48 protein-coding genes and 1 pseudogene (1 of these 49 running past the window's edge) are annotated in these 57,671 nt (G+C 74.6%); 21 read left to right on the top strand and 28 right to left on the bottom strand.

What is annotated here, in order from left to right:
- From IEZ31_RS01895 to IEZ31_RS58805, 4 genes and pseudogenes are all read left to right on the top strand, one after another.
- Positions 1-581, top strand: partial view of a (2,3-dihydroxybenzoyl)adenylate synthase gene (locus IEZ31_RS01895; protein WP_190247921.1) — the 3' portion only. The gene continues 1,000 nt to the left of window position 1, outside the view; only the last 581 of its 1,581 coding nucleotides appear in the window; the start codon falls outside the window, past its left edge; its stop codon occupies positions 579-581.
- 3 nt (positions 582-584) lie between these two features.
- Positions 585-1,235 carry an isochorismatase family protein gene (locus IEZ31_RS01890; protein WP_190247920.1) on the top strand — a complete coding sequence of 217 codons (651 nt, stop codon included), beginning with the start codon at positions 585-587 and terminating at the stop codon, positions 1,233-1,235.
- 23 nt (positions 1,236-1,258) lie between these two features.
- Complete coding sequence (locus IEZ31_RS01885; protein WP_190247919.1) at positions 1,259-2,545, top strand: lysine N(6)-hydroxylase/L-ornithine N(5)-oxygenase family protein; 1,287 nt, start codon at positions 1,259-1,261, stop codon at positions 2,543-2,545.
- Positions 2,542-2,607, top strand: a pseudogene (locus tag IEZ31_RS58805) (hypothetical protein); the annotation flags it as partial. The gene IEZ31_RS01885 and the pseudogene IEZ31_RS58805, both read left to right, overlap by 4 nt.
- Here IEZ31_RS58805 and IEZ31_RS01875 read toward each other — a convergent pair.
- Positions 2,607-2,801, bottom strand: a complete 195-nt coding sequence (locus tag IEZ31_RS01875) for a hypothetical protein (RefSeq protein ID WP_190248069.1) — start codon at positions 2,799-2,801, stop codon at positions 2,607-2,609. The pseudogene IEZ31_RS58805 and the gene IEZ31_RS01875 overlap by 1 nt on opposite strands.
- 173 nt (positions 2,802-2,974) lie before the next feature.
- Here IEZ31_RS01875 and IEZ31_RS01870 point away from each other — a divergent pair, with 173 nt between their 5' ends.
- Complete coding sequence (locus tag IEZ31_RS01870) at positions 2,975-3,871, top strand: aminoglycoside phosphotransferase/kinase family protein (RefSeq protein WP_190247918.1); 897 nt, start codon at positions 2,975-2,977, stop codon at positions 3,869-3,871.
- A gap of 41 nt (positions 3,872-3,912) precedes the next feature.
- Here the strand turns inward: IEZ31_RS01870 and IEZ31_RS01865 are convergent, their stop codons facing one another.
- The 5 genes from IEZ31_RS01865 to IEZ31_RS01845 all read right to left on the bottom strand — a co-directional run bounded on the left by IEZ31_RS01865 (position 3,913) and on the right by IEZ31_RS01845 (position 12,868).
- Positions 3,913-7,338: an ATP-binding protein gene (locus tag IEZ31_RS01865; RefSeq protein ID WP_190247917.1), complete on the bottom strand. Its 3,426-nt coding sequence runs from the start codon at positions 7,336-7,338 to the stop codon at positions 3,913-3,915.
- Between the two features lie 158 nt (positions 7,339-7,496).
- On the bottom strand, positions 7,497-8,471 hold the full coding sequence (locus IEZ31_RS01860; RefSeq protein WP_190247916.1) for an alpha/beta fold hydrolase: 975 nt from the start codon (positions 8,469-8,471) through the stop codon (positions 7,497-7,499).
- A 627-nt stretch (positions 8,472-9,098) separates the two neighbouring features.
- Positions 9,099-10,523, bottom strand: a complete 1,425-nt coding sequence (locus IEZ31_RS01855; protein ID WP_190247915.1) for a flavin-containing monooxygenase — start codon at positions 10,521-10,523, stop codon at positions 9,099-9,101.
- Between the two features lie 40 nt (positions 10,524-10,563).
- A complete protein-coding gene (locus tag IEZ31_RS01850) occupies positions 10,564-11,202 on the bottom strand; it encodes a TetR/AcrR family transcriptional regulator (RefSeq protein ID WP_190247914.1) in 639 nt (212 codons plus the stop codon).
- A 1-nt stretch (position 11,203) separates the two neighbouring features.
- Positions 11,204-12,868 (bottom strand): GMC oxidoreductase, encoded by a 1,665-nt coding sequence (locus IEZ31_RS01845; protein ID WP_190247913.1) that lies wholly within the window; start codon positions 12,866-12,868, stop codon positions 11,204-11,206.
- A 51-nt stretch (positions 12,869-12,919) separates the two neighbouring features.
- Between IEZ31_RS01845 and IEZ31_RS01840 the strand changes: the two genes are divergently transcribed.
- The 9 genes from IEZ31_RS01840 to IEZ31_RS01800 all read left to right on the top strand — a co-directional run bounded on the left by IEZ31_RS01840 (position 12,920) and on the right by IEZ31_RS01800 (position 24,990).
- Positions 12,920-13,810 (top strand): alpha/beta fold hydrolase, encoded by an 891-nt coding sequence (locus IEZ31_RS01840; RefSeq protein WP_190247912.1) that lies wholly within the window; start codon positions 12,920-12,922, stop codon positions 13,808-13,810.
- A gap of 496 nt (positions 13,811-14,306) precedes the next feature.
- Positions 14,307-15,959 (top strand): WxL domain-containing protein, encoded by a 1,653-nt coding sequence (locus IEZ31_RS01835; RefSeq protein ID WP_190247911.1) that lies wholly within the window; start codon positions 14,307-14,309, stop codon positions 15,957-15,959.
- Positions 15,960-16,017: 58 nt separating this feature from the next.
- A complete protein-coding gene (locus IEZ31_RS01830; RefSeq protein WP_190247910.1) occupies positions 16,018-16,995 on the top strand; it encodes a WxL protein peptidoglycan domain-containing protein in 978 nt (325 codons plus the stop codon).
- Positions 16,992-18,158 carry a hypothetical protein gene (locus IEZ31_RS01825; RefSeq protein ID WP_190247909.1) on the top strand — a complete coding sequence of 389 codons (1,167 nt, stop codon included), beginning with the start codon at positions 16,992-16,994 and terminating at the stop codon, positions 18,156-18,158. The genes IEZ31_RS01830 and IEZ31_RS01825 overlap by 4 nt, the downstream gene beginning before the upstream one ends.
- Positions 18,145-19,479 carry an ABC transporter substrate-binding protein gene (locus IEZ31_RS01820; protein WP_190247908.1) on the top strand — a complete coding sequence of 445 codons (1,335 nt, stop codon included), beginning with the start codon at positions 18,145-18,147 and terminating at the stop codon, positions 19,477-19,479. Before IEZ31_RS01825 ends, IEZ31_RS01820 begins: the two co-directional genes overlap by 14 nt.
- Entirely contained in the window at positions 19,469-20,194 is a 726-nt protein-coding gene (locus tag IEZ31_RS01815; RefSeq protein WP_190247907.1) for an ABC transporter ATP-binding protein, read from the top strand. The genes IEZ31_RS01820 and IEZ31_RS01815 overlap by 11 nt, the downstream gene beginning before the upstream one ends.
- A gap of 82 nt (positions 20,195-20,276) precedes the next feature.
- Positions 20,277-23,066 carry an ABC transporter permease subunit gene (locus tag IEZ31_RS01810; RefSeq protein ID WP_190247906.1) on the top strand — a complete coding sequence of 930 codons (2,790 nt, stop codon included), beginning with the start codon at positions 20,277-20,279 and terminating at the stop codon, positions 23,064-23,066.
- The gene (locus IEZ31_RS01805; RefSeq protein ID WP_190247905.1) at positions 23,063-23,674 is read left to right on the top strand and encodes a neocarzinostatin apoprotein domain-containing protein; all 612 of its coding nucleotides are present in this window, start codon (positions 23,063-23,065) and stop codon (positions 23,672-23,674) included. The genes IEZ31_RS01810 and IEZ31_RS01805 overlap by 4 nt, the downstream gene beginning before the upstream one ends.
- Positions 23,671-24,990, top strand: coding sequence for a hypothetical protein (locus tag IEZ31_RS01800; protein ID WP_190247904.1), 1,320 nt, complete (start codon positions 23,671-23,673; stop codon positions 24,988-24,990). Before IEZ31_RS01805 ends, IEZ31_RS01800 begins: the two co-directional genes overlap by 4 nt.
- A 17-nt stretch (positions 24,991-25,007) precedes the next feature.
- Here the strand turns inward: IEZ31_RS01800 and IEZ31_RS01795 are convergent, their stop codons facing one another.
- The 11 genes from IEZ31_RS01795 to IEZ31_RS01745 form a co-directional block, all read right to left on the bottom strand.
- A complete protein-coding gene (locus IEZ31_RS01795) occupies positions 25,008-27,218 on the bottom strand; it encodes a bifunctional polysaccharide deacetylase/glycosyltransferase family 2 protein (RefSeq protein ID WP_229833975.1) in 2,211 nt (736 codons plus the stop codon).
- Positions 27,215-27,784 carry a hypothetical protein gene (locus IEZ31_RS01790; protein WP_190247903.1) on the bottom strand — a complete coding sequence of 190 codons (570 nt, stop codon included), beginning with the start codon at positions 27,782-27,784 and terminating at the stop codon, positions 27,215-27,217. The genes IEZ31_RS01795 and IEZ31_RS01790 overlap by 4 nt, the downstream gene beginning before the upstream one ends.
- Positions 27,785-27,988: 204 nt before the next feature.
- Positions 27,989-28,732, bottom strand: a complete 744-nt coding sequence (locus IEZ31_RS01785; RefSeq protein ID WP_190247902.1) for a maleate cis-trans isomerase family protein — start codon at positions 28,730-28,732, stop codon at positions 27,989-27,991.
- Positions 28,729-29,361, bottom strand: a complete 633-nt coding sequence (locus IEZ31_RS01780) for a hypothetical protein (RefSeq protein WP_190247901.1) — start codon at positions 29,359-29,361, stop codon at positions 28,729-28,731. The genes IEZ31_RS01785 and IEZ31_RS01780 overlap by 4 nt, the downstream gene beginning before the upstream one ends.
- A complete protein-coding gene (locus tag IEZ31_RS01775) occupies positions 29,358-30,110 on the bottom strand; it encodes an SDR family oxidoreductase (RefSeq protein WP_190247900.1) in 753 nt (250 codons plus the stop codon). Before IEZ31_RS01775 ends, IEZ31_RS01780 begins: the two co-directional genes overlap by 4 nt.
- Positions 30,107-31,036 (bottom strand): hypothetical protein, encoded by a 930-nt coding sequence (locus IEZ31_RS01770; protein WP_190247899.1) that lies wholly within the window; start codon positions 31,034-31,036, stop codon positions 30,107-30,109. The genes IEZ31_RS01775 and IEZ31_RS01770 overlap by 4 nt, the downstream gene beginning before the upstream one ends.
- Positions 31,033-31,764 carry a hypothetical protein gene (locus IEZ31_RS01765; protein ID WP_190247898.1) on the bottom strand — a complete coding sequence of 244 codons (732 nt, stop codon included), beginning with the start codon at positions 31,762-31,764 and terminating at the stop codon, positions 31,033-31,035. The genes IEZ31_RS01770 and IEZ31_RS01765 overlap by 4 nt, the downstream gene beginning before the upstream one ends.
- On the bottom strand, positions 31,761-32,954 hold the full coding sequence (locus IEZ31_RS01760; RefSeq protein WP_190247897.1) for an aromatic ring-hydroxylating dioxygenase subunit alpha: 1,194 nt from the start codon (positions 32,952-32,954) through the stop codon (positions 31,761-31,763). Before IEZ31_RS01760 ends, IEZ31_RS01765 begins: the two co-directional genes overlap by 4 nt.
- 9 nt (positions 32,955-32,963) lie before the next feature.
- Positions 32,964-33,896, bottom strand: coding sequence for an alpha/beta hydrolase family protein (locus IEZ31_RS01755; protein ID WP_190247896.1), 933 nt, complete (start codon positions 33,894-33,896; stop codon positions 32,964-32,966).
- Entirely contained in the window at positions 33,893-34,693 is an 801-nt protein-coding gene (locus IEZ31_RS01750) for an oxidoreductase (protein ID WP_190247895.1), read from the bottom strand. Before IEZ31_RS01750 ends, IEZ31_RS01755 begins: the two co-directional genes overlap by 4 nt.
- A gap of 61 nt (positions 34,694-34,754) precedes the next feature.
- The gene (locus IEZ31_RS01745; protein ID WP_190247894.1) at positions 34,755-36,353 is read right to left on the bottom strand and encodes a nitrilase-related carbon-nitrogen hydrolase; all 1,599 of its coding nucleotides are present in this window, start codon (positions 36,351-36,353) and stop codon (positions 34,755-34,757) included.
- 88 nt (positions 36,354-36,441) lie between these two features.
- Between IEZ31_RS01745 and IEZ31_RS01740 the strand changes: the two genes are divergently transcribed.
- A complete protein-coding gene (locus IEZ31_RS01740; protein ID WP_190247893.1) occupies positions 36,442-36,717 on the top strand; it encodes a Dabb family protein in 276 nt (91 codons plus the stop codon).
- Positions 36,718-36,747: 30 nt separating this feature from the next.
- Here the strand turns inward: IEZ31_RS01740 and IEZ31_RS01735 are convergent, their stop codons facing one another.
- From IEZ31_RS01735 to IEZ31_RS01710, 6 genes are read right to left on the bottom strand one after another with little or no spacing between them, the layout of a single operon-like run.
- Complete coding sequence (locus tag IEZ31_RS01735) at positions 36,748-38,184, bottom strand: aldehyde dehydrogenase family protein (RefSeq protein ID WP_190247892.1); 1,437 nt, start codon at positions 38,182-38,184, stop codon at positions 36,748-36,750.
- Positions 38,181-39,323: an FAD-dependent oxidoreductase gene (locus IEZ31_RS01730; protein WP_190247891.1), complete on the bottom strand. Its 1,143-nt coding sequence runs from the start codon at positions 39,321-39,323 to the stop codon at positions 38,181-38,183. Before IEZ31_RS01730 ends, IEZ31_RS01735 begins: the two co-directional genes overlap by 4 nt.
- The gene (locus IEZ31_RS01725; RefSeq protein ID WP_190247890.1) at positions 39,320-40,171 is read right to left on the bottom strand and encodes an isocitrate lyase/PEP mutase family protein; all 852 of its coding nucleotides are present in this window, start codon (positions 40,169-40,171) and stop codon (positions 39,320-39,322) included. The genes IEZ31_RS01730 and IEZ31_RS01725 overlap by 4 nt, the downstream gene beginning before the upstream one ends.
- Positions 40,168-41,481: an aldehyde dehydrogenase family protein gene (locus IEZ31_RS01720; RefSeq protein ID WP_190247889.1), complete on the bottom strand. Its 1,314-nt coding sequence runs from the start codon at positions 41,479-41,481 to the stop codon at positions 40,168-40,170. The genes IEZ31_RS01725 and IEZ31_RS01720 overlap by 4 nt, the downstream gene beginning before the upstream one ends.
- A 1-nt stretch (position 41,482) precedes the next feature.
- Positions 41,483-42,742, bottom strand: a complete 1,260-nt coding sequence (locus IEZ31_RS01715; protein WP_229833973.1) for an acyl-CoA dehydrogenase family protein — start codon at positions 42,740-42,742, stop codon at positions 41,483-41,485.
- Between the two features lie 10 nt (positions 42,743-42,752).
- Positions 42,753-43,985 carry a flavin reductase gene (locus IEZ31_RS01710; RefSeq protein ID WP_190247888.1) on the bottom strand — a complete coding sequence of 411 codons (1,233 nt, stop codon included), beginning with the start codon at positions 43,983-43,985 and terminating at the stop codon, positions 42,753-42,755.
- Between the two features lie 124 nt (positions 43,986-44,109).
- Here IEZ31_RS01710 and IEZ31_RS01705 point away from each other — a divergent pair, with 124 nt between their 5' ends.
- Complete coding sequence (locus IEZ31_RS01705; protein WP_229833971.1) at positions 44,110-44,934, top strand: IclR family transcriptional regulator; 825 nt, start codon at positions 44,110-44,112, stop codon at positions 44,932-44,934.
- A gap of 35 nt (positions 44,935-44,969) precedes the next feature.
- Here IEZ31_RS01705 and IEZ31_RS01700 read toward each other — a convergent pair whose 3' ends face one another.
- A complete protein-coding gene (locus IEZ31_RS01700; RefSeq protein ID WP_190247887.1) occupies positions 44,970-45,662 on the bottom strand; it encodes a hypothetical protein in 693 nt (230 codons plus the stop codon).
- Between the two features lie 190 nt (positions 45,663-45,852).
- Here IEZ31_RS01700 and IEZ31_RS01695 point away from each other — a divergent pair, with 190 nt between their 5' ends.
- Positions 45,853-46,638, top strand: coding sequence for a cyclase family protein (locus tag IEZ31_RS01695; protein ID WP_190247886.1), 786 nt, complete (start codon positions 45,853-45,855; stop codon positions 46,636-46,638).
- 135 nt (positions 46,639-46,773) lie between these two features.
- Here IEZ31_RS01695 and IEZ31_RS58115 read toward each other — a convergent pair whose 3' ends face one another.
- The 3 genes from IEZ31_RS58115 to eccB are packed head-to-tail and all read right to left on the bottom strand — an operon-like array spanning position 46,774 to position 49,987.
- On the bottom strand, positions 46,774-47,988 hold the full coding sequence (locus IEZ31_RS58115; protein WP_190247885.1) for a WXG100 family type VII secretion target: 1,215 nt from the start codon (positions 47,986-47,988) through the stop codon (positions 46,774-46,776).
- Positions 47,978-48,334 (bottom strand): DUF2563 family protein, encoded by a 357-nt coding sequence (locus IEZ31_RS01685; protein WP_190247884.1) that lies wholly within the window; start codon positions 48,332-48,334, stop codon positions 47,978-47,980. Before IEZ31_RS01685 ends, IEZ31_RS58115 begins: the two co-directional genes overlap by 11 nt.
- 51 nt (positions 48,335-48,385) lie before the next feature.
- A complete protein-coding gene (gene eccB / locus IEZ31_RS01680) occupies positions 48,386-49,987 on the bottom strand; it encodes a type VII secretion protein EccB (protein WP_190247883.1) in 1,602 nt (533 codons plus the stop codon).
- A 207-nt stretch (positions 49,988-50,194) separates the two neighbouring features.
- On the opposite strand from eccB, the gene eccE reads away from it, so the two are divergent.
- From eccE to IEZ31_RS01665, 3 genes are read left to right on the top strand one after another with little or no spacing between them, the layout of a single operon-like run.
- The gene (eccE, locus tag IEZ31_RS01675; RefSeq protein WP_190247882.1) at positions 50,195-51,388 is read left to right on the top strand and encodes a type VII secretion protein EccE; all 1,194 of its coding nucleotides are present in this window, start codon (positions 50,195-50,197) and stop codon (positions 51,386-51,388) included.
- Complete coding sequence (locus IEZ31_RS01670; RefSeq protein WP_190247881.1) at positions 51,385-52,047, top strand: hypothetical protein; 663 nt, start codon at positions 51,385-51,387, stop codon at positions 52,045-52,047. The genes eccE and IEZ31_RS01670 overlap by 4 nt, the downstream gene beginning before the upstream one ends.
- A 20-nt stretch (positions 52,048-52,067) precedes the next feature.
- On the top strand, positions 52,068-53,213 hold the full coding sequence (locus tag IEZ31_RS01665) for a S8 family serine peptidase (RefSeq protein WP_190247880.1): 1,146 nt from the start codon (positions 52,068-52,070) through the stop codon (positions 53,211-53,213).
- 285 nt (positions 53,214-53,498) lie between these two features.
- Here the strand turns inward: IEZ31_RS01665 and eccD are convergent, their stop codons facing one another.
- A complete protein-coding gene (gene eccD / locus IEZ31_RS01660) occupies positions 53,499-54,893 on the bottom strand; it encodes a type VII secretion integral membrane protein EccD (protein ID WP_229833969.1) in 1,395 nt (464 codons plus the stop codon).
- 142 nt (positions 54,894-55,035) lie between these two features.
- On the opposite strand from eccD, the gene eccCa reads away from it, so the two are divergent.
- Positions 55,036-57,671, top strand: a 2,636-nt coding sequence (gene eccCa, locus IEZ31_RS01655; RefSeq protein WP_229833967.1) for a type VII secretion protein EccCa, incomplete at its 3' end; no start/stop codon positions are given.

Raw genomic sequence — 57,671 nt, 5'->3', positions numbered from 1 at the left:
CCGACGAGGTCGTGCTGCACACCCAGGGCCGGCCGATCTCGCCCGACGACGAGCTGCTCGTCCTCGACGACGACGACCGGCCGGTCCCGCCGGGCACCGTGGGGCATCTGCTGACCCGCGGCCCGTACACGATCCGCGGCTACTGGCGGGCCGACGAGCACAACCGCACCGCGTTCACCGCCGACGGCTTCTACCGCACCGGCGACCTGGTCCGGGTGCGCGACGACGGGTACCTCGTCGTCGAGGGGCGGGCCAAGGACCAGATCAACCGGGGCGGCGAGAAGATCGCCGCCGAGGAGGTCGAGAACCACCTCCTCACCCATCCGGCCGTGCACGACGCGGCCGTCGTGGCGGTGCCCGACCCGTACCTCGGCGAGCGCAGCTGCGCCTTCGTCGTCGTCCGGGACGGCGTGGCGCCCCTCACCCTGCCGGCCGTGCGCCGCTACCTGCGGGAGCGCGGCCTCGCGGGGTACAAGATCCCCGACCGGCTCCAGGTCCTCGACGCGTTCCCGATCACCGGCGTCGGCAAGGTCAGCCGGCGCGAGCTGCGCGCCGCGTTGCGCACCCTGCAGGAAGGCTGAACCGTGCTGCCCCGAATCACCCCGTACCCCGTGCCGACCGGGTTCGGTCTCGACCGGTCCAAAGTGGACTGGCGGCCCGACCCGGCCCGCGCGGCGCTGCTCGTCCACGACATGCAGCGGTACTTCCTGGCCCCCTTCGGCACCGCGGACCGGGCGCTGCTGGCCCGGGTCGTCGACAACATCGCGGCGCTGCGCAAGCACGCGCACGAGCTGGGCCTGCCGGTCGTGTACTCGGCCCAGCCCGGCGGCCAGAGCCGCGCCGAACGCGGCCTGCTGCAGGACTTCTGGGGCGACGGGCCGCCGCCGGACGAACATCTGCTGGCCATCGTCGAGCCCTTGACGCCGGGGCCGAACGACATCCTGGTGACGAAGCGCCGCTACAGCGCCTTCGTCGGCACGCCCCTGGCGTCGATCCTCGGCGATCGCGACCAGCTGATCGTGACCGGCGTCTACGCGCACATCGGGGTGCTCGCCACCACGCTCGACGCGTTCATGCGCGACCTGCAGCCGTTCGTGGTCGCCGACGCCGTCGCCGACTTCAGCCCGGCGCACCACCGCGACGCCCTGCGCCACGTCGCCGACCGCTGCGGGGTGGTGGCCACGGCCGCCGAGGTCACCGAGTGCCTCCTCGCCGCCGACGCCCGCCGCCCGTGACCCGCCGACCGAAAGGCAATTCGATGTCCCTGGACTCCACGGTGTACGACCTGGTCGGCATCGGCTTCGGCCCGTCGAACCTGGCGCTCGCCATCGCGATCGAGGAGCACAACGCCCGCTCCGAGGCTCCCCTGTCCGCCGCGTTCGTGGAGCAGCAGGACGCGTTCGGCTGGCACCGCGGCATGCTCTTCGAGGACGCGACGATGCAGGTGTCGTTCCTCAAGGACCTGGTCACCATGCGCAACCCGGCCAGCTCGTACAGCTTCGTGTCGTACCTGCACGCCCAGGGCCGGCTCGCCGATTTCATCAATTACAAATCGATGTACCCGCTGCGGGTCGAGTTCCACGACTACCTGGAGTGGGCCGCGAGCCGGGTCGCCGTCCCGGTCCACTACGGGCACACCGTCACCGACGTGGTGCCGGTCGAGGGCGGCGACCTCGTCGACGTCGTCGCCGGCGGCCGCGTGCTGCGCGCCCGCAACGTCGTCGTCGCGGTCGGCCTGGAGTCCAGCCTGCCGCCCGGCGTCGTGCCGTCCGAGCGGGTCTGGCACAACCTCGACCTGCTGCACCGGTCGGCGTCGTTCGCGGTCGAACGGCCGCACCGGTTCGTCGTCGTCGGCGCCGGGCAGAGCGCCGCCGAGTCGGTCGCGTTCCTGCACGACCGCTACCCGAGCGCCGAGGTCTGCGCGGTGTTCTACCGCTTCGGCTACAGCCCGGCCGACGACAGCAACTTCGCCAACGGCATCTTCGACCCGCGGGCCGTCGACCTGTACTTCGACGCCCCCACCGACGTCAAGCGGATGCTGTTCGACTACCACCGCAACACCAACTACTCGGTCGTCGACGGCGACCTCATCGAGGACCTCTACCGCCGGGTGTACCGCGAGCAGGTCCTCGGCCGCCGCCGCCTGCGGATCCTCAACGCCTCCCGGGTCGCCGAGCTGACCCGGCGCCCCGACGGGGTCACGGCCGTCGTCGAGCACCTGCCCACCGGCGACCGCACGCCGCTCGACGCCGACGCGATCGTGTACGCCACCGGCTACCGCCCGGTCGACGCCCTGCGCCTGCTCGGCGCGGCCGGGCCGCACTGCCTGCGCGACGACGAGCGGCTGCTGCGGGTCGGCCGCGACTACCGGGTGGCGACCGGTGACGGCCTGCGCGCCGGCGTGTACCTGCAGGGCGGCACCGAGCACTCGCACGGCATCACGTCGACGCTGCTGTCGGCGGTGGCGGTCCGGGCGGGCGAGATCGTGGCGTCGGTGACGGCGAACCGGCTTCCGCTGGTCGTCGCTGATAGCGTCCTCGTGTGAGCCCGCCGATCCTCCCCGGGTTCCACCCCGACCCGTCGGTCTGCCGGGTCGGTGCGGACTACTACCTCGCCAACTCGTCGTTCGAGTACCTGCCCGGGGTGCCCATCTGGAACTGCTCGTGGCCGCCGATCGCCGCGATCCGCCGGTGGCCGGGGCCCACCAGGTGCTCCGCCGCCGGGTAGCCGCCGGCGAAGTTCGTGGCCCCGATCGCCGGGGTGCGGCTGGTTGACCGGACGGCCGACTTCACGGTGGCCACGTACAAACCCCGGCGCTGAGTTTCACGGTAGGGAAACCGGCGCTATAGCCCCAGTTTCCCTACCACATCCCGAATCGCCCCCGGCCGCCGCCGACGCCCAGCCGCGCGTCGAGGCCCCTTATCGACGGTGGCCGAGATGGCCACGGCGCAGCCGCGCCCGGTACCGTGACCGCGTGACCGACCTCGATGCCTGGTGCGCCCGCTGGCTCGGCAGCCCGGTCGCCCAGACGTCGAACATCGCCGAGCACCTGTCATCGGTCCACGCCGTCCGGTTGGCCGACGGCCGCCGGGTCGTGGTGAAGATCCGCCCGGCGGAGGCCCGCCTGGCCGGCTGCTTCGCCGTGCACAAGCACCTGTGGCGGGCCGGCTTCCCCTGCCCCGAGCCGCTGACCGGCCCGCACCCGTTCACGCCCGGCCGGGTGGCCAGCGCCGAGACGGCGATCACTCCGGCCGCGGCGGCGCCGCTCCCGCCGGCCGCGGCGTTCGCGACCCTGCTGCACGAGCTGGTGCGCCTGGCGCCCCCGGTCGCGGCGGTCCCGTCCCTGCGCCCGTCCCCGGCCTGGGCCCGCTGGCACCACGACGAGGGCCGCGTCTGGCCGCCCCCGGACGACCGCGACGCGGACCTGAACGAGCACCCCGACCCGTCCTGGCTCGACGAGGTGGGCACCCGGGTCCGCCGCCGCCTGACCGCCGTGGTCGCGGCGCTGCACCCGATCGTCGGCCACTGCGACTTCGAGTCCCACAACATCTGGTGGCACGGGAGCGCCCCGCTGGCCGTCCACGACTGGGACAGCGCGGTCGCCGAGCCCGAGCCGGTGGTGGTCGGCCTGGCCGCCGCGATGTGGCCCGCGGGCGCGACGGCCCACGCGGCGACCGTGCAGCAGACGGCGGACTTCCTCGACGCCTACCAGGCGGCCGGCGGCCGGCGGTGGAGCGCCGACGAGCTGGCCGCGGCCTGGGCGGCGGGCCTGTGGATCCGCGCCTTCAACGCGAAGAAGGCCAGCCTCGACGGCCTGGACCGGCTGGACCGCGACGAGGCCGAGGAGCGCGGCCGCCGCGCCGGCATCTGACTCGCCGATTCGCTCCATGGATCGCGGAGTCGCGGCGGACTTCACCCGCCAGCGGCACGCGGCCGACCGGTTGGTCGAGCACCCGCTGTGCGGCCGCTGACCCGCGCGAACCAGGCACCGAAGACCGGGATGTCCCACGCCTCGATGAGGGCCTCGGCGTCGGCGGCGTGCCGGCGGGCCAGCTCCGGCTCGCCGGCGGCCGACGCGGCCAGCGCCAGGTAGGCGTCGACCGGGCCGATCGGGGCGCCGGAGCCGGCCGACGCGGTGCGGCCGGCCAGCGGGGCGAGGCGGCGGTACACGTCGGCCGCCTGGGCGGGGCGGGCCAGCGCGAACGCCGCGTAGGCCGCCACGGACAGGTCGAACGGCAGCGCCCACGAGGCCGGGTGCTCCACGCGGCGCTCGTTGACCTCGGCGGCCTCGTCCAGGCGACCGGCGTGCAGCAGGAGCAGCAGGAACATCGCCCCCGAGGTGGTCGGGTGGGCCTCGTGCACCGTCCGGACCACCGGCAGCAGCTCCTCGGCCCGGCCCTGCCAGATGCGGATGAACGCCGCGGCGCTCGCGAAGAACTCCCGGGTCGGCAGCAGCGTGCGCTCGGCCGTGGCGGTCAGCTCGGCGACCCGGGTCTCGGCCTCGGCGAACCGGCCGCGCATGGCCAGCCAGGGCCCGTCCATGGTGCCGACGACGAGCAGCGGGAACGCCAGCCGCAGCCGCTCGGCCTCGGCGCGGGCCACGGCCAGGTCGGCCCACATCGCCTCGATGCGGCCCGTCTCCTGGGCGGCGACGGCGCGGTACGTGATCAGGCGGGTGCGGTCGGCCTGGCGGGCCGCCGACTGGCCGGGCACCGGCGCGTCGAGCTCGGCGAGGCGGATCGCCTCCTCGATGTCGCGCCAGCGCCGCTCCGCGTTCCCGGCCAGCCACACGGCCGTGAACGCGGTCCCGGCGGCCCACACGAGCAGGTCCGGGTCGCCGAGCCGGCGGGCCATCGCCAGGCCCTCGTCGGCGAGCGCGTCGCGCTCCAGCGGCGCGTCCGCGTAGTGCAGCTCGCCGGCGAGCGTCAGCAGGGCCCGGCAGCGCAGCTCGCCGTCGGCGGCCGGCAGCTCGCGCAGGACCCGGCGCAGCGCGACGACCGCCGGCGGGTGCACGACGTCGAGGTCGCGCACCGGCCACATCGAACCGTCCGGGGTGCGGACCGCGGCGCGGGCCAGCCGCTCGACGTCGCCGAGCTCGACCGCGGCGGCGCAGGCCAGGTCGATCGCCTCCAGCTGGCCGTCGCGGTCGCCGACCCACTCGCAGGCGTCGGCGTGGGCCATGAGCAGGTCGTAGCGGTCGCCCGGGGTACACGCGCCGTCCTGGGCCTGGGCGACGCGGGCGGCGGCGAGCAGCCGGACCGCCTCCTCGTGGCCGCGCAGGGCGCGCGCCTGCCCGGCGGCCCGGGCGGCGGCCCGCCAGGCCACCCCGGCGTGCGCCGGTCCGGCCGCCAGCCAGTGCCGGGCCGCCTCGGACAGCCGGCCGGTGCCGTCGAGCACCCGGGCGACCGTCGCGTGCCGGCGGGCGCGGCGGGTGGCCGGCTGGGCCCGGTACACGACGTCGCGGACCAGCGCGTGGGCGAACCGGAACCGGCCCGACGCGGCGTCCTCGAGCACGATCCCGGCGGCCACCGCCGGGTCGACGTCGTCGAGCACGGTGTCCGGGTCGGCGCCGGCGACCGCGGCGAGCACCTCGAGGTCGTACTCGCGGCCGACGACCGCCGCGCAGCGCAGCAGCTCGCCGGTCGGCGCGGGCAGCCGGGCGACCCGCCGGGCCAGCACGTCCGTGACCGCGGCCGGGATCTGGCCGGCCGGCGCGTTGCCGAACCGGAGCAGCTCGACGAGGAAGAACGGGTTGCCGTCGGTGCGCTCGCGCAGCGCCGCGACCCGGTCCGCGGCCGCCTCGTCGCCGGCGGCGCGCACGAGCGCGCCCACGCCGTCGGCGGACAGCCCGGTCAGGTCCAGCCGCAGCGCGTGCCGGCGGACCAGCCCGACGCCGGCCTCGGCCAGGGCCCCGGCCGGTTCGGGGTGCCGGCGGCGGGTGGCGGCCAGGACGAGCCGAGTCTCGGGCAGGTGGTCGGTGAGGTGCCGCACGAGGCGCAGCGACGAGGGGTCGGCCCAGTGCAGGTCGTCGAGCACGACGAGCAGCGGTGTCCGGCCGGCGGCCGCCGTGAGCAGGCGGGCCACGGCGTCGAAGACCCGGAACCGCTCGGCGTCCACCGACACCGGCTTGGTGGCCGGGCCGGTCACGCCGGGCAGCACGTCCGCGTCGGGCCCGGCCAGCTCCCGCACGGTCCCGGAGCCGAGCGCCGCGGCCAGGTCGCGCAGCACTCCCGTCCACGGCCAGAACGGCGGAGCGCCCTCGTCCTCCGAGCACCGCCCGGTGAGCACCGCGAACCCGGCGCCGGCCGCCTGCCGGGCCAGTTCGGCGGTGAGCCGGGACTTGCCGATGCCCGGCTCGCCGGTGAGCAGCGCGAACCGGGTGTGGCCGCGGCGGGCCTCGGCGAGCAGGCCGGTCAGGGCGGCGAGCTCGGCGTCGCGGCCGGCGAGCGGCCAGTCGCGGGGGTCGGCGCTGCTGGGGTCGATGCTGCCTGCGCGGTCGCTGGGCTCGGGCGCCGGTGGGTGCGTGGTCGGCAGTTCTTGCCGCAGTACCGCCAACTCCACCGCACGCAGCGTCGCCCCCGGGTCGACGCCCAACTCCTCGGTCAGGGCCCGGCGGATCTCCTGGAGCGACTCGATCGCCTCGGCCTGGCGGCCGGCCCGGCCGAGCGCGAGGGCGAGCAGGGCCCAGAGTCGCTCGCGCAGCGGATGCCGGCGCGCCTCGGCCTCCAGGGCGGCGGCCACGGTCGCCGGCTCGCCCAGCGCCAGCCGGGCCAGCGCGAGGTCCTCGATGGCGACGAGCCGCAGCTCGGCCAGGCGGGCCCGCTCGGCGACGGCGGCCTCGGCCTCGTCGAGCTCCAGGTATGGCGTGCCCCGCCACAGCGCGAGCGCACCACTGAGCCGGGTGGCGACGGCGTCGAGTTCGGCCCGGCTGATCCCGGCGGGTACCGCGGGCAGTGCGCCGCTGGTGCTGCTCTCGGCGACGGCGAGCCGGCGGTGGGCGGCATCGACCGTGGCCGCGAACCGGTCGGCGTCGACGTCGTCGTCGGCGAGCCGCAGCGCGTACCCCGGCGGCACCGTGACCAGCACCGACGGCCGCCCGCGGGCGGCCCGGCCGGGCTCGACGACCCGCCGCAGCCCGGCGATGTACCCGTGCAGCGACGACAGCGGCGACGGCGGCGGGCTGTCACCCCAGAGCAGGTCGACGAGCGCGTCGACGGCCACGGCCCGCGGCCGGTGCAGCGCGAGCGCCGCGAGCACGGCACGCTGCTTGGGCGCGCCGGCGTCGACGGGCTCCTCCCCGTCGACGACCTCGACCGGACCCAGGACAGCGACCTTCACCGCCCGACCATACGGCCCGACCGGCCGGTGGTTCCGTCGGCTGGATGACGGTTCGCCCGCCCTGGTGTGCGGGTTCCCGACTCGACACCACGCCGCCGGCGCACGGGCCGGGGGAGGCGGCGTCCGTTCCGGGTGCGGACGGACGCCGCCTCGTCGGGTCAGGCGCCGGACAGGGTCTGCGTGACGCCGCTGCCGAGCAGGGACTGGTAGTAGGTACCGCCCGGGTAGTACGTGGTCGTCGTGGTGCCTCCGGCCGCGTCGAGCGCCCAGGCGACCGCGAAGGTCTGCAGCGCGGCCACGTTCTGCGGCTGGGAGGTGCCGTTCAGCACCGTGCAGAGGCCGTCGGTGCTGGCGCCCTCCGCGTCGCAGTGGGAGCCGGTGGTGAGCCGGACCCCGAGGAACGGCCGGTCCAGGTCGTTGACGAGCTCGGTCGTGCCGTTGCCGAAGCTGTTCGCGAGGTACGGCGGGGACGAGATCGCGTACACCGGCACGCTCGTCTGGGCGAGCCCGTTGAGCCCGGCGGCAAGGTTGGAGCCGACGGGCGACTTCACCGGGTCGAGCAGCTGGACGAGCTTGACCCGGGCAAACTGGGACGGGTACGTGGTACGCAGCCGGTTCGCGATGTACGCGACGGCCTCGCCGCCGGCGGAGTGCCCGGCGATGACGTACCTGGTGGGCAGCGCCGTGCCGGACCGCCCGGCCTGCGCGGCGGCGGTGGCGTAGCTGCGGGCGAGCGCGCCGTTCGCGTTGCTCGCGTCGCCGAGCACGGCGGCGACGTTGTTGAGGAACGGCGTGTTGTTGCCGATGTTGTTGACCGTGCAGCCGAAGATGTCGGCCGACGGCAGCGTGGGCGCGAAGACCACGAAGCCCGCGGTCGCGTAGTGCTCGGCCAGGTCGGCCATGTTGCCGTTCGAGCGGGAGAAGCCGTGCTGCAGGTAGACCAGGCCCTTGGGGCTGGTGGTGGCCGGGAAGAACCAGTCCGCGGCCGGGTGGTACGTCAGCGCCGCGCACTTGACGTCGACCGTGGTGCTGACCTCGGTCCAGGCCGGCGCCGCGTGCGCGGTGCCGGGCAGGGCGAGGGCGGCGACGACGGTGAGCGCACCGGCGAGGGCGGAGACACGCTTGGCGAACATCGGATACAGCCTCCTGACGTGTATCGCTGAGTGATACGCCGTTTCCTTAGAGGAAATTCACGCATCGTTGTTGGCGGGCTGTCAAGAGGGCATCGACTGCCATTGGTGTCGGGGGCGGCGCCGCCGCTGGGTTCGGCGCGCGGTGGGCGGGCCGGGGTGGTGGGGGGTGCGGGCCGCGGGCGAGGTGTGGGTCGCGGGCTGGGTGGGTGCCGGGCTCACTGTGGTCGGCGGTGCGGGTCCCGCGAGTGGCAGTGCCCGGCGCTGGGGTGCGGCTCGTGTGCGCAGTGTTGTCCGCGGCGTCGGAGTGCGGGTCGCGGGCGAGTTCGGGCCGCCAGCCGTGGGCGGGTGCGGGTCGCAGGCGAGGCGTGAGCCGCGAGAGGGGCGCGGGCTGCGGGCGAGGCGCGGGCCGCGGGCGAGGTGTGGGCCGCGGGCGAGGTGTGGGCTGCGGGCGAGGCGCGGGCTGCGGGCGGCGCTCGGGTCGCGGGCGAGGTGCGGGCCGCGGGCCGGGTGGGTGCCGGGGTTCGCCGTGTGACGTTGGTCGATCTACCCTCACCGTGCGAGATCAACATGAGGGTAGATCGACCAACGTCTGTGGAAGACCCGCGGTGCGGGACCGGCCGGCGGCGCTCAAGGCGGCGTGTAGTCGGCCGGGGACAGTCGGGCGGTCCGCGCACGGTACTCCGCCGCGGGCCCCGGCCAGTTGGTCACCACGCGGCCGGAGCCGGTGCGATACCAGCTCGAACAGCCCGTCCAGACGCTCCCCGCGAGCCGGCGTTGCATCTCGGCGTCGAAGGACGCGGCCACGTCGGCCCGGACCTCCAGCGGGCCCGACGCGGCGATCGTGCGCACGGCCTGGACGATGTACCGCGCCTGGGACTCGTGGAAATAGACTACCGAGGTGTTGCCGGTGTTGGTGTTCGGGCCGTACATCAGGAACATGTTCGGGAAGCCGGGCACGGCGATGCCCAGGTGTGCGTATGCTCCCTCGCGCCACTCGTCCGACAGCAGGCGGCCGTCGCGGCCCGTCACGCGCAGCGGGGTCAGGAACTCCGTCGCGGCGAAGCCGGTCGCGTAGACCAGGATGTCGCAGTCGTGCACGGCGCCGTCGACCGTGTGGATGCCCGCGCCCGTGATCTGCAGGACGTCGTCGGTGACCAGGTTGACGTGCGGGGCGCGCAGCGTGCGGTACCAGTCGCCCGTGAACAGGACCCGCTTGCACCCCATCGCGTAGTCGGGCGTGACGCGGTCCCGCAGCCGGCCTGCCTGCCAGTACCGCTGGAGTGTCGAGATGCCGTGCACCAGGCGCCCGGACAGGGGTTGGCCCAGGACCGCCCGGCCGGTGACCACCGTCAGCAGCCAGGTGCCGGCGCGGGCGGCGCGCATCACGCCGGGGACCCGGCGGTTGACGACGCGGCGGATCCGGCCGTACCGCCGGTTCGGCTTCGGGAGCGTCCAGGGCGCGGTGCGCTGGAAGACCGTGATGCGCGCCGCGCGGGCGGCGATCGCCGGCACCAGCTGGACGGCGCTGGCACCCGTGCCGATGACGCCGACGCGCTTGCCGGTGACGTCGAGCGACGGGTCCCAGCCGGCGGTGTGCGTCACCCGGCCGGCGAAGTCGCCGGCGCCGGGGATCGCGGGCAGGGCCGGCCTCGACAGCTGGCCGGTCGCCGGCACGAGCACGTCGAACTCGTGCGCGGCGCCGTCGGCCAGGGTGAGCCGCCAGGCGGTGCCGGTCCAGGCCGCCTCGGTGACCTCGGCGCCGAGGCGCACGTGCGGCTCCAGCCCGAGGTCGCGCACGCAGCGCCGGAGGTACCCCAGGATCTCCGCCTGCGGCGGGAAGCGCTGCGACCAGTCGGGGTTGAGGGCGAAGGAGTACGAGTACAGCGGGGCGGGGATGTCGCACGCGCAGCCCGGGTAGGTGTTGTCGCGCCAGACGCCGCCGACGTCGCCGGCCTTCTCGAAGACGGTCACGTCGGTGAAGCCGGCGCGCCGCAGCAGGTGGGCCGCGGCGATGCCGCCGAACCCGGCCCCGATGATGGCCACGCGCGTCACGGCCGGAACCTAACAGGTAATTGGCAAGTCGCCAATAGCCTCAGCGGCGCCGGCGGGGCGCGCCCAGCGTCGGGAACACCTGCTCGACCAGCGTGATGAGCGTGGTGGCGAGCAGCGTGTGGACCTGCGCGCGGTCCAGTGCGCCGCGCTCCAGCCACTCGCGGGCGGTCGCCTTGGCCAGCCCGCAGTACGCCCGGATCATCGCCCGCAGCTGCTCCCGATGCCGCCGGACGCCGGCCAGACCGACCGCGACCAGGATGCTCTCGGCCGCGATCTCGTCGGCCTCGGCGAGCACCCGCTGCACGTCCGGGTCCCGCCCGACCCCGCCGCCGTCGACGGCCGCCAGCCACGAGGTGCTGTGCCGCGAGACGACGTCGAGGAACCAGGTGACGCTCGCGTCCACCCGCGTCGCGAGGTCCCCCTCCGGCAGCTGCTCGACGGCCACCTCGGGGATGGTGACGAGCACCCGGACGGCCTCGATGAAGAGCCCCTTCTTGGTACCGAAGTAGTGGTTGATCAGCCCACGCGCCACCCCGGCGGCGTTGGCGATGTCGGTCGTGGACACCTCCGCGTAGGGCCGCTCGCCGAACAGCCGCACCGCGCAGGACAGGATCTGCTCGCGCCGCTCGTCGGGCTCCAGCCGCCGCCCGCGCGGCGCGAGCTCGCCGATGGCATGCATGTCAGCCATTATTCCTGGTCGTCCGCAGTGCTCCCGGGGCGCCTCGCGGGACGGCCGGGTGGTGGGGTGCGATCGCGTCGAGCCGCGCATAGGGTGCGCCCAGTGGCGGCCGGGGATCCGGTTCGCCCCGGTTCGGCCACAGCGACATCGCCCGCTCGGCCAGCGCGCAGATCGTCAGCGACGGGTTCACGCCCAGGTTGGCCGTGATCGCCGAGCCGTCGACGACGTGCAGCCCGGGGTGGCCGAAGACGCGGTGGTACGGGTCGACGACGCCCGTCGCCGGGTCTGCACCGATCGTCGCGCCGCCGATGAAGTGGCCGGTCACCGGGCGGTTGACCAGCTCGGTCACGGCTCCCAGCGGTACACCGTCGATCTTCTCCGCGACCCGCCGCGCCACCTCGTGGGCGACCGGCACGTAGACCGGGTTCGGCTCGCCCTCGCCCGGCCGGCTGGTGAGCCGCTGCCCGCCGAGCGGTCCCCGCCGCCCGCGGACCGTGATCGAGTTGTCCTTCGGCTGCATGGCGAGCAGGACGATCGTCTGCTGCGACCAGCGCCGCACCCAGAAGAGCCGGGGCCAGTCCCGCCAGCTCGCCAGGGTGCGCCCCAGGCCGGCCAGCCAGCGCGGCGCGCGGCCGGTGTCGTCGACGAGCACGGCGGCCATCAGGCCCAGCAGGTTGCTGCCCGGCCCGTACCGGACGGGCTCGACGTGCGTCTCGGCGTCCGGGTGGATCGAGGACGTGATCGCCACGCCGTGGCTGAAGTCGGCGTCCCTGCGGCGCGAGCGCGGCCCCAGGATCGACTCCGAGTTGGTGCGGCTGAGCCGGCCGAGGCGCTCGGACAGGTTGGGCAGGCGGCCCCGGCGGCGCATGTGGTGCAGCAGCCGCTGGGTGCCGACGGCGCCGGCGGCGAGCACCACCTGGCCGGCGGTGAACGTCCGCTTCCGGGTCCGCACCGCCCAGCGGCCGTCGGCCAGCGGCGCCAGGTCGACGACGGTGGCGCGCTCGTGGACGGTCGCGCCCGCGCGCTCGGCGAGGTACAGGTAGTTTTTCACCGTCGTGTTCTTCGCGCCGACCCGGCAGCCGGTCATGCACGCGCCGCAGAACGTGCAGCTGGTGCGCTCGGGTCCGGCGCCGCCGAAGTACGGGTCGGGCGAGGTCTGCCCGGGGCGCCCGGTGATGTACACGCCGACCGGTGTGCGGCGGTAGGTGTGCCCGGCGCCCATGTCCTCGGCGACCGCCTTGAGCACCTCGTCGGCCCTGGTGGTGACCGGGTTGACGGTCACCCCGAGCATCCGGCTCGCCTGGTCGTAGTGCGGGTCGAGCTCGGCCTTCCAGTCGGTGATGCCGGCCCACCGGGGGTCCTCGAAGAACACGTCCGGCGGCCGGTACAGCGTGTTGGCGTACCCGAGCGAGCCCCCGCCCACCCCGGCGCCGGAGAGCACCAGCGCGTGCGGGAGCAGCGTCATGCGCAGGATGCCGTGGCAGCCGAGCGCGGGCGCGTACAGGTAGTCGCGCAGCCGCCAGGAGGTCTTGGCGAACTCGTCGTCGGCGAAGCGCCGGCCGGCCTCCAGCACGCCGACGCGGTAGCCCTTCTCGGACAGGCGCAGCGCGGTGACGCTGCCGCCGAACCCCGAACCGATGACGACGACGTCGTAGTCGCTGGTCACCCCGTCACGGTGCCGGGTTGTTGTCGGGGTGTCAACAAGTACGATGCAGCGATGCGCCTGGTCCTGCTGCACGGTATCGGCAGCCGCCGGCAGCTGTGGCGCCCGGTGCTGCCCGCGCTGGAGGCGCGCTTCGACGTGCTCGCCGCCGACCTCCCCGGCTTCGGCACCGCCCCACCGCTCGGCGCTGCTCCCCAGCCGGGCGCTGCCCCGCCCCACGGCGCTGCTTCTCGGCCGGGCGCCGCCCCGCCCCTCGACGACGCTCCCCGGCCGGGCGCTGCCCCGCCCTTCGACGACGCTCCCCAGCCCGGCACTGCACAGACGCTGGTCGATCTACCCTCGCCGGCCGGGTACCTCGCGGCGCTCGCGGACTGGGTCGAGGACCTCGCCGGGGAGCCGTGCCACGTCGCCGGCAGCTCGATGGGCGGCGGCGTCGCCCTGGAGCTCGGCCGCCGCGGCTTCGCCCGCTCGGTCACCGCGTTCAGCCCGATCGGCTTCTGGGGCCCGCTGTCGCGCCGCTGGTGCCAGGCGTCGGTGACGGCGGCCCGCGTCATGGCCCGCACCCTTCGTCCCGCGCTGCCCGGTCTGTCGGCGACGTCGGCCGGCCGCATCGCGCTGTACGGCCTCTTCTTCGGCCACCCGTCCCGCGTCGACCCGGCCGAGGGCGTGGCCGACGCCGCCGCCCTCGCCGCGGCCCCGGGCTTCGCCGCCGCCCGGGCGTCGTTCGCCCACCACCGCTTCGCGGACCCGGGCGCGCTGCCGGCGATCCCGGTGACGATCGCGTGGGGCACCCGGGACGCGATTCTCCCGGCGTACCAGTCCCGCCGCGCCCAGCGCCTCCTCCCGTCGGCCCGGCACGTGCGGCTGGCCGGCTGCGGCCACCTTCCGTTCGCGGACGCCCCGGAGCGGTGCGCGGATCTGATCACAACCACGACCACGGCCTGACCGCCACCTCCTCGACCCCACCCCCTCCGCCCAACGCCCACGCCCCAGGCCCGAGCCACGCCCCAAGTCCGAGTTGACCTTGGTGGATTTCGCCGCCCCGGCAGCGGAAATCCACCAAGGTCAACTCGTGAAGCCGCGAGCCGCGAGGCGCGCGCCGAGGCCGAGGGACCGCGCCGCTGCCGCGGGGAGCCGCGCAGCGCGAGGCCGCGCGACCACGGCGAGCCGCGCCGCGCGAGCCGCGCCGCGCGCGCCTCGCGGCCGTGGGGAGCCGCGCAGCCCGAGGTCGCGCGGCCGCGCGAGGCCGGGCTGTGCCGCAGCGCGTGTGTCGGGGGTGTAACAGCGGCGCGGCGAAACCCAACAACGCCGGACCGGACGGTTGACAACGCGACGCCATGACGCCTTAATGACGTTACCACCGAAGAAACGCCGTTTCACTCTGCGAAACAGCCTGGCTGGTCGGTGGGCAGCCCGCTGCGGTACCACCAGAGAGGAAGCGATGGGAACCCACTCCAGACTGGCCGCGGCCGGAGCCCTAGGGCTCACCGCTGCCATCGCCTTCGGCGGCGCGACCGCCCAGGCGTACGGGCCGACGGCGAACTCGCTCGGATGTCGCATCTACTTCAGCGACGCCGGGACGGGCACCTCGCCGACGACGTGGAACGACACGTTCGCCCTCACCCAGTCGCCGGCCACGCCGGCGCCCGGGCAGACCGTCACGGTCACCTTCACCGCCGCGGCGGGACCCAACAACGGTCCCGTCCCGCTCAACGCGGGTGACGTGCCGGTCGCGGTCAAGCTTGCGCTGGGCGGCTCCCAGTCCGGGACCGTCACGCTCAACATGGCCACCTACCCGGCGGCAGCGGCGCCCGCAAGCGCACCGCTCGGCCCGATCACCGCCACCGGCACGTACGTCGCCGGTGCGGCGGGCGCCGGCTCGCTCACCGTCACGCAGGTCCAGTTCAACAACTCGACCGCCAAGACGTACTGCTCGAACGCCGGCGACCGCGACCACAAGGCGGCGCCGGAACCGACCACGATCGTCGAGAACTTCAGCGTGTTCGGTGGCGGCACCACCATCACCTCCATCACCGGGCAGACCGTCACGACGGCGGCCCGGGCCGGCAACACCGTCAACTTCTCGGTGACGGGGATGGCGCCGAGCGCGACCCTCACCGCGTCGTTGAAGAACGCCGGCGGCAGCGGTACCGGCGAAGGCAGCGGCACCGGCACCACCGACGCCACCGGCGCCGGCGCCGGCACCCTCGCGGTCCCGTCCGGCGCCACGACCGGCGCCCGGACGCTGTCGGTCTCCGACGGCACCAACACCGTCACCACCGCGATCACCATCCTCGGCGCCCCGGCCATCTCCATCACGCCCGGTGGTGGCGGGGCGGGCACCGCGGTGGCGGTCACCGGCACCAACTGGAACCCGGGCAGCACGGTCACCGTCCGGGGCTACCAGGCGGGTGCGCCGCCGCCCCCGGCGACGGCCGACGCGGCGGTCACCGCGACCGCGACCGGGGCCGGGGCGATCAGCGCCTCGTTCACGGTCAACGACCCGACCACGGCGTACATCGGCGCGTCCTCAGGCACCGGCCCGGGCACGCTGTTCGCCGTCGCCACCTGGACGGCCTCGGCCGACTCCTGCGTGGCGAAGGCCGGCGCGGCGACCAGCGGCTCCTGCAACCTCACCTACAACCTGTCCCAGACGGTGACGGCGGGCAACCTCGCGATGTCGCGCGCCGCCGGCTCGGGCAACGTGGCGCTGAGCGGGGTCACGCTCAACGGCACCGTCCAGAACGGCACCGGCGCGCTCGCGCCGATCACCGTGACGGACTTCCGCGGCAGCACCTTCGGCTGGAGCCTGGTCGGCTCGGTGAGCGACTTCACCGGTACTCCTGGCGGCACCATCCCGAAGGCCAGCCTCACCTGGACGCCGACGTGCACGGCCACCGCGGGCTTCACCAACGCGGTCACCGCCACGGCCGGCTCCGCCGGTGCGGTCGACGGCTCGACCCTGTGCTCGGCGCCGGCCAACGCCGCCGGCACGGGCGGCAGCTTCGACGCCGCCGCGGCGCTCAACCTGCAGGTCCCGGCCTTCCAGCAGGCCGGCAGCTACACGGCCACGCTCACGATCACGCTGAGCTGACCAAGCCGGGGTGGGGGTCCTGCCGGGCCCCCACCTCAACCACGCCGAGGGAGGCAGCATGCGCACGAAGCTGGCACTGGTCGTGCTCGCGGCCGTCATGTGGCCGGGCGCCGCCCACGCCGCCGACAACGGCGAGTGGTCGGTCAGCCCGACGCCGCCGGCCAACCCGGGCCCCGCGCCCCGCCAGTACTTCTTCCTCGAGTCCGCCCCCGGCACCTCCGTGCAGGACTCGGTGCGCGTGGCCAACCTTGCAGAACAGCCCCGGGTGTTCCGCATGTACGGCGCCGACGCCTACAACACCCCGCGCGACGGCGGCTTCGGCCTGCGCACCCAGGACCAGCGGCAGACCGACCTCGGCGCCTGGACCCAGGTCGGCGCCATCACCGTCAACGTCCCGGCGAAGACCCAGGTCGACATCCCGTTCGTCATCACCGTGCCGGCCAACGCGAGCCCCGGCGACCACGTCGGCGGCATCGTCGCGATGGAGGAGCAGCCCGGCGCGACCGCGAAGCAGGGCGGCGTCGACGTCACCGTCCGCCGCGCCGTCGCGGCCCGCGTGTACCTGCGCGTGAGCGGCCCCGCCGTGCCCGGCCTGTCGGTCACCGCCGTGCGGCTGCGCCACGCCACGCCCTGGCTGCCGTCCACGGTGGACGGTGACTGGGCCTGCGTCGTCACCAACACCGGCAACCTGCACCTGCCGCCGGCGATCACCGTCACGGTGACCGGGCTGTTCGGCCACGCGGTCCGCCCGCGTAGCACGGTTCCGCAGGTCGACCTGCTGCCCGGCGCGCGGACCGAGCTGAGCGGCACCGTCGACGGCGTGTGGCCGTTCGACATCGTCACCACCCGGGTCACGGCCGTGGCGGACGGCGGCGTGACCGCGACCGCCACCGACCGCACGTTCGTGGTGAGCTGGCCCGTCGTCGGGCTGCTGCTCGCCGGCGTCATTTCGCTCATCTGGTACCGCCGGCGCCGCGCGAAGGCGTTCAAGGCCGTCCCGCGGCGCCGCCTGAGCGAACCCGTGGCGGCCGGATGAGGCGCATCCTGACCGTGCTGTGCGGGCTGGCGATCCTGCTGGCGGCCGCGGCCCGCCCGGCCGCGGCCGACGGCCTGGACGCCACCGTCAGCGTGCCCGAGGCCCGCGCCGGCGACACCGTCACCGTGCGCGGCAGCGGCTGGCCCGGCGGCCAACTGCTGCAGCTCGTCACCTGCGGCGAGCTGGCCCTGACCGGCTCGGCCGCGTGCGACATGCGGCAGGCCCTCGCCACCCCGGTCCACGACGACGGCACGTTCGGCGTCCAGGTGCGCGTCGGCGACCCGCCCCGGCCGTGCCCGTGCGTCATCCACGTGGCGATGGTCGGCACCGGCGTCGCCGGCCACGTCGACGTGCCGATCGCGATCCCCGGCCACGCCACCGGACCGGTGCCGGCCGCCGGGGCGAGCGTGTCCCGGCTCGAGGTCGTCGCCGTGCGGCTCGACGGCCGTCCGCGGTGGACCGAGTGGTTCGGCGCCGAGGCCCACCGGACCCTGGTGTACCAGGTCCGCAACCCCGGCGCCCAGACCCTGCGCGACCTGCCGTTCAACGTGCGGGTCGGCAAGGGCGGCGGCGACCCGGCGCCCGCACCGCCGTCCGGCGAGCTGCGCCCGGGGGAGACCCGCGAGCTGCGCGCGCCGGTGACGATCCCGTTCGCCGCGTTCGGCCGCTACCAGGTCCGCGCCGACATCGCCGGCCTCGGCGCGGCCTCGGTCCCGTACGACGCCTACCCGTGGGGGCTCGTCGGCCTCAACGTCCTCGGCGTCGCGCTCATCGCGCTCGGCGTGTACCGCCGGATCAGGCACCACCGGGCGGCCGGACCCCGCCCGCTGCCGGCCGGCGACGACCCGTTCCTGCTGCCGCCGGTCGTGCGGGTGCCGGCGCTCGGCGCGGTCCTCGTCTTCGACGACGCGCCCGGCGTGCGGCGGCTGCGCCGGCAGGCCGGCGCGCAGGTCAGCGCGGCCACGCTGCGGGAGCTGCTGGCCGACCCCGGCGGCGGCCCGGACACCGCGGTCGTCGACCTGGCCGCGCTCGACCGGGTGCTCGGCACGGCCGAGGAGCGACGCGAGCCGGACACCGCCGTCGTGGACCTGACGGCCCTCGACGAGGTCCTGAACAAACCGGCCAGGCAGACCAGTTGGAGGTTCTGGCGTGCGGATCGCTGACCGCTCACTCGCACTGCGCGCGGCCGCCGCGGCGGTGCTCGCCGTCGTGGCGTTCGCCGGCTGCTCGGCGGTGATGCCCGGCGCGCAGGACAAGGCCGACCCCACCGGCCCCGGGCCCGGCGTCACCGCCGACACGGTGAAGGTCGTGTTCGTCGGCGTCGACCTGCGGGCGACCTCCGGCATCACCGGCTTCAAGACGGCCGACGCCGGCGACGGCGCGAAGCAGGCCAAGGCCCTGGAGGCGTGGGTCAACGCGGGCGGCGGCATCGGCGGGCGGAAGATGGCGGCGGTCTACCGCAACTACGAGGCCTCCGACGACTCGCCGGCCGCCGAGGAGCGGCTCTGCAACCAGATCACCCAGGACGACAAGGCGTTCGCCGTGGTCCTCACCGGCCAGTTCCAGGCCAACGCCCGCCCCTGCTACGCCCAGCGCCGCACGCTCGTGCTCGACGCCACCCTGGTCGCCGACGACCACGAGACCTTCACCAAGCTCGCCCCGTACCTCTGGTCCGCCAGCTACCCCGACTACGACGAGTTCGTGCGGGCCTTCCTGGCCAGCCTCGACCAGCAGGGCTACTTCGCCGGCGAGAACTCCGCCGGGGTCGTCGCCGCCGACACCCCGCCCAACCGCGCGGCGTACGAGCGGCTCGCGGTACCCGCGCTGAAGAGGCTCGGCGTGACACCGGCCGTCGCCTGGATCGACACCACCGACCTCGGCACCCTCAACGCGGGGCTCAACCAGGCGGCGGTCGACTTCCGGGCCAAGGGCATCGACCGGGTGTTCTTCCTCGGCGGGGCGCGGATGGCGCCGTTCTTCCTCACCGTGGCGGCGGCGCAGAGCTTCACGGCGCGGTACGCGCTGTCCAGCTTCGACAACCCGAGCTTCCTCGTGAACAACCCGTCGACGATCCCGCGGGAGGGCCTCGAAGGGGCGATCGGCATCGGCTTCAACCCGAGCCAGGACGTCCCCGACAGCGTCTACGGGTTCCCGGCCACCGACGCCGAGCGCGAGTGTCTCGGCATCTTCGCGGCGGCCGGCGAGTCGTTCGCCACGCGGGAGAACGCCCGCGTCGCCTTCACCTACTGCGACGCCGTCCGGCTCCTCAGGGCCGGCGCACAGAGCCTCGGGCCGAACCTCAACGCCGCCGGCTGGTCGCAGGCCGTCCGCGCGCTCGGCACGACGTTCGTGCCCGCCGCCGGGTTCGCCGGGCTGCTCGGCCCGGACCGCTTCGCCGCCGCCAACGGGTACCGCCCGATGGCCTACGACGGCGGCTGCACGTGCTTCACCTACCAGGGTCCGGAGGTGCCCTTTGCGGGCTGACGCGCTGTCCTGCGCGGGGATCGCCGCCGGCTACGGCCCGGTGCAGGTCCTCTACGGCGTCGACGTGCGCGTCGGCGAGGGCGAGATGGTCGGCGTCTGCGGGCCCAACGGGGTCGGCAAGACCACGCTGCTGCGGGTGCTGTCCGGCCTGCAGCGCCCGGCCGCCGGCCACGTGCGGCTCGGCGGGCGCGACGTCACCGGCGTGCCGGCCGCCCGGCGGGTCCGGCTGGGACTGTCCACAGTGGTCGGCCAGCAGGCGTTCGGCACTCTCACCGTGACCGAGAACCTGCGGATGTACAGCTACCCGCTGCGGCAGCGCGGCCCCGCCCTGCGCGACGCGATCGACGGCGCCTTCGCCGTGTTCCCCCGCCTGTACGAGCGCCGCGACCAGCTCGCGTCGACCCTCTCCGGCGGCGAGCGGCAGATGCTGGTGCTGGCCAAGACCCTCGTCCAGCGGCCCCGCGTGCTGCTCGTCGACGAGTTCTCGCTCGGCCTCGCCCCGGTCGTCGTCGGCGGCCTGCTGGAGCTGGTGCGCCGGCTCAACCGGCTCGGCACCGCGCTGCTCGTCGTCGAGCAGTCGGTGAACGTCGCGCTGTCCCTGGTGGACCGCCTCTACTTCATGGAGAAGGGCGCCGTCGTCGCCGAACACACCGCCGCCGGCCTCGCCGACCGCCCCGACCTCGTCCGGGCGCTGATGCTGGGCGGTCACGCATGACCGGTTCCGGAGCGAAGCGGAGGAGGCCGGTCATCACGGGCTCAGTTTGGAAGGCATGCGGCCGGAGCGGAGCGGAGGACGCATGAGCATTGTCCTCGACCGGGTCGTGCTGGGCCTGTTCACCGGTCTCACGTACGCGCTGCTGGCGGTCGGGCTCGTCCTGGTGTACCGCAGCAGCCGGTTCGTCAACTTCGCCCACGGCTCGATCGGTGTCTTCGGCGCCGCGGTCCTCGGCCGGCTCGTCACCGGCCAGGGCCTGCCCTACTGGCTCGCGTTCCCGGCGGCGATGCTGGTCGCCGCGGGCGTCGGCGCCGGGATCGAGGCCGGCGTCGTGCGCCGCCTCCGGCACCGGCCGCGGGTCGTCGGCATGATCGCCACCCTGGGCCTGTCCCAGTTCATCCTCGTCGTCGCGCTGCTGGTGAACCGGCAGGGGGTCAGCGGCGCCACCTTCCCCCGGCCGCCGGGCCTGCCGTCGTTCACCATCGGCCGCACCCCGGTCGGGCCGGCGTTCACGGCGATGCTGATCCTCACGCCGGTACTGCTGGTGGCCCTCGCCCTGTTCCTCAAGCGCACCCGCTACGGGCTGGCCATCCGGGCCGCGGCCGACCAGCCCGACGCCGCCATGCTCGACGGCGTCCCCGCCCCGCGGATGGCGACCGTCGCGTGGGCGATCGCCGGCGGCGTGGCCGCGTTCTCGGCCATCCTCGTCACCCCGACCCAGGGCGCCCAGTCGATCGACTCGCTCGGCCCCGACCTGCTCCTCAAGGGCCTCGCCGGCGCCGTCATCGCCCGGCTGTCGTCGATCCCGATCGCGTTCGCGGCGTCGCTCGGCATCGGCGTGCTCGAACAGTTCCTGCTCGCCCACGCCGGCGGCACCGGCCTGGTGCAGGTCGTCCTCGGCGCCACGATCCTCATCGCCCTGCTGCGCCAGCCGCGGCTGAGCCGGCGCGACGCCGACGAGCGCGGCTGGACCCGCGGCGGCGCCGCGCCGCTGCCCGGCCCGTGGCCGGTGCGCCGGCTGGGGCTGCTCGTCGCCGGCGCCGGGTTCGCGGTCGCCGCCGCCCTCGCCTACGTCGTCGACAACGAGACCGCCTCGGCCCTCACCACCATCGCCGGGTTCACCCTCGTCGGGCTGTCGGTGCTCGTCGTCACCGGCGTCGCCGGGGAGCTGTCGCTGGGCCAGTTCGCGTTCGCCGGCATCGGCGGCGCCGTGTCGGTGCGGGTCGGCGCCTCGACCGGCAACTTCGTCCTCGGCATCGGCTGCGGCGCCGTGGCCGCCGCCGTGGCCGCCGCGCTCGTCGGCGTCCCCGCGCTGCGGCTGCGCGGGCTGGCCCTCGCCGTGACGACGCTCGCCTTCGCCCTCGCCACGACCTCGTTCCTGCTGCGGCGGGACTGGCTGCTCGGCTCGGGCGTGCCCAGCCCCAAGCCGAGCTGGGCCGGCTACCCGCTCGAGGTGGCCGCCGACTACTACCTGTTCGCCCTCATGATGCTCGCGATCGGGCTGTGGCTGACGGCGAACCTGCGCCGCGGCGGCTTCGGCCGGCTGCTCACCGCGCTGCGCGACAACGAGGAGGCGGCCCGCGCCCTGACCGTCCCGGCGCCGCTGCGCAAGCTGCAGGCGTACGCGGTCGCCGGCGCCCTCGCCGGCCTCGGCGGCGCGGTCATCGGCCACGGCCAGAGCCAGCTCACCGTGAACAGCTTCCCGGCCTCCGCCGGCATCGACGTGGTGGCGCTGACCGTGGTCGGCGGGATCGCGCTGCTGGGCGGGCCGCTGCTCGGCGCCCTGGTGATCGTCGGCATCCCGGCCTTCCTGCCGCTGGGCATCCCGGGGCAGGCGGCGCTGACGCTGGGCTGGCTGCTGGTGGTGATCCTGCTGCCGGGCGGCCTGGGCGGCCTGCTGGTCAAGGCGCGGGACCTGGCCGCGGCCCGCTTCGTTCGCCCAGCTGCGGACCCCGCCCCTGCTCCGGCCGCGCCCGAGCCGGCCGTGAACGGGCGGCCCGCGCCCCCGCCCGTCGTCGCGCTGCCGCCGCGGACCACCCCGGCGCCCGCTCCGGGGACGCCGTTGCTGTCGGTGCGCGGGGTCGCGAAGGCCTACGGGGGCGTCACCGCGGTCGCCGGGGTGTCGCTCGACGTGGCCGCGGGGGAGGTCGTCGGCATCATCGGGCCGAACGGCGCCGGGAAGACCACGTTCTTCGAGATCCTGGCGGGGTTCGTGCGGCCCGACGCCGGTACCGTGGGATTCGCCGGACGTGACGTCACCGGCTTCGCACCCGAGCGCCGGGCCAGGCTCGGGCTCGTCCGCTCGTTCCAGGACGCCCGCCTGTTCGCCACGATGACGGTCCTGGAGACGGTCATGACGGCGGGGGAGCGCACCGCGCCGAGCCGGCTCGCCGTCTCCGCGCTCGGCGCCGGGCTGGCCGAGCGGCGCAAGGCGGCCCGCGCCACCGAGCTGGTCGACCTCATGGGACTGTCCGCGGTGGCCGGCACGCAGGTCGGCGCGCTGTCGACCGGCACCCGGCGGATGGTCGAGCTCGCCTGCCTCCTCGCCCTCGAACCGGCCCTGCTGCTGCTCGACGAGCCGTCCTCCGGCGTCTCGCAGGCCGACGGGGTCGCCCTCGGCGACCTGCTGCTGCGCATCCACCGCGAGCTCGGCACCACCCTGCTGATCATCGAGCACGACCTGCCGCTGCTGTCCCGCCTCGCCGGGCGGCTCGTCGCGATGGACCGCGGGCGGGTCATCGCCGACGGCGCGCCCGACGCCGTCCGGGCGCACCCGGACGTGGTGCGGGCCTACCTCGGTACCGACGACGCCGCGGTGCACCGGTCCGGCCCGGTCACCGCCGCCGACCCCCAGATGAGGAGTTCCCGATGAGACACCGGCTCGCCCTCTTGGCCGTACTGTCGGTCGCCGCGCTCGGCACCGTCGTGCCGCTCGGCGCGTCGCCCGCCTGGGCCGCGCCCACACTCAGCGTCAGCAAGACCACCGGACTGGCCGACGGGACGTCGGTGACCGTGAACGGCAGCGGCTTCACGCCCAGCCTCAAGCAGATCGCCGTCGGGCAGTGCATCGAGAACATGAAGGGCCCGACCGACTGCAACCTCGCCGGCGGCGCGCAGTTCGTGAACGCCGACGCGTCGGGCAAGCTGCCGACGGTCACGATCAAGCTGGCCCAGAAGTTCGGCAGCTTCGACTGCACCCAGCGCACGTGCGTCGTCGCCGCCCAGATCCTGCCCTCGGGGAACAACGGCGACGAGGTCGAGAAGAACAAGGTCGCCGTCAAGCTGTCCTTCGGGGCCGCGGCCGCGCCGACTTCCGCCGCCCCGGCCGCCACGGCGGAGGCGACGGCGCTGCCGAAGACCGGCCCCGGCGACGAGCCGGTGGTGGTCGTCCTGGCCGGCACCGCCCTGCTGTTCCTGGGCATCGGCCTGCTGGTCGTCCTCCCGGCCCGCCGGCGCCGCGCCCGGGCGGTGGCCGGATGAGCGCCGCGCGCCGCCGCGCGCTCGCCACGGCCGCCGCGCTCGGCGTGCTCGGCGTCGCCGTGCCGGTCCTCGTCTCGCCCACGGCGGCCTCGCCGGCGCTCGCCGCGGCGCCGGTCGACGCCGCGCTGGGCTGTCGGCTCTATTTCGGCGACACCGGCGCCGGCCAGTCCCCGACCACCTGGAACGACACGTTCACGCTCACCGCGACCGCGTCGGCGGGCAGCGCGTCGGTGACCTTCACCGCCGCCGCGGGTCCCCTGAACGGCCCGGTGCCCCTCGGCCCGGGCACCGTTCCCGTCCGGGTCGTCGTCGCGCTGAGCGGAGCCCAGGAGGGCACGGTCGCCCTCAAGCTGGCGAACTACCCGGCTGCCGACCGCGCGGCGGAGGCACCGCTCGGCCCGATCACCGCGGTAGGCACGTTCACCCCGACGGCCGCGGGCACGGTGACGCTGACCGTCCGGCAGGTGGTCTTCGCCAACACGACCGCGACGACGTACTGCTCGGCCGGCGGCGACCGCGACCACAAGGCGTCCCCGGCGGACACCCCGATCGTCGAGACGCTCCAGGTCACGACGCCCGGCACGCCGTCCCCGTCGCTGTCGCCTTCTCCGTCCCCGTCCCCGTCGCCCTCACCGTCATCCGCGTCGCCCTCACCGTCGCCCTCGGCGTCGTCGTCCTCGACGGAGGTCGAGACCCCGCCGGAGAACTTCGGACCGAAACAGGTCACGATGCGGTGCAAGACGCTGTCGACGATCCGCGACTGGACGGCGACCCACACGCTGACTATGTCGCCCGCCAACCCCGGCTACGGCGCGACGGTCACGGTGACGTACACGTTCGACAACGGCGGCAAGAACGGCCCGGCCCCCATCGCCGCCGGCGACCTCAAGCCGACGGCAAAGGTCAAGATCGGCGGTGCCCAGACCGGGAACCTCGCGCTGGCCGGCCCCGCGTACGGCGCGGTCGACCCGCAGGCCAGCGTCCCCGGCGCGACGCTGACCGGCCAGTTCACGGCGACGACCCCGGGGCTGGTGACGCTGACGGTGGCGGACATCGTGTTCGACCACCCGCAGGTCGACACCGAGTGCAACGGCGGCACCGACCCGGTGGAGAGCCCGAAGGACACGACGATCGTCGCCAGGTTCACCGTGCGCTCGTCGCAGGCCCCGCCCGGCCAGCCGGCGCCGACGCTGCCGAAGACGGGCGGCGACGGCGGCCTGCCGCTGCTGATCCTGTGGGGCTCGGCGCTGCTCCTGGTCGGCGCGGGGACCGTGCTGGTGTTCCCGGCGGCCCGCCGCCGCATCGGCGCCTCGTAGACCGCGGCGGCGGCCGATCACGACGCTCGGCGGGTCACCACCGCGACGCCGCCGCGGTGACGACCCGGCGCCGACCGCACCCCGCCGGCACCGGTGGCGGCACCCGTCATACCGGTGCCGGCGGAACCGGCCCGGTGCAGCTTGTGCCAGCGCAGCCGGGCCCCCGTCAGCGCGGTGCCGAACGACTGGATGAGGACGAGGTACGTCAGCTGCCGGTACACGAACTGCTGCAACGGCAGCACCCACAGCGGGCGCAGCCGCTCCCGGTCCAGCCGGAAGGCGACGACCGCGGTGAGGAACTGCATCGCGAGCATCGCCAGCCACAGGCCGGTGGTGACCAGCCGGCTCGGCTGGAACAGCCCGTAGACGAACAGGAGGTCGACGACCGGGGCGAGCAGCGGCAGCGCGATGCCGAACAGCGCGATGAACGGCAGCCCCAGCCGGCCGAAGCGGCCCGACGGGCCGCGGTCCACCAGGGACCGGCGGTGCTTCCACATCGCCTGCATCGTGCCGTAGCTCCAGCGGTACCGCTGCAACCACAACTGCCGCAGGGTGCTCGGCACCTCCGTCCACGCCCGCGCCCGCTCCTCGTAGACCACCCGCCACCCGGCGCGGCACACCGCCATCGTCGCGTCGGTGTCCTCGGCCAGCGTGTCGTGGCTGATCCCGCCGATCGTCAGCAGCGCCTCCCGGCGGAACGCGCCGATCGCCCCCGGGATCGTCGGCATGCACCGCAGGACGTCGTAGAGGCGCCGGTCCAGATTGAACCCGATCACGTACTCGATGTGCTGCCACCGGGCCACGACCGAGCGCCGGTTGCCGACCTTCACGTTGCCGGCCACGGCGCCGACGGAGGGATCGGCGAACGGCTGCACCAGGTGCCGCACCGCGCCGGGCTCGAAGACCGTGTCGCCGTCCACCATCACGACGATGTCGTGGCTGGACAGGTCGACGCCGACGTTGAGCGCGTTGGGCTTGCCGCCGTTGGGGATCCGCGCGACCCGGACGTTCGGCAGGCCGAGCGCCTCGACCAGCGCCGCGGTGCCGTCGGTCGACCCGTCGTCGACCACCACGACCTCGATCCCGCCGGGGTGGTCGCCCCCGGCCAGCGAGCGCACGGCCGCCTCGATGCCCTCCTTCTCGTTGTAGGCCGGCACGATGACCGACACTGGCAGCTCGACCGGCGGTCCCCACCGCCAGTCCCGGGCCCGTCGCCGTCTCGCGTGCCGGCCGGCGAGGAGGAACAGCGCCACGGTGCGGGCGACCGTCAGCGCCCCGACGACGAGCAGGAGGACGCTGATCGCGGCCACCACCCAGCCGGCCAGGGACACGGCGGTGACCAGCGCCAGGGAGCGGCGCTGGTCGACGAGGGTCGCCGGCGCGTCGACGACGACCGACTGCCCGGCGAACGCCCTGGTCAGGCCCTCGGAGACGGTCGTGAAGGTGTACCCGCGCGAGCGCATCAGCGGGATGAACCTGTCGAGCGCGGCCAAGGTCTGGGCCCGGTCGCCGCCGGCGTCGTGCATGACCACGATCGAGCCCCAGTCGCCCTGCGGGGTCGCGGCGCGGACGATCGCGTCGGCACCGGCGCCGCGCCAGTCCTGGCTGTCGGTGTCGGCCAGGACGGTGAGGTACCCGAGCTCACCCGCCTCGTGGATCAGGCCCCACCTGGCGTCGTCGATCGCACCGGGGCCGGACGTGTACGGCAGCCGCAGCAACGCCGACTTCCGGCCGGTGGCGTGGACGACGGCGAGCTGGGCCTGCGAGTACTCCAGTTTCCGGCGCCACTGCGGCAGGCGATCGAGGTGCGGGTGGGTGAACGAGTGGACACCGATCTCGTGGCCGTCGCGGGCCAGTTCGCCGACGACGCCCGGGTGCTGGGCCACCCGCGTGCCGACCACGAAGAACGTGGCGTGGACGCGATAGCGGCGCAGCACCTCCATGACGCGTGGTGTCCACCAGGGATCCGGTCCGTCGTCGAAGGTGAGCGCGATGGTCTTGACCGGCATCCGGTACGTGCGGACCAGGCCGTTGCGCGTGTCGACGACCGGGCCGCCGTTGGTCACCGTGTCCGGCACGGTGGACCGCCGGCCCACGCCGGCGGTGTGGTCGGGGTGGAACGCGGCGCTGGCGTAGGCGTCGACGAGCAGCGCGCCGACGAGCACGACGAGCACGACCACGCCCAGGACCAGCCGGTTGAACGACCGGCGCTTCCGCGATCCGGTCACGCCCAGCTCGCGACGACGACCACGGTGCCCGGCAGCGTGCTCGGCGAAGCGCTCGGAGTGGCGCTCGGAGCGGTGCTCGGGGCGGGGCTCGGTGTGCTGCTGGGTGTGATGCTGGGCCGCGGCGTGCGGCTCGCCTCGGGTGAGCGCGACGGCGTCGAGCTCGCCGGCACGGTCGGCCGCGCGGTGACCGCGGGGCTGCGGGAGACGGTGGGGGAAGCGGCGGGCAGCGGACTGCCGCCGGGCTGCCGGGCGCCGGTGGTCCGCTTGCCGGTCCCGGCCGGCCGGCTGGCCGCGGACGCGCCCGGCGTCGTCCCCGGCACCGCGGACGCCGAGCTCGCCGGCTCCGGCGGCAGCAGCCGGTCGGGCTGCAGCGGGCCGCCGACGAGCAGCACGGCGGCCGGCACCAGCACCGCATAGGTCAGCGCCGCCGCACCCACCATGTTGCCGAGCAGCCGGATCCGCCGTCGACGACGGCCGGTGGTGTCGACGAACACGGGCGTGCGGGCATCGTCGCCCGCGGCGGTGAGGCTGGTCGCCCTGTTGACCCGTGGCACTTCGACGGACACGGCATCAGCGTAGGTTCGGCCCGTGTCCCGGGCCGGGCCGTTGCGGACGCCTCGGCCGAATCTCCCATCGCGGCGCGGCCGCGTTCACCCGTTACCTCACCACGGCCAGGCAGACCCGCGCCACCGGCCACGAGCGGGCGCGGGCCGCGAACCCGGCGGCCGGCCGGAGCGCCGCGGCGAACGCACCGTACAGCGCGGTGACCATCAGTGGTCCCGGAGCAGCCGGCCGGCGCCGTACACCTTGTCCTCGATGCCGTTCGAGCGCATCGCCATCCACCACGTCGCCGCGTTGATGGCGATGACCGGCTTGCCGAGCCAGCGTTCGGCCTCGTCGGCCAGGCGGACCATGGAGAGGTTCGTGCCGCACTGGACCAGGGCGTCGACGTCCGGGCCGTTCACCTCGAGCAGCGCGTCGCGCAGCTCGTCCTCGGTGACGTGGGCGATCGAGACGGCCGTCGGGCACTTCAGGCCCTTGATCCTCACCACCTCGAAGCCGATCTCGGAGAAGAAGCGGACCACGTTCTGGTCGCCGACCGGCTGGTACGGGGTGACGACGCCGATGCGCCTGGCGCCGAACAGGTTGAGGGCCCGCTCGCACGCCTCGGCGCCGGTCGCCACCGACAGGCCGGTGATGCCGTTGATCTGGGCGACGAACTGCCGGTTGCCCTCGACGCCGCCCCAGAACGTCTCGGCGGACATGCCCATCACCATGGCGTCGGGCTCGCAGGTGAGCACCCGCTCGCAGGCGAAGCCGATCTCCTCGCGGATCTGGGTGAGCAGGCCCTCGAAGTGCTCGTCGCTGGACAGGTCCTGGTTGCGGATGTGGATGCGGGAGAAGTGGGAGGTCACGCCGGGCACCGCGAGGGCGGCGAAGTCCGGCTCGACGATGGTGTTGGTGGACGGCGCGATCACGCCGAACTTGCGCCGCCAGCCGAGGGCGTCGGTCATCGGGGCTCCTTGGGAGGGCGATACGAGCGGACCGTCAGCCAGGCCGCGACCACCAGCGCCAGCTGCGCGGCGGTGTTCGTCGACTGCTCGATCCACTGGACGGTGAGCGTCTCGTGCTCGGGGTGGTTGCGCAGCGGCACCAGCGCCGTCACGAGGGCGAAGCTGACGGCGAACAGCGCGATCGCGCCCCAGGCGCGGCGCCGCCCGGCCAGGATCGCGCCGAGCGCGCTGATCGCGGTGACGCCGGTGGTGGCCAGGAAGAACATCGGCCGCAGGCCGCCCACGGCCAGGCCGCCGGCGACCGCAGCGACGTAGGCGAGCGCGAACGGCCACCAGGGCACCGGCCGGCCGCCGCGCAGCGCGCCGGCCAGGGCCCACACGAGCAGCGCGGCGCCCGCCGCCATGAGCGGGAACAGCGCCGCCTCCAGCCACGGCAGGCCGACGTCGAAGCCGGCGACGAGCAGCTTCCACACCGACTTCGCGACGCCGCCGGCGCCGATGAGCACGGCGCCGGCCCGGCCCGGCCACAACCCCGGCCCGAGGCCGGCGAGCAGCCAGAAGCCGGCCAGGGCCAGGAACGTCGGGACGAAGTCCTCGACCGCGAGCGCGACGGGGTAGTCGTGCGTCACGCGAAGAGGTCCCGCTTGCGAAACGGCGCCGTGGCGAACCGGCCGAACGCCTTCGGCGTGGTCAGCCAGGCGACCCGGCCGCCGTTGGGCACGCCGGCGAGGACCCGCTCGGCCAGCCACGGCGTGACCGTCTCGACCGTGTCGGCCAGGATGTTGAAGACCTTCTTGACCCGGGCCAGCTCGTCGGGCGAGTAGTCGTGCGACAGCAGGTCGGTGACGACCATGCCGGGGGAGAGGTGCGCGACCGTCACGGGGGAGTCCTTGCCGAGCTCCTTCGCGAGGGCGTCGGTGAGGTACGTGACGGCGCGCTTCGTCATGCCGTAGCCGGCGAGGCCCGGCGCCTTCTGGTTGCCGGACCCGAAGCCCTCCATGTTCCACAGGGCGCCGTGGCCCTGGGCGCGCATCGCGCCGAGGACGACGGCGCACGCGTGGGCGAGGCCGCGGAGGTTGACGTCGACGACCGTGTCGAGCTGGTCCGGCGGCAGGTCCCACAGCGGCCGCCGGGCGGTGGTGACGCCGGCGTTGTTGATCCAGATGTCGACGCGGCCGAACGCGGCCACCGCCTCGTCCCAGACCCGCCGGACGTCCGCGCGATCGACCACGTCGGCCTGCACGGCCAGCAGCCGCTCGTCCGAGGCCGGCGCCGCCGAGCGTCCACAGTAGACGACCGAGCAGCCGCGGTCGGCGAACGACCGCACGAGGCCCGCGCCGATGCCGCGGGTGCCGCCGGTGACCACGACGACGGTCACGACGGGCTCCACCGCAGCACGCCGTGCACGACGCCGGACAGCGTCATCCCGGCGTGGACCCGGTAGGCGACGGCGAGCGTCGAGCCCGCGCTCATGCCCGGCGTCGCGTCGATCACGAACTCGCGGCCGGTCAGCCGCACGGCGGACCCGGCGACGTGCAGCGAGTTGTAGTTCGCCCGCCCGTAGGCGACGGCGTTGCCCCACGCGCCCGGACCCTCGTAGAACGACCGGAACCCGTCCCGGCGCCACTGCACCTCGAAGGCCAGTTCGGACGCACCCGACCAGGTCACCGACAGGCGGGTGCGCAACAGGTCCACCGGCGTCAGCGCGATCGAGACGTCCACCGGCCCGGCCAGCTGCTGGTCGGCGCCCCAGAACGAGCACTCGCCGCGGTAGGCGCCGGCCTGCTTGGTCGGCAGGATGAACGGCACCGGGCCGTTGCGCGTCTCCGCTGCCAGGTGCGCGGCGAGCGCATCGTCGGCAAGACCCCGGTGGTACACGCCGTTGAAGCAGCCGACCACCGACGGCCCCTGGTACAGCATCGAGGAGTACACCTGCGTGTCGCCGTCCTCGAGGACCTGGTTCCAGGTGTTCAGCCCGACCTGCCAGCCCGGGCCGTAGTAGGCGGCGTCGACGAACGAGCCGTAGGGCTGGCCGGAGCCGTGGAAGTCGGGCCCGGTGTAGATCCGGTCCGCGTCCGAGTCGACGACGCCGAACGCGAACGGCGCCCCGAGCCGGAACCGGCCGGCGAGCGGGCCGCCGCCGTCCAGGCCGCCGTCCATGTAGTACGTCGTGACGCCGTCCTCGAACACCGACGAGCGCCGGATGTCCTCGTAGCCGCGCCACGTGCCGTCGGCGTCGAAGAGGCTCGGGCGGCCCACCCACTCGCCGGCGATGCGCTGCTGCCAACCGGAGGGCGCGCTCATGCGACGGGCTCGCCGATGAGCAGCGCGCGGATCTCGTCGCTCGCGTCCTGGCCGAGCAGCCTGGAGACCTGCGTCCACACCGGATCGACGTCGGGGCTGAACAGGTTCCGCCGGACGGCCGCGTCCCGCGCCGCGAGGTCGGTGCCGGCGAGCGACGCGACGACATCCGGCGGGAAGCCGTCCAGCAGGCCGAGCCAGTGCTCCAGATAGGACGAGACGATCGGGGTCAGGCCCGCGAACGCCGCCTCGGTCGCCCGATGCACCAGCATCCACGGCGACATGAGCGCGTGCTGCCGCGGGCTGATGTGCGCCCGGCTGAGCCCCTCCCGCTCCGACGCCGACTCGTAGACCGGGGTCAGCGGGTGGTAGGCCGCGTCCATGTAGGACAGGTGCGGCGAGAGCTCGGCGCGGGGGATCAGGTCGAGGTGGTACGCGTGGTACTCGCCCCCGTGCACGGAGTCCAGGGTGAAATGCGGTACCGCCGAGTCCGCCCGGGTGAAGGCGAACACCATGTGGCTGTCCAGGTGGATCATCGGCACGACGAGGCTCACCGTGACCAGCCGCTGCACCGCCCCGTCCCCCTCGAACACGCGCACCGCGCCGACCGGGTCGGGCGTCATGGGGGAGCGCAGGGTCCGGTACGGCGAGCCCACTTCCTTGAGCGGCACGCGGTCGAGCAGCTGGTGCAGGGTGTGCTCCGCCAGGGCGGCCGGCAGCGACGGGCTCACGACGACGACTCTCCTTCTGCCAAGCCGATGCGTTCGGCCTCGGCCACCGTGGGGTGCTGCCCCTTCGCCTTGTGCACCCAGGCGCGGGCCAGCTCGGGGTTCTCGCGACGGGCGGGCGACGGGATGACGGTCGCCTCGCGGCGCGGCACGTCGCCCATGATCCGGTCGTCCTCGCCGAGCAGCCAGCCCTGCTCCGACAGCTCCTGCCGGCGGCGCCGGTAGTGCACGGCGATGAGGTCGCTCTTGACGTGCAGCTCCGCGCCCAGGTCGAAGGGCAGCAGCTCGGGCCGGACCCGGTCGACGACCGGCGCGTCCTGGCCGAAGATGCGGTGCACGCGCTGGATCGCGTTCTTGTCGGCCCAGTTGCCGGTGAAGAAGTCGCGCAGCGCGACCCACTTCACCAGCGTGGTCGTCTCGTCGATCGGGATGTTGGTGTCGTAGATGATGAGGTTGCCCATGGGCAGCCGGACGTGCAGCTTGATCATGTTCGGCAGCATCCAGCCGGCGGACGTGGTCACCGGCGGGCGGCTCCTGAGGTCCTTGCCCTTGCGCCCGACCCGGGCCCAGATGCCCTTCGGCGCCGGCGGGTGCAGCCGCACCGTGGCGAACGCCGACCACTCGTCGGGGATCTCCAGCTCGTACTCCTCGACGTCCGGCCGCTCCGGGTTGCCGAACGCGCCGGCGTGGACGAACGGCGCGTGCGCGATGTCGCAGCCGTTCTCCAGGATCCGCTCGTAGTTCGACTTCCAGAGGTACTCGCCGGTGACCGCCTTGAACCTGCCGCCGTTCGTCACCAGGTCGTCGAACTCGGGCCACACCGGCATCGGCGGGCGCTCCTCCTCGGGGAGGTCGCCGAGGAAGACCCAGACGAAGCCGTACCGCTCGGTGACCGGGTACGAGTCGACGCGGGCCTTCTTCGGGATGCCCCGGCCCGGCTGGTTGGCCGGGATCTTCGTGCAGGCGCCGTCGGGCCGGTACTCCCAGCCGTGGTAGGGGCAGACGAGCGTGTCGCCCTTGGTCCAGCCGCCGGACAGCGCGGCGCCGCGGTGCACGCACAGGTCGGAGAGGGCGACCGGGCGGCCCTTCGGCGTGCGGTACAGGGCGAGCTCCTGGCCGAGACAGGTGACCCGCACCGGCTTGGTGGTGACGCGCTCGGAGAACTCGACCGCGTACCAGAAGTTCTTCAACATGGCGTGCTCCTAGCGGCGCCGGATCTTGAGCAACGGTGATGCGTGTTCGGCGGCCTCGCCGCGCAGGTAGGTCCCGAGGAACTCGGCGAGGATCCCGGCGATCGCGGCTCGGGCCTCGCCGCCGTCCACAGTGGACGGCCGGTCGAGGAACGCCCGGGCCGACGTGGGGTCGACCGGGTCGGCGATGCTGAAGTGGTTGCCGCCCTGCAGCCAGGCGAGGACGTGCTCGCCGCCGCGGTCGTGCAGTGCCTCGTCGAACGTGCGGCTGACCGGGTCGTGGCCGCTGCCGGCCCCGTACCGGTCGGAGGAGCCGGCGATCACGCCGTCCTCGGTGCCCGCCAGCAGCAGCACCGGCGACTCGACGAGCGCCGGCGCGATCGTGCCGGCGGGCCAGCCGAGCATCGTGGAGACCATCGTGTGGGCGCCGTAGGTGGCGACCGCCCGGCAGCCGCGGAAGAACCTGGCCGATTGCAGCGCGACGGTACCGCCCGCCGAGTGCCCGACGAGCGCCAGTCTCGTGGTGTCCAGCGCGCCGTCGAGGAGCCCGGCGAGCGCCGAGACGATCGGCGCGATCGCCGGGCAGGTCGGGCCCTGGCCGTAGGTGTCGGGCCTGGCCAGGGCCAGGTCGACGCCCGGGGTCAGGCCGACCTGGCCGGCGAACAGCGGGCCGACCCAGTCGTAGGTGACCGCGGCGAAGCCCCGGGCGGCCAGGTCGGTCGCCAGCCAGCGGTAGGCGTCCTGCCCGACGTTGATGCCGCTGAGGATGAGCACGACCGGGTACGGCGCGTTGGCCGGGTCGGCGCGGAAGTTCCCCGAGAGGCGCTCCTCGTCCGAACCGGTGACCAGCGCCGGGTAGTGCACCTTCAGCACCGCGGTGTCGAACGGCTCGGGCGCGCCGGGAATCCGCACGGCGTGCCAGCGGGAGCGCACCGTGGTGCTCATGGGCGCTCGAGTTGCCGGTCGGCGCCCCACAACGCGCCGACGAGCCGGTCGGTGGTCTCCTGCCCGAAGTACCGCACCCCCATCACGTTCGCCGGGTCACGCTGGGCGATGTTGCGCCGGACCGCGAGGTCGCGCTGCCGCAGCGCCGCCCGCTCGCCGTCCGGCACCGGCTCGGCCTCTTCGATCCAGCCGAGCCAGCGGTCGACCTGCGCGTGCAGGACGCCGCTGACGACGTCGATGTTGCGGGCCTTGCGCTCGAACGAGTACGCGTAGGCGTTGGGGGACAGCGACGCGCGGATGAACGGGGCCCGGCTGGTGAACCAGACGAACTCGGGGTCGTCGCGGTGGGCCAGCCAGGCGTCGCTCGTCGGCGCGTAGTACCGGTCGAAGTACTCCCCGTCCACCAGGAGCTCGGTGCGCGCGATGTAGTCGGTGTAGAACCAGCCGCCCGGCCAGCACAGCAGCGCGATGCCGAGGTGCGGAACGCGGACCTGGGGACCGAGCCAGCAGGTGAGGTGCAGGTTGACGAAGCTCTGCGCCGGGTTGCCGAGCCACGAGTGCACCATCCAGTCGACCTCGGGGCCGCTGTAGGCGGCGACTCGGCCGCCCGGACCGTCCGGGTACGTCCCGTATGCCTCCAGGGCCTCGGTCGACGGGTCGCGCGTGGTGACGAACCTGGCGTCGATCTTGGCCTTCAGGTCGATGAGGAGCTGCTGGAACTGTGCGAATGTGTCGTGGACGTCGATCACCGGCGACGCGTCGAGCATCTCCTCGACGTGCTGGACCGTCTCTGCCATCGCGGTCACTCCCGGGGTTGTCTCGTTGTTGGAAACAGTGTTTCGCTTGGCGGAACGGTTGTCAACGAGTGATCGCCTCGACGAGCCGCCAGGGGCGGCCGTCGACGAGGTCCGTGCCGCGCGAGACGAGCCGGTTGCGGCTCTGCGCCGGGTTGACCGGCGCGGTCGCGACCTCCTGGTCCGCCGGCACGAGCGTGGTCACCGGGTGCGAGATCCGGCCGGTGAACGGCCCCTCCCACTGGGTCCACAGCGTGAAGTCGGGGCTCAGCGCGTAGAACGCACTCTCCTTGCCCAGCGGCGCGGCCGCGACCACGTTGAGCCGGTTCTCGGCGGCCCGCTCGGGCAGGCCCAGCCGCAGCTCCCAGTCCTCGGCCGGGGTGAACGGCACGGCCACCACGTCGGCGTCGAGGATCGTCGCCACCCGGAACACCTCGGGGTACACGGCGTCGTCGCCGACGACCACCACGAGCCGCCCCCACGGCAGGTCGAACGTCTCCAGCCGGTCGCCGAGGGCGGTTGCCGGCAGCCGCTCGACCGCGTGCAGCTGCGGCTGGCGGCCGACCACCCCGGCCCCGGCGATCACCAGGCCGACGTGCGCGTCGCCGTCGAGGACGCTCGTGACGGCGACCGCCTCGGTGCCGGCCAGCAGCCCGCCGAGGATGCCGGGCGTGGCCGCGTCCTGCAGCTCGGGCAGGACGATGAGCCGGGCCCCGGCCGCGAGGGCCCGCCGGACTCCGGCCGGCAGATCGTTCCCCCGTACCACGGCCGCCGTGATCTGCCGGGAACCCGCTGCTCGGCGACCGTGGGCCGGTTCCTCGCCGATCGGCGCGTAGAGCGCCGGGCGGCGGGCCTTGAAGACGTCGGTGCCGTCGGGCCGGCGCTTGTCGCGGGACGTCGTCACGTCGATGTCGGCGACGACAACCGCCTCGCCGGTGCGCGGCCCCTTCGCGACGACCGTGCCGTCGGGCGCGACGATCTGGCTCTCGCCCGCGCCGTGCAGCCATTCCGGCGGTACCTTGAGGCCCGCGCTGATCGAGCCGAGGTGCTCGGCCGGCAGGAGCGGCCCGACCTTGTTGGCCGCGACCACCCACACCTTGTTCTCGGCGGCACGCACCGGGATGTGCAGGCTCGCCTCGTCGGTCGCGAACGAGTTCAGGCTGTTGAGCAGCAGCTCCGCGCCGCGCACGGCGAGCCCGCGGGTGACCTCGGGCGCCACGCCCTCCATGCAGGCGTACATCCCCACCGCGCCGAACGGCGTGTCCACGACCGGGCCGGCCGCGCTGCCGCGGTCGAGGTGGTCGTTCTCGCTGCCCATGAGCGTCTGCTTGTCGCACTGCCCGACGAGCGTGCCCTGCGGGTCGAACAGCAGGTTGGTGCCGGTCGTGCGGCCGTCGTCCCGGGCGAGGGTAACGTTGATCTTGACGTAGGTGCCGTGTTCGCGCGCCTTCGCGGCGATCGCGGTGAGGAAGTCGTCGCCGTCGCGGCAGGCCATCCGCCGGGCGTGCCGGCGGTCGTCGTACCACGACAGGTGATTGCAGAACTCCGGCAACACGACGAGCCCGGCACCTTCGGCGGCGGCCGCGTCGATCATCCGGAGGCAGGTCGCAAGGTTCGCGGCCACGTCCTGGCCGGCTTCAAACTGGACGGCGGCAACCCGCACCGGGGCCTCCTGGTTCCTCTAGCGGAACAGTGTTTCCCGAACATACACTCAGCGCGCGTTCCTCAACAGTGCTCGGGAGGCCCGGACCGTGCTCACCCACGTCGTCGTCATGAAGTTCACGGACCCTGCGGACGCCCCGGAGGCCAAGGCCAGACTGTCAGCGTTGCCGGGCGTGGTGCCGCAGATCCGCACGCTGCAGGTGGAGCTGGACACCCTGCGCACCGAGGTCTCGTACGACCTGGTGGTCGTCACGACCCACGACAACGCCGACGGCCTGCGGGGTTACCAGCAGCACGAGGCGCACCTGGAACTGGCCGGCTGGCTCCGCCCCCGCTTGGCGACTCGCGCGGTGGTCGACTTCTGAGGGCGGCGCGGCCCGGGCGCGCAGCGCCGGTCAGGCGGGGTAGGCGCCCGGGGGCAGGCCGGCGCCGCCCGGGCGGAACGGGCCCGGGGCGTGGACGACGCACGGTTGGACGTACTCGGCCAGGCCCTCCTGCGCGTACTCGCGGCCCCAGCCGGAGCGCTTCACGCCGCCGAACGGGGCGCGCAGCGACATCCCCGTGCGGTTGTGGGTGTTGACGAAGACGAAGCCGGCCTCCACGTCGCGGGCGAAGGCGAACGCCCGGTCCTCGTCCGCGCTCCAGACCGACGCTCCCAGGCCCAGGTCGTCGTCGTTGGCCCAGGCCAGGACCTGGGCCTCGGTGTCGTACGGGACCAGGGGGACCAGTGGGGCGAACTGTTCCTCGCGGAGCAGGGCCGCGTCGGGGTCGGGGGCGACGGCCAGGAACGGCGCGACGAAGTGGCCGGCCGCGAGATCGGTGCCGGGGGCCGGGGCGCCCAGGGGCACCAGGTCGGCGGCCCGGGCCGCCGCCAGCAGGTCGGCGGCTCGGGAAGCGGCCTCGGCCGAGATCATCGGGCCGACCGTGACGCCGTCCGCCAGCGGATCGCCGAGGACCGCCACCCGCCGTGCCGCCGCCGCGTAGGACTCCACGAACGTGGGCAGCAGCGCCCTGGGGACGTACAGGCGCTTGGCCGCCATGCAGACCTGGCCGCTCGTGGCCAGGCTGGCCAGGACCAGGCGGTCCATCGCGGCGTCGTCGGGCACGAAGTCGTCGAGGAACACCGCCGGGTCGTTGCCGCCCAGTTCCATCACCGTCGGGATCAGGTGGTCGGCCGCCGCCGTGGCGATCGCGCGGCCCGCGGTCTCGCCGCCGGTGAAGGCCACCTTGCGGACCAGGCGGTGGGTCGACAGGGCCGCGACGAGCGGGGCGTGGCCGTGCAGCGCGCGCAGGACGCCGTCCGGCAAGCAGGTCCGCATGATGCGGATGACGCGGTCGATCGTCAGGGGGCCCAGCGGCGACGGCTTCACGATGACGGCGTTGCCGGCCGCCAGGGCGGGAGCGATCTTCAGCATGGCCAGGATCACCGGGGCGTTCCACGGGGTGATCGCCACGACCACGCCGTAGGGCTGGTACCGCACGACCAGGCGGCCCTCGGCGTCGTCCACGACGCGGTCGGGGAGCGGGGCGTGGTCGAGGACCCAGCGGAGGAACCTCACCGCGAACCCGAGCTCGCCCCGGCAGTCGGCCAGGGGCTTGCCGATCTCGCGGGCCATCAACGTCGCCAGCTCGTCCAGTTCCTGCGACAGCCCGTCGGCGGCCCGGGCCAGCAACGAACGGCGTTGCTCGGGCGGTGTCGAAGACCAGCCTCGGAAGGCCCGGTGCGCGTCCCGGACCGCGTCGTCCACCCGGTCCGGGATGTTGCGCGTGACCGCGTCGACGCGGCCGACAACCTCGGTGAACCGAGCGGGATTCGCACGAACGATGCTCATGCCGCCGTCTCCCGCAGCGCGGCGATCATCGACGACCGCAGCAGATAGGCGCGGGACGCGACCGGGTCCGCGGCGAGGGCGCGCAGTTCGTCGGCGTACGCGGAGGCGCCGCCGGAGCGCAGCTTCTCCCAGTTGCGGTGCGTGCTCGCCTGGACGTGGTCGCGGGCCACGATCCGCCGCGCCTCGGCGACCGCCGTCAGCCGCGCGTCGTCCCCGGACGCCACGGCCCGGGCGAGGAGGACCGCGTCGTGGATGCCGGAGTTCATGCCCATGCCGCCGAGGGGGTTGTTGATGTGCGCCGCGTCCCCGGCGAGGAGCACCCGGCCCTGCCGGAACGAGGCGGCGATGCGTTGGTGGACGCGGTACAGCGTGGTGTGCGCGACCCGCCACGGACGCCCCGGGTCGGCCACGCCCAGCAGCCGCGACGGGAGCCGCGTGAGCTCGAGAGCATCAGGAGTGTCCGGCGGGGTCGGCAGCAGCACGCGCCAGTGGTCCGGCGTCCGCAGCAGCACCAGCCACTCGGCCGGGTCGAAGAGGTAGTTCACGGCGGCGATCCCGGGCAGCAGCGCCGTCAGGTCCTCGTCGGTCGAGCCGACGAGGAACCGCTCGGGGTACGTGATGCCCTCGAACGACGCGCCGTGGAGCGTGCGGCGCACGGCCGAGTTCGCCCCGTCGGCGCCGATGAGCCAGTCGCCGCGGAACTCGTCGCCCGCCTCGGTGCGCACGGTGACGCCCGAAGCGTCCTGGGTGACGCCGCCGAGCGCCACCGCCTGGCCGAACCGGACGGTGCCGGCCGGCAACGACGGCAGCGCGATGCGGGTGAACTTGCTCTGTTCGAGCTGGAGGCGGAAGGGGTACCGCGTGTCGCCCGCCAGCAGCGACAGGTCGAGCTCGGCGATGATGCCGCCGCCGCGTTCGCGGTACTGGAACGTGGGCGAGACCAGTCCCTGGGTGAGCATCGCGTCGATGACGCCCAGGTCGGCCAGCATCTCCAGCGACGGCGGGTGGAACGTCGACGCCCGCGACTCGGTGGCCAGGTCCGGCCCGGCCTCCAAGACGACGACCGGCACGCCGGCCCGGTGCAGCGCCAGCGCGGCGGTCAGCCCGACGGGCCCGGCCCCGGCGACGATGACGGTCATGACGGCCCTCCGTAGCGGGAGTCGAGTGCCAGGGCGTCCGGCTGGCCGACGAGGCCGGTGAACCCGTGCCACGACAGTCGCGGCACCGCCCCGGCGTGCCCGGCGTGCGCGATGGCGGCGTAGGCGGCCCGGGCCGCCTCCAGCGCGGCGAGCAGCGGGGCGACCGGGTGCAGCACCAGCCGTACCCCCAGAGCCGCAAGCTCCCCGTCCGGCAGGCCGTCCTCGGTCGGCCCGCCCGCCTCCGACCGGTTGACCACGAGCGGCACGCCGGGCAGCGCGTCGTGCACGTCGGCGAGCCCGGCGCGGTCGCTCACGCCCTCGACGAAGACCGCGTCGGCGCCGGCGGCCACGTACCGCCGGGACCGCTCGATCGCGTCGGACAGGCCGGTGACGGAGAAGGCGTCGGTGCGGGCGACGACCACCAGGCCGGTGCCGGCCTCGGCGACGGCCCGGATCTTTCCGGCGGCGGCGCCGGCGTCGACGACCTCCTTGCCGGCGAGGTGGCCGCAGCGCTTGGGGCTGACCTGGTCCTCGATGTGCAGGCCGGCGACCCCGGCCGCGGCGTACCGGCGGGCCGTCCACACGGCGTGGACGGCCGTGCCGTAGCCGGTGTCGGCGTCGGCGAGCAGCGGCACCCCGCCGAGCGCGGGCGTGATCGTGGCGGCGCGGCCGGCGATGTGGGTGCCGTGCACGTACCCGAGGTCGGGCAGGCCGAGCGCGAGCGCGGCGACGGCGGCCCCGGACAGGTGCGCGGCCCGGAACCCGGCCGCGCGGGCCAGGGCCGCGGTCAGCGGGTCGTACACGCCGGCGAGGTGGGTGACCCCGGGACCGGCGAGGAGGGACCTCACCGGCCCTCCACGCCCGTGACGCGCGGGTTGGTGAAGAACCGCAGCGTCTCCGCCGTGCCCTCCTCGCCGAGCCCGGACACGCCCCACGCCGGCCGCGGCGTGAACAGGTGCAGGCTCATCACCGACGACCCGTTCACCTTCACCTCGCCGGCCCGGATCCGCCGGGCGACCGCGAGCGCGGCGTCCTCGTCGGCGCCGAACACGTACCCCTCCAGGCCGTACTCGGTGTCGTTCGCGAGCGCGACCGCCTCCTCGACGGTGTGGTAACCGTGGACGGTCGCGACCGGCCCGAAGATCTCGTGCCGGGCCGCCGCGGGGTCGGCCCCGGTGACGAGCGCGGGCGCGAAGAAGTCGCCGTCGGCGGGGACGGTGGTCCAGCGGTACACGGTGCCGCCGAGCGCGTCGAGCTGGTGCGCGACGAGCGAGCGGTGCCCGGCGTGGATGAGCGGCCCGAGGTCGGTCGCCGGGTCGGCCGGATCGCCGACCCGCAGCGCGGCCAGCCGCGCCCCGATCGCCGGCAGCAGCGAGGGCAGCATGTCGTGCGGGGCGACGAGCCGGCCCAGCGCCCGGCACCACTGGCCGTTGAGCGTGGTGAGCAGCTCGACCGCGGCCCGGGCGGCGTCGTCGACGGAGGCGTCCGGCAGCACCACGAGCGGGTTGTTGCCGCCGAGCTCCAGCTGGGCCGGCTTGAGCTGCGCCGCGCACTGGGCCGCGACGGCCCGGCCGCCGGGGACGCCGCCGGTGAACGACACCGCGCGGATGCGGGGGTCGCCGACGATCGCGGCGCCGACCGCCGGGCCGCCGTGCAGGATCTGCAGCACGCCCGGCGGCAGCAGCCCGGCGACCGTGCGCACGAGCAGGTCGGTGCCGTCGGCGGCGTGCTCGCTCGGCTTGACGACGGCGGGACAGCCCGCGGCGAGCGCGTTGGCGGCCTTGTGCGCGGCCATCGGCGCCGGCGCGTTCCAGGGCACCAGGCAGGCGGCCGGGCCCCACGGCAGCAGCTCGACGGTGACCGGGCGGCCGTCGTCGCGGGTGACCGTGCGGGTCAGCCAGCCCTCCCGCAGCTGCGCCGCGGCGAGCCGGAACGAGCCGGCGACGATGAACCCGAGCGGGGTGGTCTGCCGGATCGGCACGCCGGTCGTGGCGCTCTCCAGCGCGACGAGCTCGCCGACGACCGGCTCCAAAGCGTCGGCGCACGCGTCGAGCCGGGCGGCCCGCTCGTCCGGCGGGACGGCCGCCCAGCCCGGCGCGGCCCGGCCGGCCGCGGCGAGCACCGCCTCGACCGCGTCCGGCGCGCTGTCCGGCCGCACCTCAGGCGTCCTTCGCCAGGTTGGCGAACAGCGCGTTCTCGGCGCCGGTCGTGACCAGGTTGGCCGCTTCGAGCCGCCCGCGCTCCGCCGGGAACGTCATGACCAGGGACATGGCGATGTCCCGCACGGCCCTCGCGATGACGCCCGAGTTGGCGGTACCGCTGGTGCCCGTGCACTTCAGCGCGCCCACGGCGACGTCGAAGCAGGCCTCGGTGATCGACCCCTTGGCCATCCGCCACTGGCGGAACACCTCGTCCTTGGTCCGCAGCGGCGGTTCCGACGTCTCCAGCTCCAGCTGCCGGCGGATCCAGAGGTACGCGGTCTCCAGGCGTTCGGTCATGTCGCCGAAAAGTACCTGGTGCATCGGGCTGCTGGCGACGGGCCGGCCGGTGTCGGCGAACGTCTTGCCGGTCGTCGCGGCCAGCGCGGCGTCGTAGGCGGACTGGGCGGCGCCGAGGTACACGGCGGAGATCGCCAGCTGGTTGCCGACGAACGAGCCGCGGCTCACCTGGAGCATCCGCACGAACGCGCCGGGGACGGTGAGCGCCTCGTCGGCCGGGATGAACACGTCCTTGAGCGTGATGCCCTGGTTGGCGGTGGCCCGCATGCCCAGCGCGTCCCAGGTCGGGCGCTCGCCGACGCCCGCGGCGTCGCGCGGCACGAAGAACGTGGCCAGCCCGGCGGCGGTGTCGGTGCCGTCGAGCCGGGCGGTGGTGAGGTAGTAGTCGGCGACGCCGGTGGCGCAGCCGAACGACTTCTCGCCGTTGAGCAGCCAGCCGCCGTCGACCCGGGTCGCCGTGGTGCTGATCGAGATGTTCGCCGCGGCGCTCTTCACCGACTCGCTGGCGAAGTTGGCCAGCCAGACGCCGCCGGCCATGCGGGTGAGCACCTTCTCGGCGAACGCCTGCACGGTGGGGATCTCGTCGGCCTCGAACAGGCCGGCCTTGATCGCCTCCAGGGGCAGCAGCCCGCGGGAGGCGCTGGTGTTGTGGAAGAAGAAGGCGAGGGCGGTCGACGCGCAGGCGGTGCCCATCGAGTACGTGGCCGCGGCCAGGTCGCGCAGCGTGCCGCCGAGCCCGCCGTACTCCTCCGGCACGACCAGGCCGAGCAGCCCCGCGTCGCGCAGCCGGGCCACGTGCTCGACCGGGAACCGGCCCTCCGCGTCGGCCGGCGCGGCCTGCGCGCGCAGGGCGGGCAGGACCGCGGCGACCCGCTCGGCGCGGTCGCGCTCGGCGTCGGTCATCGAATCGAGGAGTGCCATGGATGTCCCTTCATGGAAGTACGCGGTAGGTGCGGCCGGGCAGCGCGCCGCCCAGGTGCTGTTCGAGCGAGGCGGCGGCGCCGACGAGCGCGGCGCGCGGCGAGCCGCAGGCCACGCCGAGCCGGTCGGCCAGGAAGAGCACGTCCTCGCAGGCGAGCGCGCCGTCGAGGCCGCCCAGGGTGGCGTCGAAGTGGCGCACGCCGCTCTTCATCGCGGTGAGCGCGTTGACGAGGCCGAGGCCGTGCCGGTCGCGCAGGCGCACCCGCAGCGGCACCGGCCGGGACCGCACGGTCGCGTCCTGCAGCAGCGCGCGGACCTGGCGCGGCGAGGCCGCGTGGGCGCCCTCGTCGAGGCCGATCTCGTCGCAGCCGAGGCCGGCGAGCGCGTCGACGGCCGCCAGGACCGCGCTCGCGCGGTCCGGCACGAACGCGTCGGGCAGCCAGCAGGTGACCCGCATGTCGTAGCGGCGGGCCTCGTCGAGGATGCGCTTGGCGAGCGTCGGCTCCCCGACCGGCACCTCGAGCACGCCGGCGCCGCCGAGGGCCGCGTCGGCCACCTCGTCCGGCGAGTCGACGAGCGCGGCGGCGGTCGCCGGGTCGCCGGTGGTGACCAGCCCGCCGTGCGGGTCGCGGACCCGGACCCGCACGCCGGCGGCGCGCAGCGCGGTGGCCAGCTCGGCGGCGGCGTTCTCGGCGACGACGTGCGAGCGCAGCGCCGGCAGCAGCCCGCTGTCGGCGACCGTCACCTCCTCCGGCAGGACGTCGGCGAGCTGGCCCCAGGCGCGCGAGTGGAACAGCAGCGGGGCGACGACCCGTTCGGTCGAGGCGGCCACCACGTGGCCGACGAAGATGGTGTGGTCGCCGCCCTCGTGGGCGTGTACGACCCGGCAGTCCATCCAGCCGACCGCGTCGGTGAGCACCGGCGCTCCGGTGACCCGGGTCTGCCACGGGCTGCCCGCGAAACGGTCGGTGACGCCCGCCTCCTGTCCGGCGAACCGGCGCCCGATCATCGTCTGGTCCTTGGCCAGGATGCTCACCGCGAACACCCCGCTCGTCTCGATGAGCCGATGCGTGTGGATCCGGCGGTTGAGGCACACCAGGATGAGCGGCGGGTCGAGGCTCACGCTGGAGAACGAGCTGGCGGTCATCCCGTGCCAGCCGTCGGGGACCGCCGTGGTGACCACGCTGACCCCGCTCGGCCACTGCGCGAGCACCGAGCGGAACGTGTCGTGATCGATCGTCACTCGGGCCACCCTGTTTCACTAAGCGAAACGCCGTACCGCCTACGGTAACGACGGTCGCGATCGGCTGTCAACGAGAGTTGCGACAGCGTTTCCCATGGGGAAATCGACGGCCTAGACTCCTGGGGTGCCAACCACTACGTCAGCCGCCGCGACGCCCGCCAGCGACAACGCCGACGGCTCGGCCAGCCGCTCCATCGCGGCCGTCGAGCGGGCCATGGACGTGTTGCTGCTCTTCGGCCGGGTCGGCCGGCCCGACCTGGGCGTCACCGAGATCGCCGCCGAGCTCGGGCTCACCAAGGCGGCCGTCCACCGCATCCTCACCGCCCTGCGCAACCGCGACCTGGTCGCGGTCGACCCGACCACCCGGCGCTACGCGCTCGGGCACGCGGCCGTCGCGCTCGGCCGGGCCTACCTGGCCCGCACCGACCTGCGCGCGATCGCGGCGCCGGAGCTGCGCGGGTTGTCCGCCGAGACCGGTGAGACGGCGACGCTGTCCATCCGGCGCGGCGACATGCGGCTCTACGCCGACCAGGTCGTGCCGGAGCAGGAGCTACGGCTGGAGGTGCAGCTCGGCACGCCCTACCCGCTGCACGCCGGCGCGTCCTCGAAGGCGTTCCTGGCCTTCCTGGGCGCCGACGAGATCGAGTACTACCTGGATCAGCACGCCGAACTGGAGCCGGTCACCGACAAGACCATCGTCGACGCCAAGGCCCTGCGGCTGGAGATCGCGGCCATCCAGCGCCGCGGCTACGCGACCTCGCTCGGCGAGCGGAAGATCGGCGCGGCCTCGATCGCGGCCCCGGTGTTCGACCACGACGGCCACGTCATCGCCGTGCTGTCCCTCGCGGGGCCGCTGTCGCGGTTCAAGCCGCGGATGTCGGAGTGCGCCGACACCCTGCTCGCCGCCGCGGGCCGCGTCTCCGCCCACCTCGGCTACGCCCCGAGCTGACCGGACCGGCGACCGGACCGACGACCGGGCCGGTGCTAACCGATCATGCCGGGCTTCAGCACGCCCAGGGCGGCCGCGGCGAGCACCGACAGCCAGATGCCCCACACGTAGGGCAGGCAGCCGTCGACGGCGCGCCGCAGCGCCCGCTCGACCTCCGGGGTCGAGCCGGTCGTCAGCAGCGCGCCGTAGGGTGCCCCGAAGCCGCGCAGGGTGAGCCGGATGCCGAGGCCGCACGCGATCGCCGTGGCGTAGAGGGCGACCTTGCCGCCGAGCCAGTCCGGGTTCGTGGTGACCCCGAACGGGCGCTCGGCGGCGATCGTGTACCCGGCCAGGCCGTACAGCGCGAGGACGAGCACGATCCGGATCGCCCAGTCCGCCCTGCGCACGAGTGGGTGTTTCCCGGGGGCGTGGTGGTCGGCGACGGTGAGCGCGAGCCAGCCGGCCGCGAACAGCCACACCGGCGCCACCGTCCACCAGTGGAACAGCTGGAACCCGGACAGCTGCGCGCCGTGCGGGTCGAGCGACATCAGCGTGACCCCGCTGGGCAGGAACAGCACCAGGCAGATCTTCGGGCCCAGGTCCAGGCCACCCATGATCTTCAGCGCGGTGCTCCGCGCCACCGGCGGCAGGTCCGGCCGCAGCACGAACCGGCTGGAGTAGAAGACCCCCAGGTCGCCGCCGAGCCAGAACACGAACAGCACGATGTGCAGCAGGATCCACCAGCCCATGGAATTATGGAAACACTGATTCGCTGTGCGAAACAAGTCCTTGACGCCGGTGTCGCGCGCTGCCTAGCGTCAGTGTCATGACGCTGGGGCAACGCCTCGTGACACCGCTGGACGGGACCGCCGCCCGGCGCGCACAACGACGACACCTACCGGGGTCGCTCGCCGCCCTGCGCGCCGACGGGGTGATCTGATGGTGTGGGACCCGCTCGCCGGGACGCGGGTGCTCGACCTGGCGCAGCCGATGCGCCGGGGCATGCCCCAGTCGCCGAACCACCCGCCGTTCCGGATGGCGATCGAGCGCCGCCACGGCGATGTCATGCGCCCCGACGGCGGCTCGGCGGCCAACGAGCTCATCGTCACCGGCGGCCATGTCGGCACCCACGTCGACGCGCTCGCCCACGTGTCGCAGGACGGCTATCTGCACGGCGGGGTCGAGGCCCTCTCCGTGCAGGGGCATCTCGGCTTCACCGCGCTCGGCATCGAGACGTTCGGTGTCTATGTCGGGCGAGCGGCGGTCTTCGACGTCGCCCGGCTGCACGGCGTGCCGTCGCTGCCTCCGGGGTACGAGATCACCGCGGCGGACCTCGCCGCCTGCGACGCCGAGGTGCGGCCCGGCGACGCGGTGCTCATCGGCACCGGCTGGTCGCGCCGCTGGGACGAGCCCGAGGCGTTCGTCGGCCACCGCGCCGGCTGCCCCGGCCCCGGCGTCGAGGCCGCCGGGTGGCTCGTGGAGCGGGGCGCCGCGATCGCCGGCGGGGAGACGATCGCGTTCGAGTGCATCCCGCCGGGCGCCGGCCACGCCGTGCTGCCCGTGCACCGGCTGCTGCTCGTCGAGCGCGGCATCCACATCGTGGAGACCATGCGCCTCGCCCCGCTGCTGGACACCGGCGCCACCGAGTGCCTGCTGGTCCTCAACCCGCTCCCGATCGTCGGCGCGACGGGCGCCCCGGTCCGTCCCCTGGCGGTGCTGCCCTGAGTGACGTCTCGACGCCGGCGAGGTTCGCCGTCGCCTGCCGCGACTCGGGACCGCCCCCGACGTGCGGGCGCGGACAGGCAGCGGCGCCCGGGAAGTCGTTCCCGGGCGCCGCCCGTGTGCTGGTCGGAACGGGGCTCAGCGGCCGCCGGCCGGGGGCTCGGACTGGCCGCCGCCGCCCAGGACCGGGGGTGGGGCGTTCTCGTCGTCGCTCCACACCATGTCGTCCTCGGTGAGCCAGGTGTCGTAGCGCTCCTCGTCCTCGTCCTCGCCCGAACCGGTGCGCGCCATCGGGCCGCCGGCGCCGCGCTGGCCGTTGTTGCCGAACAGGCCGCCGCCGCGGGTCGCCGCCGGGCCGCGCTCGGCGCCGGGAGCGACCGCGCCGGAGCGGCCGGCGTTGCTCTGCAGGCTCGTCTCCGAGCCGGGACGCGCGCCGGTCACGCCCGTGCCGCCGCCACCGCCCGTGCCGCCGAGCAGGCCGCCCGCCGGCACGCCGCCGGCGAGGGCGGTGGTCGGGCCGAGGCCCGGGCCGGTCCCGCCGGTGAGCGTGACGAGCTGGCCGGTGAGCGCGCCGCCCGCGGCGATCACGCCCGCGCCGATGATGCCGGTGTCGGCGCCGGTCAGCTGGGTGCCGGGCGGGTCCTCGCCGGTGCCGGTCGGCCCGACCGTCGACACGGGCACGAACGTGCCGGTGTCGTGGGTCTGGTCGGTGCCCGGCTTGTGCGTGCCCGGGACGGTGTGCGGCGAGCTGCCGCGGGGGCCCTTCTTCGGGTCGGCGTCGGCGCCGACGTCGCCGCCGGGCAGCTCGGTCGGTGGCGCGGTCGGGATCGTCACCGAGCTGTCCTGGACGCCGTAGTCGGCCGCGAGGTTCGACATCAGCTGGACCATCCGCGCGTGAGCTTCCTTCTTCTGCTGCTCGTCGCGCTGGTGGCCGAGGAAGCCGCCGACGACGGCGCCGGTGAGGCCGCCGCTCAGGCCGCCGATGACGACGCCGCCGACCATGCTGGCGTTGTCGTCGGTGTCCTCGGGGTCGTCGGCGTTCTCCTGCGCGGTGCGCAGGGAGACGCTCATGCCGTCGAGCGCGGAGCGGACCGTCGCGTGGTCGTCGGCGAGCTTCGTCGAGTAGCCGCTCACGAGGCCCAGACGGTACTGATACTCCCGGCCCGCGTCGCCCTTCCAGTCCAGCTTGGCGAGGTCCTTGTCGATCTCGCCGGCGATGTGCCGGGTGTCGGACTCCAGCTTGGACCACTCGGCGGACACCCCGTCGACCTGCTTGGGGTCGCCGGCCATGAGCTCGTTCCAGAGCTGCTGGTGGCTCTTGCCCGCGTAGTGCGGCGTGTACTCATTGCCCATCGGAGCCCCCCAGCTTCACCGTGACGTCACCGAGCAGGTTGCGGATGTCGGCCTGGTTCGCCGTGTTGCGGCTCTCGGTCGTGTGATAGTTCCGCATGATGTCGTCGGTGGCCTTCTGCGCCGCCTCGATCGCCGCGACCAGCCGCTTCGCCCGCGCCAGGTGCTGGGAGTGCACGCTGTCGTAGTTGTTGCCGATCGTCTGCGCGTCGGTGAAGGTGCCCAGCTGGGGTTTCTTCATCCCGTCGAGCTTCGTCACCAGCGCCTTGGCGTCGGTGAGGCGGCTGTCCAGCCGCGTGCGGAACTCCTCCAGAGTGAGGAGATCGACTCTGCTGTTGCCGTCGCCCATCAGATCCCCGTCTCGGTCCAAACCATCGATGCTGCTCTGTACGACGTCCTATCAGGGTACTTGGTCTGCGCCAGTTCGATCGACCCTACCCGATCGCCGCCGCCCCGGCGTGGCCCGCCGCCGCGACGACGAGGGGTTCGGACTCGACGGCGGCTTGCTCGGCGGCTTCGACGCCGTCGGGCTCTGCGTCGCCTTCGCCGACGAGGTGCTCGTCGGCTTCGCGGACGGCGTGGACGAGCCGGTGCCGGCCGGCCGCGCGGTCGCGAACGACCGGGCCGCGGCCGGGTCGAGCGCCGGCCCCTGCGGGATCAGCGCGAGCAGGGAGGCCGGCACGCCGACCGGCGCGACCCCCTCGTAGCCCAGCGCCACCATCGCCTTGACGTTCTCGCTGTCCTGCAGCGCGTATCGGATGCCCTGATCGCTCACCAGGTAGACGGTCCCGCCGGCGCTGCTCGCGTCCGCGTCCGGCGCCGGCAGGGCACGCACCAGCGCGCCGCCCCCCTGCGGCACCGACACCTGCTGGGCGCCCGAGGTCTGGCTGGTCGTCCGGTCCGGGTCGAGGGTCAGCTGCTCCGCCGCCGGCCCGTAGACGGCCAGGGTCACCTGCTGCCGGCCGCCCTGCGCGACGGCGGCGGTGTACTGCGCGCAGAGGGTCGAGTCGGCGACGTCGGTGCGGGCCTGCGGCCGGGCCTGCGGGAAGCCGTCGGGCTCGACGACGGCGCCGGTGCTCAGCGCCTGCGCGGCCTGCGCGGCGGTGATCTCCACCGGCTCGGCGCCGTTGGCCAGCAGCAGCGCGGCGCTGACCGCGCCGATGGTGGCCAGGCCGCCGTTGGTGAGCACGTAGTACTGCTGGCCCGAGCGGTACACCGAGCCGACGTCGGCGGTCTGCCCGTTGACCTTCCGTGCGCTGGGCTGGCCGGCGCCCGGCAGCTTCAGGGCGGCCAGGTCGGGCCCGGCGGTGATGCTGTTGAGCAGGGCGGTGTTGACCCGCAGCGGGGTGACCGAGGCCAGCTCCAGCGCGGTCAGCACGGTCCGCTCGGTGATCCGCAGCCGGCGGTCGTGCCACAGCAGGTACATCGGGAGATCCCCGGACGACGAGGTCGAGACGAGCACGGCCTGCTCACCCAGGGCGACGCCGCCGGCCGGGGTGCGCCCGATCTCCAGCCGGGTCGCGGCCGGCGCGGCACCCGTCACGCGGACCCCGCAGACGCTCCACGGCAGGCCGACGAGGGCGCCGCTCGGCGGCGGCGGGTCGGGCACGTTCTGGATGCCGACCGGGAGGCCGACCGGCAGCTTCGACAGCGACTTGTGCGACATCGTGCGGACCCTGGGGGCGCCGCTGCCGACGATGAGGCGGGCCGAGGTGAAGTTGAGCACCGGGTGCAGCGTGCCCTCGACGAAGACGAACCGCGCGCCGCTCTCCCGCTCGATCACGATGTCGTTCTCGTCGGGCGAGCCGCCCGACGGGTTGATGAACCCGTAGACGCCGACCACCGCGAGCACGATCGCGCCGACGATGACGCTGCCGAAGATGGACATCGCGAGGCGGCGCACCGGCAGCTCGTTGCTCTCCGGCTCGCCGGACAGCATGGCCGATACGATGCGCCGCGTGACGAACCGGTACGCCCGCACCTGTTCGTACCGAGCGACCATCGCATTGCCTCCCCGTCGACGCCCGTCGTGGTCCGAGTGGGGATCGTAGCGGGTTCCGGCCGGTGGCGAGCACCGCGGACCGCGCGAGCGCCGCTTCGCCCGTACACTGTGGGCGCCTCGGCCCGGCCGGAACCCCCACCGGGCGCGACGCGGCGGAGGGAGCGCGGGGAACAGGTGGCATCGGCAACGACTCGGGGCGGCGTCCCCGTGACGGCCGGCAGGCCGTCCGCTCCGGCACCCGCCCGCAACCGCGCGGTGGTCGCCCGGCGACTGCGCCCGGCGCCCGGCGGGCCCGGCGAGTTCGGCACCGCGCAGCTCGTGGCGATCGAGATCGCCGGTGTCGCCCTGGGCGCCGCCGCGTTCGCCGCCACGCCGGCCGCGATCGGCGCCGGCGCCGTGATCGCCGCGGGCGCGATCGCCGCGGGCCTCAGCCGGTCCGGCGGTCGCTGGGCCTACCAGTCGCTCGGCCTGCGCTCGGCGATGCGCCGCCGGCGGCGGGCCGGCGCCCGCGGGCTGCTCGCGCCGGGGTTCCAGGTCTACGGCTACGACGACCGGGGCAGCCAGATCGGCATCGGCCAGGACCGGGAGGGCTGGTTCATCGCCGTCGCGATCGGCGGCGCCGGCGACGCGATCGGCCACGAGAGGCACAGCCTGCGGCTCGACCGGCTGCTGCGGCTGCTCGACGAGGGCACCGCCCGCCCGTCGGCGGTGCAGCTGGTGAGCTTCCGCACCGTCGCACCGGCCACCGGCCCCCTGCCGAACAGTCCCGCCGCCCACTCCTACCGCGAGCTGCTCGGCATGGTCACCGGCCGGCAGACCGGCCCGGCGACCCAGCAGACCTGGGTCGCGCTGCGGCTCACCGCCTCCGACGCGCTCGAGGCGTCCGCCGACCGGGGCGGCGGCATGGACGGGGTCAACCGGACGCTCGCCGCGATGGCGGGCCGGCTCGGCAAGGCGCTCAACACCGCCGGCGTGCCCTACGAGGTGCTCGACGCCCACGCGCTCAACCAGGCCGTGCACGCCGCCTGCGGCCTCGACGGCGCCCGGCCCGGCACGCCGGTGACCGCGCGGGAGCGGTGGCGCGGCTGGGTCGCCGCCGGCCGCCAGCACGTCGCCTACGAGGTCGAGCGGTGGCCCGACGCGTTCGACCCGGCCGCCGTGCAGGCGCTGGCCGGCGTGCCGGCCGAGCAGCTCGTGGTCTCGGTCGTCGCCGCCCGGCGCGGCGCCGAGCTGCGGCTGCGCACGATCGTGCGGGTCATGGCCGCGCCGGACCGGCTCACCGCCGCGGTGCAGACGGTCCGCGAGTCGACCCGGACGCTCGGCGTGCGGCTGCGGCCGCTGCACGGGCAGCACCAGCCGGGCGTGTACGGTTCGGCGCCGACGGGCGGGGGGACCCTGTGAGACGACGCACGGCGCTGGAGTTCACCGGCACCCAGCAGGCCATCGGCGGGATCACGCTGGGCAGCGAGCCCGCCGGCGTGATCCTCGGCTTCGACCAGCACCAGAGCCCGGTCACGCTGCAGCTCTTCCGGCCCCGGCCGACCCGCGTGCTGCTCATCGACCGCGGCTGGGTCGAGCGGCTGCTCATGCTGCGCGCGATGGCGGTCGGCGCCCGCGTCGTGGTCAACACGCCCGACCCGGCGATGTGGGCCGGCTTCGGCGAGTCGGTCACCGGCCGCCCCGACCTGTTCCACGTCGCCCCGGCCTACCAGGCGGTGGAGCTGCCCAGCTCGGTCGCCGCGCCGGTGCTCTTCGTCGCCGAGCGGCACCCGCTCAGCATCCCGGCCCTGGGCCCCTGGCAGGCGCTGGTGACCGTCGCCGGCTGGCTGGGCGAGTATGTCCAGCAGTCCCTGCTCGAGGCCGACGTCGTGATCCTGCGCCGGCTCACCGAGCGGCAGCTCGCCGCGGCGGCGGCGCTCATGCGCCTCGACGCCCTGCAGGCCGCGACGCTGCAGGCCACGCCGCCCGACGGCCTCGTGGTCTATCAGGAGGGCGAGTGGCGGTATCTCCGGATGGCGATCACACAGGTCGAGCACGGACTCTTCGGCGCACCCCAGTAGGAAAGTCTCACGGAGGACGGATGAGAGCGCTTCGGCTGGCCACCACCATCGTCGCGGTCGTGGCCGCCGGGCTCGTCCCGGTCGTGGCCGCGCCGTCCGCCTCGGCGGAGACGCGCCGTGACCGGCAGTGGTATCTCAAGACCCTCGACGTCGCGGCCGCGCACAAGATCACGCAGGGTGCCGGCGTGGTCGTGGCCGTGCTCGACACCGGCGTCGGCAAGCACCCCGACGTCGACGGCCAGATCCTCGACGGGGTGTCGCTCGCCCCCGGCGAGGGCACCAGCCTCACCGACAATGCCGGCCACGGCTCCAGCATGGCCGGCATCATCGTCGCCAAGGGCGGCAACGCCGACCACCTGCTGGGCATCGCCCCGAAGGCGAAGGTGCTCTCCGTGCGCACCTCGACCGGCAGCAAGGGCATGGGCAAGACCAACATCCCCGAGGGCATCCGCTGGGCCGTCGACCACGGCGCGAAAGTGATCAATATCTCGGAGGGCGGCAAGCTGGAGGCGGGCGGCCCGGAGGCGGTCCAGTACGCGCTGGACCACGACGTCGTGGTCGTCGCCGGCAGCGGCAACGTCGCGCAGTTCGCGGCGGGCAGCGGCGTGATCCAGCCGGCCAGCATCCCCGGCGTCGTGGCGGTGACCGCCCACGACCGCAACGGCAACGCCTGGAGCGGCGCGATCACCGGCCCCGAGGTGGTCCTCTCGGCCCCGGGCGTGGCGATCCCGTCCGTGTCCGCCGCCGGCGGCGGGCGCGTGGTCGGGTACTACGAGTCGACGGACGGCACGAGCAACTCCACGGCGGTCGTGTCGGGCGCGGCGGCGCTGATCCGGGCGAAGTACCCGGACCTGCCGGCCAAGGACGTCATCCAGCGCCTGATCAGCACGGCCGACGACGCGGGCGCGCCCGGCCGCGACCCGCAGTACGGCTACGGCCGCCTCAACCTGGTCAAGGCCCTCACCGCCGACGTGGCCCCGGTGGCGGCCAACCCGCTGCTGCAGTCGGCGCGCTCGTCCGGCCAGGCCGCCTCGGCCGCCCCGGCGGCGGACGACGACGGCCTGGCCCCGGCGATCCGGCTGGCGGCGATCGCCGGCGGCGGCGTGTGCCTGCTGCTGGTGGTGGCCGGCATCCTGTTCCTGACGCTGCGCCGCCGCCGCGCCTGAGGCCGCCGGCCCGGGGCCGGGGCTCCGGCTCGGGCTCGGGGTGCTGGTCCGGGCTCGGGGTGCTGGTCCGGGCTGCGTCCTGCCGCGTCGGGGCGGCCCCTGCTCGCGTCGGCGCTTTGCCGACGGCATCCGCAGAGACGCTGGTCGATCTACCCTCGTCCATGGAGATCGGAACGAGGGTAGATCGACCAGCGTCGTTTGGCCAGGTGGTGGACCCGCACGAGCGTGGCAGTGCGGATCGCGGTCGCGGGCGTCGGCGGTTGGCGGTCGACGCGGCCGCGCGGGTCAGCCCTCGCGGAGGGTGCGGATCCAGCCGTACAGCCCGGCGACCCAGAACGCGAGCGGGATGATCGCAAGGATCAGGACCGTCTCGAAGATGTCCAGCGTCCGGCCCCACATCGGCGACGGGCGCTTCTGCGAGCCCGCCATCGCGTAGGCGATCACGCCGGCGGCGACGGCCAGGGTGGCGGGGACGCCGACGGCGAGGCGGAGGACCTGGTCGGCGCTCGCATACGCACCCACGCCGACCACCGCCAGGGCGATCAGGCCCGAGACGAGCAGCGGGATGCGCTGGCGGCGGCTGATGAACCAGCGGGCGCGCGCCACCATCACCAGGCCGAACACCGCGGCCAGGCAGGCGCCGGGCACGCCGCCGTCGATCGCGGCGATGACCGAGCCGAGGCCGCCGATCACGGCCAGGGCGCCGAGCATGCCGGCCAGGAACTCGTCGGCGCGCTCGCTCAGGGCGAGCACCTGGCGGCCGGCGACCATCTCGGTGTCGGTCTTGAGGTCGGCCGCGTCGGTGGGGACCGACGGGATCGGCAGGCCGGCCATGCGGTACGACAGCATCGGCATCGCGGGCAGGGCGGCGAAGGCCAGCGCGGCGACGATCGCAGCGGCCGAGGAGGGGCTCGCGTCCCAGATCATGCAGATCAGCGCCCCGATGCACAGCGCGACCGCGGCCAGGCTGGTGCCGAGGAACACCGCGACCGCGCTGGCCACGCCGGCCGTCGCGATCGCCGAGGCGAGCAGCAGGGCGGCGCCGCCGACGAGGGCGTCGGACGGATCGAGGTCGGCCAGGCCGCGGTCGCCGGCCAGCAGCAACAGGCCGCCGACCCCGGCGTAACCGAGCGCGACGACGCCGAAGACCACGCCGGTGCGGCTGTTGCGGAAGGCGCGGGACAGCACGGAGCTGACGGCGAGGAGCAGGACCGCGAGGCCCAGGCCGATGAGCGCCGACGGCAGCTGGGGCGGGCCGGAGAAGAGCACCATGAGCACGCCGAGGGCCAGCGCGATCACGCCGACCGTGAGCCCGAACCGGCGGGTCGACGCGGGGCGCCAGCGGCCGGCCCGGTCCTGGGTGGCGGTGGCGACGGCGTCGACGACGTCGTCGAAGATCGGCTCGGTGAACTCGTTGCCGCGGGGCCGCAGGTACAGCATCTCGCCGTCCTGGACGTCCAGCTGCAGCGGCGAGCGGTCGATCGCCAGGGGCGCGCCGCCGAGGCGGGACAGCACCCAGCCGTCGCGCCCCGCGGGATCGTCGGCGAGACCGTCCCCGGCGTACCGCAGGACGGTGGGCAGCAGGTCCGCCAGTGGCACGTCGGAGGGCAGCGCGAGATCGACCCGCGTCTTCGGCGCGACGATCGTCACCCGGCTCATCCCGCCGGTCGTAGTGGCCACGTCCTGATCCCTCCGTTGGTCGTGCCGATCGGCCCCGCGAGACCCCGCCCAACCGGATGCGGGGCACCGCGTCCTGCGCAGACTACATACGATGGCCGAACCACGCGGTGCCCCCGGCACCGCGCCGCACAGGAGGAGACCCGTGAGCACCGTCGTCTTCCGCAGGCCACCGCGTCGCCCGGGGCCCCAGCTGCCCCGCGGTGAGCTGCTGCTGGAGTCGCCCCCGGAGCTTCCGGAGCGGCTGCCGAAGGGCTTCGGCCAGTTGCTGATGATCCTGCCGATGATCTGCGGCGTGGGCGCGATGGCCCTGCTGTATACCGGCGGGGGCCGCGGCGCCGGGCCGATGATGTGGGTCGTCGGCGGCCTCTTCGGCGTGTCGATGATCGGCATGGCCGTCGGCACGATGGGCAACAACAGCGGCGACTCGAAGGCCGAGCTCGACGCCGAGCGGCGCGACTACATGCGGTATCTCGCGCAGGTCCGCCGCCAGGCCCGGCGCGCCGCCACCCAGCAGCGTTCCGCGCTGCTGTGGCAGCACCCGGCGCCCGACGTGCTGTGGTCGGTCGCCGCGTCGCGGCGGCGCTGGGAGCGGCGGATCACCGACGACGACTTCGGCCAGATCCGGGTCGCGCTCGGCGCGCAGCGGCTCGCCGTGTCGATCATCCCGCCGGAGACGAAGCCGGTCGAGGACCTGGAGCCGATGACGGCGATCGCCCTGCGGCGGTTCGTCCGGGCCCGGCAGACGGTGCCCGACCTGCCGATCGCGGTGTCGGTGCGCTCGTTCAGCCGGATCGTCCCGGGCGGCGACCGCGCCGCGGTCACCGACCTGGTCCGCTCGATGCTCTGCCAGCTCGCCGCGCTGCACTCGCCCGACGACGTGAAGATCGCCGTCGTCGCCGCGCCCGAGCGGCGGGGCGAGTGGGAGTGGGTCAAGTGGCTCCCGCACGCGCAGCACGACCGGCAGACCGACGCCGCCGGCGCGGTCCGGCTGATGTTCGACTCGATGTCGGATCTCGAGGAGGTCGTCGAGGAGCAGCTGCACAGCCGGTCGCGCTTCGCGCCCGAGCAGCGGCCGCTGACCACCGCGCCGCACCTGGTCGTGGTCGTCGACGGGGGCGAGGTCGCGCCGACCTGCCAGCTCATCGGCGTCGGCCTGCAGGGCACGACGGTCATCGACCTGTCGGGCGCGGTGCCGCGCGACTCCGGCCGGTGGCTGCTCGCGCTGCAGGTGACCCGCGACGCGATCGCCGCCGACCAGGGCAAGCGGGTCACGCCGCTGGGCCGCCCCGACGCGATGAGCGTGGTCGCGGCCGAGGGCCTGGCCCGCCAGCTCGCGCCGTTCCGGCTGTCGCAGCAGACGGCGTCGGAGGAGCCGCTCGCCCGCAGCATCGAGCTGCCCGACCTGCTCGGCGTCGGCGACGCCGCCGCGGTCGACCCGGTGCTCACCTGGCGGCCCCGGCCCAACCGGGAGAAGCTGCGGGTGCCGATCGGCGTCGGCCCCGACGGCAACCCGGTGGACCTCGACTTCAAGGAGGCGGCGCAGGAGGGCATGGGCCCGCACGGGCTCATCATCGGCGCCACCGGCTCCGGCAAGTCGGAGCTGCTGCGCACCATCGTGATCTCGCTCGCCATCACGCACTCGTCCGAAGAGCTCAACTTCGTGCTCGTCGACTTCAAGGGCGGCGCGACGTTCGCGTCGCTCGACGTGCTGCCGCACACCAGCGCCGTGATCACCAACCTGTCCGACGAGCTGCCGCTCGTCGACCGCATGCAGGCGGCCCTCAACGGCGAGATGGTGCGCCGGCAGGAGCTGCTGCGCGCGGCCGGCAACTACGTGTCGCGGTTCGAGTACGAGAAGGCCCGCCTCGCCGGCGAGCCGCTGCAGCCGCTGCCGAGCCTGCTCATCATCTGCGACGAGTTCAGCGAGCTGCTGACCGCGAAGTCGGAGTTCATCGACCTGTTCGTGGCGATCGGCCGGCTCGGCCGCTCGCTCGGCGTGCACCTGCTGCTCGCCTCGCAGCGGCTGGAGGAGGGCCGGCTGCGCGGCCTCGACACCCACCTGTCCTACCGGGTCGGCCTGCGCACGTTCTCGGCCGTGGAGAGCCGGGTGGTCCTCGGCGTCCCCGACGCCTACGAGCTGCCCAACGCGCCCGGCCACGGCTACCTGAAGACCGACACGACGACGATGACGCGGTTCCGGGCCGCCTACGTCTCCGGGCCGTACCGTGAGAGCGGCATCGTGCCGCGCTCGCAGGCGACGGTCCGGATGCAGATCGTGCCCTACGGCACCCACCACATCCCGATGCCGGAGCTGCCGGTGGAGCCGGAGCCCGAGCCGGACGCGGACGACACCAGCCGCGCGATCAGCATGCTCGACGTCATCGTCGGCAAGCTGCGCGGCCGCGGCGCCCCGGCCCACCAGGTCTGGCTGCCGCCGCTCGGCGAGCCGCCGACGCTGGGCGAGCTGCTCGGCCCGCTGAGCCCGGACGAGCACCGCGGCCTCATCGCCACCGGCTGGCCCGGCACCGGCCGGCTCACGGCGCCGATCGGCATCGTCGACCGGCCGTTCGAGCAGCGCCGCGACCCGCTCGTGGTCGAGCTCGACGGCGCGGCCGGCAACGTGGTGATGGTCGGCGGCCCGCAGTCCGGCAAGAGCACCGCGGTCCGCTCGCTCATCAGCTCGCTCGCGCTGACCCACAGCCCGTGGCAGGTCCAGTTCTTCTGCCTCGACTTCGGCGGCGGCTCGCTGCGTTCGCTGGCCGGCCTGCCGCACGTCAG

The organism is Dactylosporangium sucinum (assembly GCF_014647515.1).
Taxonomy (GTDB): Bacteria; Actinomycetota; Actinomycetes; order Mycobacteriales; family Micromonosporaceae; genus Dactylosporangium; species Dactylosporangium sucinum.
The sequence above is the reverse complement of the archived record's forward strand: the minus strand, read 5'-3'. Positions and strand labels throughout refer to the sequence as shown.

Excerpts from the sequence above, each read along its gene's own strand:
- IEZ31_RS01885 (WP_190247919.1), top strand. The coding sequence starts at position 1,259 with ATGTCCCTGGACTCCACGGTGTACGACCTGGTCGGCATCGGCTTCGGC.
- IEZ31_RS01860 (WP_190247916.1), bottom strand. The coding sequence starts at position 8,471 with ATGTTCGCCAAGCGTGTCTCCGCCCTCGCCGGTGCGCTCACCGTCGTC.
- IEZ31_RS01850 (WP_190247914.1), bottom strand. The coding sequence starts at position 11,202 with ATGCATGCCATCGGCGAGCTCGCGCCGCGCGGGCGGCGGCTGGAGCCC.
- IEZ31_RS01840 (WP_190247912.1), top strand. The coding sequence starts at position 12,920 with ATGCGCCTGGTCCTGCTGCACGGTATCGGCAGCCGCCGGCAGCTGTGG.
- IEZ31_RS01835 (WP_190247911.1), top strand. The coding sequence starts at position 14,307 with ATGGGAACCCACTCCAGACTGGCCGCGGCCGGAGCCCTAGGGCTCACC.
- IEZ31_RS01830 (WP_190247910.1), top strand. The coding sequence starts at position 16,018 with ATGCGCACGAAGCTGGCACTGGTCGTGCTCGCGGCCGTCATGTGGCCG.
- IEZ31_RS01825 (WP_190247909.1), top strand. The coding sequence starts at position 16,992 with ATGAGGCGCATCCTGACCGTGCTGTGCGGGCTGGCGATCCTGCTGGCG.
- IEZ31_RS01810 (WP_190247906.1), top strand. The coding sequence starts at position 20,277 with ATGAGCATTGTCCTCGACCGGGTCGTGCTGGGCCTGTTCACCGGTCTC.
- IEZ31_RS01805 (WP_190247905.1), top strand. The coding sequence starts at position 23,063 with ATGAGACACCGGCTCGCCCTCTTGGCCGTACTGTCGGTCGCCGCGCTC.
- IEZ31_RS01800 (WP_190247904.1), top strand. The coding sequence starts at position 23,671 with ATGAGCGCCGCGCGCCGCCGCGCGCTCGCCACGGCCGCCGCGCTCGGC.
- IEZ31_RS01785 (WP_190247902.1), bottom strand. The coding sequence starts at position 28,732 with ATGACCGACGCCCTCGGCTGGCGGCGCAAGTTCGGCGTGATCGCGCCG.
- IEZ31_RS01770 (WP_190247899.1), bottom strand. The coding sequence starts at position 31,036 with ATGAGCGCGCCCTCCGGTTGGCAGCAGCGCATCGCCGGCGAGTGGGTG.
- IEZ31_RS01760 (WP_190247897.1), bottom strand. The coding sequence starts at position 32,954 with ATGTTGAAGAACTTCTGGTACGCGGTCGAGTTCTCCGAGCGCGTCACC.
- IEZ31_RS01755 (WP_190247896.1), bottom strand. The coding sequence starts at position 33,896 with ATGAGCACCACGGTGCGCTCCCGCTGGCACGCCGTGCGGATTCCCGGC.
- IEZ31_RS01750 (WP_190247895.1), bottom strand. The coding sequence starts at position 34,693 with ATGGCAGAGACGGTCCAGCACGTCGAGGAGATGCTCGACGCGTCGCCG.
- IEZ31_RS01735 (WP_190247892.1), bottom strand. The coding sequence starts at position 38,184 with ATGAGCATCGTTCGTGCGAATCCCGCTCGGTTCACCGAGGTTGTCGGC.
- IEZ31_RS01730 (WP_190247891.1), bottom strand. The coding sequence starts at position 39,323 with ATGACCGTCATCGTCGCCGGGGCCGGGCCCGTCGGGCTGACCGCCGCG.
- IEZ31_RS01715 (WP_229833973.1), bottom strand. The coding sequence starts at position 42,742 with ATGGCACTCCTCGATTCGATGACCGACGCCGAGCGCGACCGCGCCGAG.
- IEZ31_RS01700 (WP_190247887.1), bottom strand. The coding sequence starts at position 45,662 with ATGGGCTGGTGGATCCTGCTGCACATCGTGCTGTTCGTGTTCTGGCTC.
- IEZ31_RS01695 (WP_190247886.1), top strand. The coding sequence starts at position 45,853 with ATGGTGTGGGACCCGCTCGCCGGGACGCGGGTGCTCGACCTGGCGCAG.
- IEZ31_RS58115 (WP_190247885.1), bottom strand. The coding sequence starts at position 47,988 with ATGGGCAATGAGTACACGCCGCACTACGCGGGCAAGAGCCACCAGCAG.
- IEZ31_RS01685 (WP_190247884.1), bottom strand. The coding sequence starts at position 48,334 with ATGGGCGACGGCAACAGCAGAGTCGATCTCCTCACTCTGGAGGAGTTC.
- eccB (WP_190247883.1), bottom strand. The coding sequence starts at position 49,987 with ATGGTCGCTCGGTACGAACAGGTGCGGGCGTACCGGTTCGTCACGCGG.
- IEZ31_RS01665 (WP_190247880.1), top strand. The coding sequence starts at position 52,068 with ATGAGAGCGCTTCGGCTGGCCACCACCATCGTCGCGGTCGTGGCCGCC.